Raw genomic sequence first — 57,671 nt, forward strand, 5'->3', positions numbered from 1 at the left:
ATTAACAACAAGCGTTCCAGCGGTAAAATTCAGTTTTTGCAGCTGCGGGATGGAACCGGATATATTCAGGGTGTTGTTGTAAAGAGTGAAGTTAGCGAAGACATCTGGAATGATGCCAAAAGCCTGACACAGGAAAGTTCTGTCTATGTGACAGGTATTATCCGTGAAGAGCCGCGCAGTGCTTCCGGATATGAGATGACGGTTACCGGCGTGCAAATCATTCACCTCACGGAAAACTATCCGATTACACCGAAAGAACACGGTGTTGATTTCTTGATGGATCATCGCCATCTGTGGCTTCGTTCTACCAAGCAGCGGGCCGTAATGGTGATACGTGCAGAGATTATCCGCGCGGTTCAGCAGTTTTTTGATGGTAACGGATTCACGCAGGTGGACCCGCCGATCTTGACACCTTCATCTGCTGAAGGAACGACCAACCTGTTCCATATTAAGTATTTTGATGAAGATGCGTATCTGACGCAAAGTGGACAGCTGTATATGGAAGCCGCAGCCATGGCTCTGGGTAAAGTCTACTCCTTCGGTCCAACATTCCGTGCAGAGAAATCCAAAACACGCCGTCACCTGATTGAGTTCTGGATGATCGAGCCGGAGATGGCATTTGTCGACCATGAAGAAAGTCTGCGCGTACAAGAGAAATTTATCGCACATGTCGTTCAATCTGTGGTGAAAAATTGCCGCGCCGAACTGGAATCCATCGGACGTGATGTTTCCAAACTGGAAGGCATCACGGCTCCGTTCCCGCGTATTACGTATGACGAAGCGATTGAGTTCCTGAATGGACAAGGTTTTGACATTCCTTGGGGAGAAGACTTTGGTGCGCCGCATGAAACAGCGATTGCCGAGAAATACAACACGCCTGTATTTATCACCCACTATCCGGCTGGAATCAAAGCATTTTATATGAAACCGGATCCGAATCGCCCTGAAGTTGTTCTGTGTGCCGACATGATTGCACCAGAAGGTTATGGTGAGATTATTGGTGGTTCACAGCGTATCGATGATCCGGAATTGATGCAGCAGCGTTTTGAAGAGCACAACCTTTCGGATGAAGCGTACCAGTGGTACTTGGATCTGCGTAAATACGGATCGGTTCCTCACTCCGGTTTCGGTCTGGGATTGGAGCGGACGGTAGCTTGGATCTGTGGACTTGACCATGTTCGTGAGACCATCGCATTCCCTCGTATGCTCTATCGCCTGTACCCTTAATGCTGAACGGCAAAGAGCATATGGAAGACATGTCCTCCAAAGCATGGTTAAGTGGTGCAGCCTATGGTATGGCCGCAGGCACAGCGTGGGTGCCGTATGCTTTATTACGTTTTTATCATCAGCTGGGTTTATCCGATACAGAGGTACTGCTTCTGATCCAGCTGCTGGGATTCCGTCAGGCAGAATTCAACGAATTTCCAACGCTTGAAGAGCTTGCGTTACGGATGGGACTTGCTCCCGAAGGCATTGCGAGAATGCTGCAGCGGCTGATGCGGGACGGTTATATTACCATCGATGAACATCGTGACGAAGAACGGGATATTCAGTATGAGCGGTATGACCTGAACGGTTTATATGCCAAGCTGGCTGTGTGTACTGCGGAAGAAGCAGCGCATATCCGGTCGGAGCAGCAGAAAAGGAATACTTCACGTCCAGATTCGAACAGTGTTCAAAAAGAAGAGGAAGAACGAAATATGTTCTCTATTTTTGAAAAAGAATTTGGCCGGCCTCTTTCGCCAATGGAATGTGAGACCATATCCAGCTGGCTGGATCAGGACCGTTATCAGGAAGAGCTGATTCTAATGGCTTTGAAGGAAGCTGTTTTTGCAGGAAAAGTGCACTTCCGGTATATTGATCGAATCCTGCTGGAGTGGAGCAGGAATCGGGTTAAAAATGTGCAGGATGCCAAAGCGTATACGCAGCGTTTCCGTAATGGGGGACGTTAATAAGAGAAACAGGCCAGAAATCATTCTGTGCCTGTTTTTTTGATGTCATCATTATCCTAATACAACCGGGTCCTTTCATGATGTATAGGTATGTTATTATAAAAAAATTAAACATTCGTGCAGGGGTCAGCTGACCAGCTGTCGTCTATTTAAGTGGAGAGGAGGGGAGAGTTATTGATGAAGCGCTAATAATTGAACAAATCCGTCAAGGAGATGCATCCAAGATGCGTGTTCTGATCGACAAATACAGTCAGCATGTTTATCATGTTGCGTATTCTGTACTGCGTAATGACCAGGATGCACAAGATGCTGCTCAGGAGGCGTTCATTCAGATCTACAAATCTCTCCCCGATTACCGGTCCGAAGGTTTCAAAACGTGGATAACCCGGATTGCCTTTCATAAGGCCATCGATGCCAAACGCAGGCTGGGCAGAAGAAGTGCTGAAGATTTGGGCGGAGAAGAAAAGATCGTGAACCTGCCTGGGCGGGATGAAGACGTTCTATCCCGTGTTATTCGCAAAGAACGGCAGGAGATTCTTCGCAAAAAAATCGACCAGCTGCCTCCCCAGCATCGGGATATCATCACCGCGTATTATCTGAGTGAGAAAAATTATGAACAAATTGCTCATGAGGCCCAGGTTGCTGTAAAAACGGTTGAGTCAAGGTTATACCGAGCCAGGCAGTGGATTCGAAATCATTGGAAGGAGGAGGAGTGGCGTGAGTACAAATGAGGTATACACTGTTCGGCAGTGGAGTGATTATATCGAGGGTCGACTCACTGAAAGAGAAGCCGTTCGGATGGAGCAGTTTCTTCTTCATGAACCCGATGCGATGCAGCACTATCTCGAAGCTTTGGGGTTGAAGCAGGACTACCCTGAATTAACGAATCCGGTTAACTTTACCGATACCGTGATGAACCGAATCGAGAATCTGCCTACTGCAGGCAAAGCACGTAAGTCCCGTGGTGGAAGAAACCGCCGATGGTTTGAGCACAGAACATTTCATTACGCCGTAGCAGCCTGTTTGACATTGATTTTTCTTTCTTCCGGACTGTTTGACAAGGTAGCTCCTTATCATAAATTCCAAGAAGGCGACGCAGCAGGCTCGTTTACTGAGAAATGGACCGAGGCAGCTGCCTCATGGCTCGATAACTTCAAGCCCAAACCTTGAATGGTTGTTTGTATAGGGCCTGATACAGAAAGGAATGACGACTGTGCATTCAGATCGTAATAAACTACTTGCATTTTTATTAAACCTGTTTCCCGGACTGGGATTTCTATATTGGCGGCGTACTGTCCGGGCTGTCGTTTACCCGTTGTTATTTTTCGGAACGGGCATTGGTTTTTTTATGCTGGCCTTTCTGACCCACGAGAAAGATTTATTAATTGTCGGCCTGTTAGGCGTCATCTTTTTCTGGTGTCTGAGTATGCTGGACATGATCATTGTGCTGCTTTCCGCCCAGCCAGTCCAAGAAACGTATTACAGCGCGCCGGGCATCTATTATGGTCCTCCCGATCCGCGGCAGGGACAGGTCAACCAGGGAGCTTATGATGTCAGGCAGTCACCGCTGGAATCGCGAACGGAGGAAGACATGCATCATCAGGATGGACAGGGTCAGCCTGGATATACCGGATATCCCCGCGATGCCTATACTCAGCCTCAGCCGATGTACCAAAAAGGCAGTGAAGGGGAACGATTCTTTACCATTTTGCTTTCTTTCGTACCCGGTCTTGGGCATATGCATCTTGGATTGCTTCACCGCGGTTTGTCCTTCCTGATCGCGTTTTTTGGATCATTTGCGATGATGGTTTTTGTATCCGCCATTACGAACGAATCTGTATTTTTAATGTTTCTTCTCATTCTGCCTGTGATCTGGGTATACTGCATGTTTGATGCGGTCCAGCATGTACATCGCAAGCAGGCAGGTGAAGTGCTGCAGGATCGAACGTTGTTCGAAGAGCTGGAAACAGGCAAAATCATGGGTCGGCGCAGCAAAGTGCTGGCGACACTGCTTTCCGCTTTTCCGGGAGCAGGACATATGTATCTCGGTCTGCAGAAGAGAGGCCTGCAGCTGATGTTTCTTTTCTTAGGGAGTATCTATATACTGGATCTGCTTCGCTTGTCTGTATTTCTGTTTATGATTCCGCTGATCTGGTTCTACAGCTTTTTCGATGGACTTCAGTGTTCCAGTCGTTATGGACGAGAACCGCTGAGTGATCAGCCTATATTCAAAGACTGGGTCCGTCACCAGCGTTTAATCGGATTCGGGATTGCAGCTCTCGGCCTGTACTATTTAACGATTCGCCTGATTATTCCGCAGCTGAATGAGCTGTTCCCGAACGTGTTCCTGACATATGAGATACGTTCCCATTTAAATACAGTGATTGTTTCACTGCTTCTGATCTTTGGTGGGGTGAAGCTGTTATTAGGGAATAAGCGTCAGACAGCAGCGGGTACCGGCTTGTCAAGTACCAGCGGCACGAAGGATGACGAATTGGAGAGTTTGTTCCTGTTCAAGGATCAGGATAAAAAATCGTAATGTTTATCATGGTTCCCAAAAATCATTTCCAAAGTTATTTCTAAATTAAAAACACACCGGGCTGACCAACAGCCATAGGTGTGTTTTTCTATATTTTTATTAAATTCACGCTGAATCATTGAAGTACGCAGTCTGATCCAACCGCAGCGTGTTACTTCGATGCACCTTTCAGCAGCAGCTGGCGGTACATCACCTCAAACAAAAATTCAAAGGCTTCCAGGTGACGTTTTGCTTCAAATGCATCCCTGCCCCATGCATAGATTCCATGGTTGCGGAGCAGAATTCCAGGAACACTTGCGTCCAGCGCACCTGGCACAAGTTCAGCGATGGAAGGAATATGTGCAAAGTTCGGCAGCACAGGTACACGAATGGCCGCATTTTCCTCCCAAATGTTAAAGGCCTTGATCAATTCGATTCCTTGAATCGGCACATGGCCCTGATCACCGAAAAATTCGCTGATCAGATTGTTATATACGGTATGCACATGAAACACTGCGCCGCAGCCGGTCAACCGATAAATTTCACAGTGAATCAGCGTTTCGGCGCTGGGTTTCAAGGTAGTGGCTTCAATCGCTTTGCCTTCTTTATCAACAAAAAGGAAATCTTCGGGCGTGCGAAGAGACTTGTCTTTGCCTGAGGCGGTAACTGCGAAATAAAACTGTTCCGGGTCAAACTCCCCCACCCGCATCGACAGATTGCCGCTTGTCCCCGGAAACCAGTTTCGGCTCGCGAACAATGCTTTGACATCAGCCAGTTCTTCAAGAACCTGGCGTTTATGTTCAAGTGTAATCTTTTCAAAACCCATGTCTACAGCACTCCTTGTGATTGCTTCTGCTTCATATCTTCGATGATGTCATAAAAGGTTGTGAAAGGTACATGATCCACACCGAGTTCCACGCACTTATCCGTCAGGATTGAGCGAGAATAGACCAGGTCCGCTATTTTAGCACCTTCAAAGTCTGTCAGACTGTCTCCGATGAGAATGCGGTTATATTCGTTTTCAGGGAATGTTCGAATTACGGTCGTCTTACACATCCCGCAGCCGTTCTCACAAGGTGGCTGACAGGGATGAGGCCATTCAATGCGAATGTATTCGCCTGAGAAGTCTGCGCCGTTGCAGTACACATGATCCTGGGGAATATCAAAAGGAGCGAGTAACGGCTCAATGAAAAAGTCCATGCCGCCGCTGGTTACATTAAATTCAATGCCTTCACTTCGAACATATTCCAAAAATGCAGCAAACCCTTCGCGAATACCCGCTTGTCCAAGTACAAATTCAACAATCTCGTCTTTTTGCGACGAGGCAGCAGCGCAAACATCGCGCCGACACCTTCACGCAGAGAAACCTTTTGTTCAATAGTATCTTTCATAATGGCATCAATGCCTTCAGGTTTAAAGTGTTTCATGATCGCAACGATGTTGTCGGAGAGTGTAATCGTTCCGTCAAAGTCACAAAAGATCGCTGTTTTTTTATGACTTCTCATCGCTCGCCACCCCATAGATCCAGTGCGCTTTTCAGTTCTGGATGATCGGCTGCGTATTGGGCGAGTGGAATGGAGCGTCCTGCGGCTTCAATCGCCTGCAGAAAAGCACGTCCGCCTGCCTCGGTTCCCATTGGATGTCCATGAATCCCGCCCCCGGCATTGACGATCACATCTTTGCCAAAGTCTCTTAGAATCATCGGCACAAGCCCTGGATGAATGCCGGCAGATGGTACAGGCATGCTTGTTCTTACCGTCAGGTGCGGTGTAAGCAGCTGCTCTGTGATCGCCATGTTTTCTTCCTTCGGCATAGTGACAGAGCCATAAGGTGAAGGGAAGAGCACAAGATCAGCACCAGCGAGGCGCATCAGCTGTCCCAATACCACGGAGGCAGCAATACCGTAATGCGGCGAAGGGTACAATGCACCAGCGAGTGCCGGGTGAGCCATAATCGGCACGTTGATATCGGGATCACTGCTTAGTTCATGCAGTACATCATAACCGTAGGACAGTACATTAAAGAGCAGTGCGTTAGCTCCTGCACCAATTGCGCGTTCAGCCTGCTGCTTTAATCGGGAGGTAGGACCCGTCAGATTGGCTGCATACAGAAGCTTTTTGCCTGTTTCCTGGCGAGCCTGCTCGGCTGCCTTCATACAGACCTCAACTCTTTTTTCGATCGGAGTCAGTTTGTTCTCAAACAAAATTTCATCATCCTTGATGAGATCAACTCCGCCAAGGGCCTGACGAATAAATTGTTCACGCAGTTCATCAGCATTAAGTCCGATGACGGATTTAAAAATACTCATGAGCAGCGGCCGGTCATGCACGCCAAGCAGGTCACGAACACCGTTCAGGCCAAACTTAGGTCCAGGGAATGCGCGCAGGAAGCTATCCGAGAAACCAAGATGCTGCAGTTTGATTCGTCCATCCATCGAGATTTTGCCGAAGACGGTCACCAGCAGCGCAGGGATATCCCGGCTAAAGTTGATATCCGGATAACCAATGGTAATGTCTGCGTAACGCTCGCCAGAAGGCGAGTCGTTGGCTTCCTTAACCTCAACCTTGAGTACTTCGCCCAAGTGCTTCTGCATCGCATCACGCTGCGCCTGAGGAAGCTCGGTCCAGCTGCCTACAGTCATGCCGATGGCGATGGATTGGGCCTTTTTGTGAAAATCAGCATGATCATCATGCAGACGATATGTGGCGGTACACATATTATTCATGTTTTAAATCTCCTTCCAATGCAGCTCCCATCTCACGCGAGCGCTCTGCACAGCGGTTCACGGCTGCAATCACATTTTCAAAGAAGTCACCTTCATCCAGCGTTTTGAGAGCAGCCTGCGTTGCACCTCCTGGGGAGGTGACATCACTGCGAAGTTTCATCGGTTCAAGACCAGTCTGCTGCACCATGCGTGCAGCACCGAGTACGGTCTGCACGGTTAGATCACGAGACTGCTGGCTGGACAAACCGCCGCGAATTCCGGCTGCAATCATGGCTTCCATCAGATAGTACACATAAGCTGGGCCGCTGCCGGATATCCCGGTAAGCACTTCGAGTTTATCTTCCGGTACGATGGTTACGATTCCTACAGCTTCAAAAAGTGTCATGACTGTACTGCGCTGTTCATCCGTAATCTCTGCAGAGAAAGCAAGTCCGGTTGCTCCAAGTCCGATCGTACTGGACGTATTAGGCATCGTTCTTGCAATCGGCTGTTTGCGTCCGAGCAGACTCTGCATCGTACGAATGGACAGTCCGGCAATAACGGATACGATCAGCTGGTCCTTAGACAACAGCGGCCCCAGTTCACGCAGCGCGGCTGCGGCATCTTTTGGTTTCATACACAGTACAATAACCGGGGATGCGGCAAGAAGATCCAGCGATTGTGAAGCCGTTCCGGTATGAACAGCGTAGCGGGTGCCGAGCTCCTCCTGCCGTTTCAGATTGCTGCGATTCAGCATGGTAATATCCTGAGGACGAACGACAAGACGGGAAATGAGTCCACGCACGATGGCTTCAGCCATCGCGCCTGCCCCGTGGAAAGTAATCTTTTGCTGTAATAATGTCTGCTGCTCTTGGCTCATAATTATCGTTCCTCCTAAATAACTGGTGTTTCTAATATTATTGACGAATCTGGCCGTTACCCGTAATCCGGTATTTACTGGAGGTTAACGCAGGCAGTCCCATCGGACCGCGTGCATGAAGTTTTTGTGTACTGATTCCGATCTCCGCACCGTACCCGAACTCAAATCCGTCAGTGAAACGAGTCGAGGCATTGTGATAGACAGCTGCTGCATCGACTTCATGCATAAAGCGTTCAGCATGAGCTGTGTCCCGGGTTACGATACATTCGGAGTGTTTGGTTCCATAGTGTGCAATATGCTGCAGTGCTTCATCCAGATCGTTCACAATGCGAATGTTCAAAATATAATCGTTATACTCGGTTGCATAATCTTCCTCTGATGCTTCAAGCGCTGTCGGAACAAGGCGGCGAACGTTTTCACAGCCTTTAAGAACCACATTTGCTTCACGGAAACGCTCGGCCAGTGATGGGAGATGTTTTGCCGCATACGCTTCATGCAGCAGCAGGGTTTCCATGGAATTACATACCGATGGGCGCTGTGCCTTGGCATTGATCGCGATGTCTGCGGCCATCACATCATCCGCCGACTCATCGACATACGTATGACAGATGCCAGCACCCGTTTCGATGACGGGTACCGTTGCGTTGGCGACGACAGTACGGATAAGAGATGCACCGCCGCGCGGAATGATGACATCCAGCAGACCGTTCAGTTTGAGCATTTCGTCAACAGATGCACGGTCTGCGTCTTCCACAAGCTGCAGTGCATCCGCAGGCATAGCGGTTGCTGCAAGTGCCTGATGCAGCACCTCGACAATTTTCCGATTGGAGGACAGCGCAGAAGAACCGCCGCGCAGCAGCACTGCATTGCCTGTTTTAAGGCAAAGTCCTGCTGCATCAACCGTTACATTAGGACGAGCTTCATAGATAATGCCGATTAGGCCGATAGGCACTCTTAATTTTTCGATATGCAGACCATTGGGACGTGTAAAAGTTTCGAGCACTTCGCCGACTGGATCAGGAAGTTCTGCAATTTGCCGCAGGCCTTCGGCAATACCTGCTATACGTTCTTTGTTCAATGCAAGCCGGTCGAGCATCGATTCGGGCGTCCCTTGTTCTCTGCCGCGATCCAAATCTTCTGCATTGGCGGAAATGATGGCATCAGAGGCTGCAATCAAGGCGTCAGCCATAACGCGCAGTGCAGCGTTTTTCTGTTCGGTAGTCAGTCGGTTCAGTTCGTTCACGACAGATTTGGCTCTGCCGGCTTTTTCTCGCACTTCACTCATTTTGAATTCCTCCTCTAAAATTAAATATAAAAGTTGTTATTTTAAGGTAATCCATTCATCCCGATGAATCACTTCAAGCCTATGGATGCTGTTCAGCTGTTTCATAACCTCACCGCTCGGCAGGCCTGCGATCTGACGAAGCTGATCATCATCATAATTGACGATACCGCGACCCAGGAGCGTTTCATCTGGACCCTGTACTTCGACTACGTCTCCGGCATGGAAGGTTCCCAGTACACGCTTCACGCCTACAGGAAGCAGACTGTGACCGCCATGAACCAATGCTTCTTCGGCGCCCTGATCCACAACGACCGTACCGAGTGGAGTGGACATAAAGCCGAGCCACTGCTTTTTACGGGAGAGAGAAGCCAGTTTTGTTTCAAAATACGTGCCTTTGCCTGTTCCATCGACCGCCAGCTGCAGATCCCCAGGTTCTTTTACACTTCCGACAAATACGGGTACGCCTCCGCGTGTAGCCACTTTGGCTGCATCGACCTTGGAGCGCATCCCGCCTGTACCCACAGATGATCCCGAGCCCCCCGCATACGCGTATATCTCGGCTGTGATTTCAGGGATACGATCATAGCGTTTGGCCGCCGGATCTTTGCGTGGATCTGCTGTGTACAATCCATTGGTATCTGTGACAATAACAAGGTGCTGTGCCTTGACCAGGTTGGCGACCAATGCAGATAGCAGATCGTTATCGCCAAATTTCAATTCGTCAACAGACACGGTATCATTTTCGTTAAAAATCGGAATGACACGCTGTTTCAGCAGTTCTTCTACAGTCATGCCTGCATTTCCCATCCGCTTGCGGCTGTGAAAGTCAGTACGAGTTAATAGGATTTGTGCCGTAGTAACGCGGTGCGCTGCAAAAGCCTGTTGATATGCCTGCATCAGCAGAGCCTGACCGACAGCGGCAGCTGCTTGTTTCTCATGTAACGGTTTGGGACGCTGCGGGTATCCAATCTCCCGAAATCCGGCGGCAACTGCACCGGATGTAACGAGCAGCACTTCATGGCCCTGTGCTGACAGGGAGGCAATTTCATCTGCAAAAAATGAGATTGCCCGACGATCCAAACCGCCTTCTTCGGTTGTCAATGAGCTGCTCCCGATTTTAACGACAATACGTGAGGTCATGATTTCACTTCCTTAAACATAGTTAATCAGCGATGATGAAGCAGCCTATTCAGGTACAAAAAAAACTCTCATCCTTTGGTAAAAAAGGACGAAAGTTCGTTACTTCCGCGGTACCACCTTTATTGATGATCAGATCATCCGGCTTCATGCCCTGTAACAGAAGGCACTGTCCTGTTCACAACAGGCCGCTCAGGGGTAGGTTTCGGAGAGAAGCCGCGGTAAATTCTTGCAGCCAGATGGAATTTACTCTCTGTGCGCAGCTGGTTCTCTCTTACTGGTCCCGTCATCACGTTTCGTTCTCATTATTTCTTATAACATACCATGGAAACTTGGCATATGCAAAGGGATTGTATTCACGTGTTTGCCAGAAGAAACCTCGAGGCTTACTTGAACAGATGAAGCTTGCCTATTCGCTCTGCCGCTTCACGCAGCCGGTGCTCATCACTCAGAAGACCTACACGTACATAACCTTCCCCATGGGAGCCAAAACCGATCCCAGGCGCGACAGCAACCTTTGCTTCTCGCAGCAATATGTCCGTCAAACCAGCAGATGTATAACCGTCAGGCACAGGCAGCCAGCCAAAAAATGAACCTTCCGGCTTAGATGCTTTCCAACCGATGTCGGAAAGGGCATCATAGAACGCATTTCGGCGGGATTCATACCGCGCAACCAGCGAAGTCACGCAATCCTGCGGGCCGGTCAGAGCTTCTGCCGCGGCAGCTTGGATACCACCAAAAAGGCTGACATAAATATGATCCTGCAGCAGATTGATTTTAGAGATGATCTCAGCATTTCCCAGTGCGAATCCAACACGCCATCCGGCCATATTATATGTTTTGGATAATGTATAAAATTCGACGCCAACCTCTTTGGCTCCCGGGGCTTGCAAAAAGCTGACCGGACGATGCCCGTCATATCCGATGGCACCGTATGCAAAATCACTGGCAACGACAATCTTATGCTGCATTGCGAATTCTACAGTGTCCTCATAGAAGGATAGCGGAGCCGCAGCTGAAGTCGGATTATTTGGATAGTTCAGGAACATCAGCTTGGCCTTTTGCCGGTCATCGGCAGAGATCGCTTCGTAATCGGGCAGAAATGCGTTGCCTTGCAGTAGAGGCATAAAGCTCATACGCGCCTGTGCGAGAGCAACACCAGACCAATAATCGGGATACCCGGGATCGGGAACCAGACATACATCCCCGGGATTCAATAAGACTTGCGGTAATTGAACCAGACCGGTTTTACCACCAAAAAGAATCGCGATTTCGGTCTCGGGATCCAAGTCAACGTTGTAATCTTCTTTGTAGCGCTTGGCAGCAGCTTTCCTTTAGAAAGGCATACCCGCGAAACGGAGAGTATTTATGATAAAGCGGATTCTCAGCTGACTGCTGTAAGGATTGAATAATATGCGGTGGTGTAGGAGTATCGGGATTACCCTGCCCCAGATTGATGACATCATGACCGCTTGCAATCTCACGGTTCACATTTTGAACAAGGGTTGCAAAAAATTGCGTTGGCAGCTGAGACATGACATGTGCAGACGGGATTGGAAAGGCTGAAGAAGCAGGTCTATGTTCTGAATTCGTCATCGTATTTATCACTCCGGATATTCATTTATGGCAAAACGTTCTCATTAATTTATCACGCCAATCCCGAGCTGTATAGAGGGAGATAGAAGTGAGACAGGACATTTTGTACAAAAGAGAATTGGATCATTCAAGTTTGTCCATTGAGATCGGAAAAACGATAGTTTAAGATATTTTACGATAATGATAATCAATATCATTGTTATTCAAAAATCAGAAGCACATCTAACAGGGGGAGAAATAGAGATGCAAAGCAAGTTCCAAAACAAATTCCAAGACAAATTCCGAAATACGGCAGTTGTATTGACGGCCACAGCTTTATCTGTTCTGCTGCTCGCATGTGGAAATCAGACAACAGCACCAGCAGGGCCGGAAAATCAAACTGCTTCAGCGATAAACCAGGCAGGAGGAGGCACCGACAATGGGAAGCAGCTTGCGGCCGATGAGGGGAAAACAGTGCAGACAAAGCAGTTCAAAGATTGGACAGGTCATAATGTGACCGTGCCTGTCAATCCTGAACGTGTAATCTATCATGGAGAAGTGACCGGGGATTTGGTCGCGCTTGGCGTTATTCCGGTAGGCATACTCCGGCAGGAGGGTATGGTATTTGATGATCAGGTCGCTGATGCGACAGATGTAGGATTTCCTATAAGTGTAGAGAAAGTGCTCGGGCTGAACCCGGATTTGATTATTTTCTCGAATAGCGATGAGGCTCAGTACGATCAGATTTCGAAGATTGCACCTACGGTAACCTTTAATTCATTTGCACCACTGGAGGATCGGTTGAGAACTCTGGGCGATTTGTTAAACAAGAAACAAGAGGCTGAAGAATGGATTATTGCGAACAAAAAAGCTGCAGAGGACATGTGGAAGCAGCTTCATCAGAATGGTTTGAAAGAAGGAGAGACGGCATCGGTATTTACGATGTATCCGGGAAATCGTCTTTTTGTAATGGCTGGAGCGGGACTGCCTCAGCTGTTATATGGCAAAGATGGCCTGAAGCCTACACCTGAAGTTCAGAAGTTACTGGACGATGAGATGGGATTCGCCGAGATTTCTATGGAGAAGATGACAGAAATTGCAGGGGATCGGATATTCGTCCTTGACCCTGTAACGGATGACGCGAGAAAGTCGACCAGTGAATTACTAAACAGTTCCGTATGGAAAAACCTGCCTGCAGTTAAAGCTGGCAGAGTGTATCGCTTGGATATTGTCAAAGCTTCAGGTGATGCAATGTCGAGAGAATGGCTGCTGAAAGAGCTGCCAAAACAGATGATTTACTAAGGAATGATCATACGCGGCGGATACCAGGATAACGAATCTTCAGACTCCAATTGTACTGGACGAGATTTCAAATGAATGAAATATACAGAGAGCGTTCAACTTTTGTTGAGCGCTTTTATACTCTGTGGTCCCAGCTAAGCATGCGTCTTCCGGTCAGGGAGTTAACACAAATGGATCTGGAACAGTAAACAGCACTCGACTATAATAAATTCATAGAAGACTTTAGTGATAATAATTCTCATTGAATACCAGGCACCAAGAGGTGGATTTATATGAAGACAATAGATATGAATGGTGATGAGTTATTCTTCTCGGCTTTCATGTTTCGGCTGAATCATATACAGCAGCGAATCGAAATATCGGATCAGATTATGCTTGAGGTACAGTGTGATAAACATACATTTTTAATCTGTGAAGAAGGGGAAGCGTGCTTATTCATTGGAAAGGAACACTGGCCATTTGCTGCAGGATGTATCTATCCGATTTCCCCCGATGAGGCATACCAGCTTGAACACAGAAATTCAAAAGAATTAGCATATACGATTGTGAAATATGATGTGTTCCAATGGTTATCAACTCATATGCTGAAGTATGCAGGGCCCTTGTTCCCAAAACGGAATCAATTAAACGGTCCTGGGTCTCCCTCTTTCAACGGGGAACTTAAAGAATTATATGAGGCACGGAGTTATAGAAACGACGCTGAGTACAGTCACTTGAACACTTTGTTCCAACGCTGGATGGAACGGATTATTACACTTTACTCGTCAACGGATACAGAGCCGTCTCAGGAATCCGGATTAGCCAGTACCATTCAGTACATCGATGAGCATTACTCCGAAGAGATTTCCGTCCAGAAGCTTGCCGCTATGGCCGGCATTCGTTCTGCTGCATACACGACAATGTTCAGACGGCGAACAGGACATAAACCGCTTGATTATGTTAATCATGTGCGTATCCAGCATGCCAAAGAATGGCTGCGCACGACGGATGATCCTTTGCGTGATATTGCGGGTCGTGTCGGATTCAAAGATGAGTATTATTTCAGCAGACGTTTTCGCCAGATTACCGGATTATCCCCACGACAGTATGACCGATCGATTCAGCAGCAGACGCTGGTCCAGGATTGGCTCGGGCATGATGTACTTATTCCTTCAAATCCGGAACGAGTGATCTATTTGGGTCACACTTCGGGAGACTTGCAAGTATTGGGTATTCGTCTGCTTGAAGATCAGAGGGCTGAGGCAGTTACTACAATTAATGTCGAAAGAGCCGCTCGTCTGGAGCCGGATCTAATCATTGTGGATAGTGGAGATCAGCATCTGTATGAACAATTATCATGTATTGCACCTACACTGGCTTACAATTCTCATGCATCTCTTACGGAGCGTGTGACCAGAGCCGGAAGCTGGTTTGGCAGACAGTTACAGGTCAAACGATGGCTCAGCTTGTATGAGAAGCGTACAGTACGGATGTGGGAGAAGATTGGCCGGGTGATTCAACAGGGTGAAACAGCCTCTGTGCTCACATACCATCGCGGAGAACGATTGTTTGTGATGGGGAACATAGGACTTGCGCCTTTCCTATATCACCCGCTTGGCTTCAGACCGGTTCATAAAGTGCAGGAAGCACTCGAAGCGGGAAGAGCATATAAAGAAATTTCGGCCGAAACCGTTCAGGAGTATGCTGGAGACCATCTTTTCCTCATGCTGCCTCAGGAGCCAGCTGCGCGGCAGGCCACAGATACGTTGATACAAAGTCCAGCGTGGCGAACGCTTGCAGCTGTAAAAAGAGGTCGTGTGTACCATTTGGACGAATTGCTCTGGAATTCAGGGGATGCCCAGACGTGTGATCGGCTGTTGGACAGGCTGCCTGAATTGCTAGTTGGACATTTGCATTAATACAGGTTGCGAATTTTCAGGGGATCAAGCTATGATATCAAGTATTACGGTTCGGAGGAGTGTTGGGTCATGACTGGACAACAAGGAGAAATGCGGGTTGCCTTGATTCAAGGTGATATTAAGCTGGGAGATCCGGAAGCTAACCATAAACATATGCAGATGCTGCTGGAACGTGCAGTGCAGCAGTATCCGGATGTGAAGCTGGCTGTGCTTCCCGAGATGTGGAACACCGGATATGCATTGTCGCAAATTCATGAACTTGCTGACGTGGAAGGTGTCACATCTAGAAAGTGGCTGTCTGCTTTTGCCAAAAAACATCATATCTCGATCATTGGCGGCTCTATTGCCGAGAAGCGTGACGGACAGATTTACAATACAATGTATGTCTACAATGAGGAAGGTGAAGAGGTATCGCGTTACGATAAACTTCACTTGTTCCGACTGATGGATGAGGAGAAATATTTGGAGCCAGGTGTACAGCCTGAAATGTTTGAGCTTGGCAATGGTCTGACTGCCGGGGCATCGATCTGTTATGACATTCGTTTCCCGGAACTAGCGCGAACACTTGCTCTAAATGGTGCGCGTGCACTTATTGTGCCAGCTGAATGGCCAAATCCGCGTCTGCATCACTGGCGCACACTGCTGACCGCTCGGGCTATCGAAAACCAGATGTATGTCATTGCTTGTAACCGCGTTGGCACAGGGGGAGATACTGAATTTTTTGGTCACTCTCTGATTATCGACCCATGGGGCGAGATTGTGTCTGAAGGCGGCGAAGGAGAAGAAATTGTATCTGGAGTGATCCGTCCAGCGCTGGTGGATGAAGTCCGCGGCCGTATTCCCGTGTTTGAGGATCGCCGACCAAGTATTTATTTTAAATGAAATCTTTAAAAAGATAACAAAAAAGATAGAATTTTTGTATAAACTGTTTATCGCTCCAGGAGGCGGGTAATAATAACTATCCCGTCACCAAGGAGGATGATCAATCAATGGACAACCATGTGAAAGATACGCTCAGGAGACTGGAACAAGGTAACAGAAGGGTAGATCATTTGAGAGCATTCTTAGAGAATGGGACAGGAGGCTTATCACCCCCTGAAACGGTAGAGGATGAAGGCCGTACCATGGATCAACAGAACAGGCTGACAAGTGATCGGAATTTGCGAAGGTAAGGTTTAGAACGATATTTGTTCAAATCAGGATAGTGTAGGGAATACCACGAAGTGAAGCTGTAATCAAATTGAATGACAAAGTTTCTGTGCAGTATGCAGAGGTCGAATCAGACATTTTAAATAAGATGATGTTTTGCAAGTTGACGAAGTCAAAAGAATGATCCAAGCTAAAAATGGACAAGCAACAGTGTACTGGAACAAGAGACGCTGCACTGCTTCGAAAGATAAGTTTGACGTATGATCATGACTGGCGTGAACACTTTCAACGTAGAAGAAGTTCTATGAAGAGTGATGTTCCAGGCAAAGTTCTGGAATGCAGTCACGCGGTTAAGTATTTGTTGTTGCAATGCAGCATTCAGGTTAATCAAAGAGGCCAGTCGGAAACGACTGGCCTCTTTGATTGTTTATAGACTGACATCGATAAGCAGTTCTGAACCGCGAAAGGGGTGCGGACAGCTTTTTCGCATTGGTTGTGAAACTTCTATGACGCTGATTCATCGTTGAAGGGGTTATCCCGATACCATATCAGCCTTGGACAGTTCGGTCACGGTTTGTTGAAATGTTTTGATGAAGGCTTCTGCTGCTTTGGAAAGTACTCTCCCTTGACGGTAAGCAACAACGAGGGTACGGCTCGGAGCCGGATCGGCAAGGGGAACATAAACAGGAACGAATTCACTGCGCGGCGCACGGGCGATAAACCGGGGAACCAAGGTGATACCCATGCCTGTGGCTACCAGCGATTGCAGGGTTTCAATGTTGGTGCTCTCAAAAACAACCTGAGGGTCAAAGCCAGCCTGTTCGCAGAGATCAAATGTCAGCTTGCGGAAGCCCTGTCCTTTTTTTAGTACAACAAAGGGTTCATCGCGAAGTTCATCTATACGTACAGGTTCCAGATGACCTGGTGTTCCCCGCTGGGCCAAAGGGTGATTGGGCGGTACAGCCAAATCAATGCGCTCCTCGCCAATTTTAACGTAAGATAAACTGGGTTCCTGCAGAGGTAGAGAAAGCAGGCTGAGATCAGCTTTGCCGCTGGCGGTTAATTTTTCAAGTGTAATACCGGAGTCCTCAAGCAGTGTAACCTCAATATCAGGGTAGGCTTGCTGAAAGGCCGGGAGTACATGCGGCAGCAGATGAGAGCCGGTGATCGGCATACTGCCTACCACAACCTTGCCTTTTCGAAGCTGTGAAATATCCGACATCTCCTGGCGCAGCAGTTCCATGGCATCCACAATCTTCTGGGCCTGCTCCACAAAAGTAACGCCTGCGTGAGTCAGCTCAACCGTGCTCGTATTCCGTTGAAACAGCAGTACGCCCAGTTCCTTTTCCAACTTGGACAGCTGCTGACTGAGGGATGGCTGGGCAATGTGCAGTTTCTCCGCGGCCCGTGAAAAGTTCCGTTCGGCTGCAATCTGCAGCGTATATTGAAGTTGTCTGAATTCCATTTGTACATGTCATTCCTTTCATCGATAACATTATTATATCATTAAAGCGGAAAAAGTCGTGATTTAACCCGCAGAACCTACGTTTTCACTCCATATTTATAAAAGAATGGTTCAAAGCATTGACATGGCGGATGCATACATCTACTATAAGAATTATATGATAATGATAATTGTTATCAATCAAAACCTCTGTGTGCAGCAGTGGTTTATTGCTGTTTGTCTTATTATAGGTTTAACCTATTACATCTATAGATATTATATCTTGGAACAATGAAGGACGGGGTGATATATTAATGTCATTCAAGAGCTTCACTTTTTAGACGGATACACGAGGCTCTTCCAAGGACCGAACTTATGATGAGGTGAAAATGATGAGTAAAAAAACGATGTTTGAGAAAATTTGGGAAAACCATGTGATTCATCAGGAAGAAGGAAAACCAAGCATCCTGTATATTGATCTGCATCTGGTGCATGAAGTAACATCCCCGCAGGCGTTTGAAGGACTTCGTCTGAGCGGTCGTAAAGTACGCCGTCCAGAGCTGACATTTGCAACAATGGACCACAACGTGCCAACGAAGGATCGTTTCAACATTACAGATCCGATCTCCAAACAGCAAATTGACACCCTATCTCAGAACTGCCGTGATTTCGGTGTGAAACTGTATGATCTGGACACGATCGATCAAGGCGTTGTACACGTTATGGGACCTGAGCTGGGCCTGACTCATCCGGGTAAAACGATTGTATGCGGCGACAGCCACACATCCACGCACGGCGCGTTTGGTGCACTGGCATTTGGTATCGGAACAAGTGAAGTGGAACACGTAATGGCTACTCAATGTTTGCAGCAGGCGAAAGCCAAAACGATGGAAGTTCGCTTTGTCGGCAAACGCAATCCGGGGGTAACGGCAAAAGATATGATTCTTGCGGTTATTGCCAAGTATGGCACAGATTTTGCAACAGGTTATGTTATCGAGTACACAGGTGAGTCTATCCGTGAACTGAGCATGGAAGAGCGTATGACGGTATGCAACATGTCCATTGAAGGCGGAGCAAGAGCGGGTATGATCGCACCAGACGAAACGACGTTTGAATATTTGCGTGGACGCGAATACGTGCCAGCGGGTGCGAAGTTCGACGAAGCTGTTGCAGCTTGGAAAGAGCTTGTAACAGATGAAGGCGCGGAGTTTGATCGCGTCGTTGAGATTGATGTGGAGTCCTTGATTCCGCAAGTAACTTGGGGCACAAGCCCGGGGATGGGAACAGACATTTCTTCGAAAGTTCCTGTACCTGCAGAGCTGCCTACTGAAAATGAACGTAAAGCTGCTGAGAAGGCTCTAGAATATATGGGACTCACTCCAGGAACGCCAATCTCCGAAATTCCGGTGGATTATGTCTTTATCGGTTCCTGCACAAACGGGCGGATTGAGGATCTTCGTGCAGCAGCAAAAGTTGCTAAAGGGCACACGGTTTCAAGTAATGTCACTGCTATTGTCGTACCTGGCTCCGGGCGTGTTAAAATTCAGGCAGAAAAAGAAGGTTTGGACAAAATCTTCACGGAAGCCGGTTTTGAATGGCGTGACGCTGGATGCAGCATGTGTCTCGCGATGAATCCAGACGTACTGCAGCCAGGACAGCGCTGCGCATCGACTTCCAACCGTAACTTTGAAGGTCGTCAAGGCCGCGGTGGACGTACGCATCTGGTTTCGCCAGCAATGGCAGCGGCAGCAGCGGTTAAGGGACATTTTGTAGACGTACGTGACTGGAATTTCAAAACAGAAGCGGTTATCTAACTTGAGAACGGCCAGAAGGGAGAACAGATAATATGGAAGCATTTAAAACACTGCAGGGCATCGTTGCACCGGTAGACCGGGTCAATGTAGATACAGACGCAATTATCCCGAAACAATTTTTGAAACGGATTGAACGTACCGGATTTGGACAATTTTTGTTCTACGAATGGCGTTTTGATGAAGAGGGGAATAACAATCCTTCCTTCGAAATGAATAAACCTCGTTATCAAGGGGCTTCGGTTCTGATTTCTCGTGCTAACTTTGGCTGCGGTTCTTCACGTGAGCATGCGCCTTGGGCGATCATGGACTATGGATTCCGTTGTGTCATTGCACCATCATTTGCGGATATCTTCTATAACAACTGTTTCAAAAACGGTATTCTGCCAATCAAGCTGTCGGAAGAGCAGGTCGAAGATCTGTTCCAGCGCACAGCAAATCATGAGAAATACGAGCTGAATGTGAATCTGGAAAATAAAACGATCACAGATGCATACGGACTGCATATCGATTTTGATTTGGATGAACACCGCCGTCAATTCCTGCTGCAGGGACTGGATGATATCGGTCTGACACTTCAGCATGATGATGAGATTACCGCTTATGAACAGCGTCACGCAGCCAAACTTTTTGGCTGATGAGCAGTTTAAATAAGGCCTCCATACGGCCAAGGAACACTTTGTTTCCTTGGCTCCGATGTGGAGGCTTTTTTATGCGGCTTTACGACTAAATATGACAACGTTGTAACCGGATCAATGGACAATATCTGATAGACTGGATAGTAGATTATGGCAGGTACATAACGTAAAACAGGCGTCGAAGCAGGACACAGATCGAACTTTCATAACTTAATAAGAATGGTGGATGACGTATGAAAAAATGGTCGGCAGCAGTCGTTTTTTTTCTGTTCCTTTGTCTTTTTCCGGTGATGGCTCATGCAGACCGTGCACCTTCGATCATGCTGGATGGAGTCGCCATCGATCAGAAGGCGGGTGCACCGGCGGAGAATATCGGCAAAACGGTTATGGTCCCGATTCGAATTGTATCCGAAAATCTGGGTTATGACGTGAAGTGGGAAAAGACCACTCAAACCGTGCACGTTCAGCGAGGCGGCAGTTCGATTGAAATGACTGCTGGGAAGGATGCGGCAACGGTTAATGGCACCGTGGTCAATCTGGACGCGCCTCCGCTGATCAAGCAGGGAACAACTCTGGTGCCTTTGCGTTTTGTAGGTGAAGGTATGGGCCTGCGGGTCGGCTGGGACAATGGAACCAAAACGGTCAGTTTGTTCAGCATCCCGCCCGTTGTGGATACGGTGCCCGATAGTGATCCGGTAGTGACTCCAGCTCCGGCTGGTTTGACCGAATTGCAAAGTATCAGCTTCAGCGGCGATCGCTTGATTGTGGCGACAAATGGAAGTATCAGTCCGAAAGTGTCCAGCATCAGCGGACCGGACCGAATCATCATTGATCTGCCCGATACCACCTTTTCACAGACTTTCGTGGACGGACAAGCCGCTGTACCAGACGGGAGCGGACAGATTGAAGTGGCCGATTCTTCTTTGGTTTCAAAAGTGCGATTCGCCATGTTCAGTCAGTCCCCATCCACCGTGCGAGTCGTTCTCGATTTGACTCAAAGCGCAGCAGCGAACTGGTCGCTCGGAGAGAAAAATGTGCTGCTCGTTGATCTCACAGCTGCAAACGGAACTTCGGGCAGCCAACCTGCACTGCCGGAAAATGACGGTAAAACAGTCGTTGTCATTGATCCTGGACATGGCGGGCGTCAGTCCGGTGCGGTCAGCGTAACAGGTGCCTATGAGAAAGATTTTAATCTGGCAGTAGGGCTTAAAGTGAAGGCGCTGTTGGAACAAAATACGAACATACAGACAGTCATAACACGTCAGGATGATACGGAACTCTCACTGCAGCAGCGAGTGGACATCGCCAAGCTGAACCAGGCCGATCTGTTTGTGTCGATACATGGAAACAAATTTACAACTCCTGTCCCGAACGGAATTGAAACACTCTACACGCGTAAAGAAAGCAGGACTCTTGCCGAGACACTTCACAAACATGTACTGCCTGTTACAGGACTTAAGGACCGCGGAGTTAAAGTAGCGAGCCTGCATGTGACTCGGGAAACAGCGATGCCTGCCGTGCTGCTTGAATTAGGGTTTTTAAGTAATCCATCCGATGAGGCACTTATGCTTTCAGAGTCATATCAGGATCAATGTGCTCAGGCGATTGTTGACGGAATTGCAGATTATTTAAGTTTGTAGAAGTCTTTTTTCGTAAATATGCAGATAGGGAAGCCCGTTGTTTCAAGATGCTTATTTGATAAATCAGGAAAAAATAAGACATTAAAATGTAAAAAAAGCTTGATCTGACAACGTTTTTTTTCTGTTATGTTGGAATATATTCGCAACTTTTGAGATTGGGAGGCGTCTAATAGGTGTCTGGTAATGCCCAAGTGTTCAGTGGAAGTTGCAAACTTGCAGCATGCGGCAAAAAAATATGAGATTGGTAGGGGTGAAGGATGAAGAAGTTCGGTTTTTTGGTACTGTTATTTGTCTTTGGGTTCGTTTTCCCGGGCTATAGTCATGCAGCAGCAGACACGAAAATTATCCTAGACGGGAATGAGATCGTACAGCCTTCGGGTGCGAAAGCGGAAAACATCAAAAGCAAGGTGATGGTCCCGATTCGTGTAGTTTCCGAGAGTCTGGGGTACTCCGTAGATTGGAAACAACAGTCGCAAACGGTGACGATTAGCAAAGACAACACTGCCATGCAGATGATTGTTGGACAGAAGACGGCAACAGTGAACGGCAGTAACGTAGACCTGGATGCCCCGCCCCTCGTTAAAAATGGTACGACATTAGTGCCTCTCCGTTTCATTGGAGAGCAAATGGGTCTTAAGGTGGGTTGGAACAATACCACAAAGACGGTAACATTAGTTACCCAGAATTCAGGTTCCGGAAACGGGACAACCACTCCTCCGAACGCTGGCAGTGATGGTGGAGGATCAGATCAGGAAGGTCTTGTACTGGTGAACGGCATCAGCTTCAGTGACAACCGTTTTTTGATTGCTACAAGCGGAAGTACAAAGCCGAACGTCTTCACGATGACAGGACCGGATCGAATTGTAATTGACCTGCCTAATACCGCGTTTGCTGATTCATTCGGTCAAGGACATGCACTGGACAGTAATCAGAATGGTCAGCTGGTTGTAAATGGTTATCCAGATGTGTCCCAAGTTCGTTATTCGTTGTTCAGTAACAGCCCTTCTACCATTCGATTTGTCATTGATTTGGCCGGTGCCAAAGGATACAGTGTACAAAACGATTCCGGGCTGGTTATGATTGATTTGAACAAAGAAAACGGCACACCTGCTCCGCCTGTCGGTAACAATGGCAAGAAGGTTGTCGTTATTGATGCCGGGCATGGTAACCAGGACCCTGGAGCGATTGGAGTTACGGGCAAAAGAGAAAAAGATTTCAATCTTGCTATGGCCTTAAAAGTAGATGCTCTTTTGAAAAAAGAATCTAAAATCGACGTTGTATTAACCCGCAGCGATGATACATTTCTCGCATTGAAAGAACGTGTGAAGGTTGCACAAAACATAAATGCAGATATCTTTGTCTCGATTCATGCGAACAGCGGACCAGTGGCGGCTTCGGGGGTAGAAACTTATTATTCCCGTTCAGTCAGCAAGGAATTGGCTAACATTATGCATAAGTATCTTGTGCAGTCTTCCGGACTGAAAGATCGAGGTGTAAAGATGGCCAGCCTGCATGTAACTCGTGAAACAACCATGCCTGCAGTGCTGCTGGAAGGAGGATTCCTCAGCAACAAAAGTGATGAGGCCATACTGTTTACAGAAAATTTCCAGAACAATGTAGCCAAAGGTATTGTTGCTGGAATCAAAGAGTATCTGGGAATTCAATAAGGGACAACCCTTATGCTGAGGAGGCGGAGTTAGAATGAACAAAAAAATATGGATCGCAGCTTTACTGGTAACGGTAATGGCGGCAGCTGCCGGATGTGGAAGTAAACCAACGGCTGCTCCGACTCAGACACAAGGTGCGGGATCAGAGACACAGACAGGGAACGGCGTTACAGAAGTAGACGGTCAGGTCATTACTGATCCTGCAACTGCTGGTTCCGAAGAAAACACAACACCATCCAACTCGGCGAACGGAAGCACGGAGGGAACAACATCTTCTGGTGAGACATCGAAATCGCCATCGACGGATAAACCTGCAGCTTCTGACAGCAAAGAGAAGAAGTCCATTGAAGTTTTCTATACCGATCCGGAGGAACTCGAACTGCATAAAGCGTCAGCTGAAATTACATTTGCATCAGAAGATGAAAAGTATAAAGAAGCTTTCGCGTCCCTGCAGCAGAGCAAAGATGATAAGTTCGTTCCACTGTGGTCCAAAGATATTGAGCTGAAATCAGTTCAATTTAAAGATGGAGCGCTGACGCTGGATATCCATATGCCGGATACGGCACGTCTTGGTGCAGGCGGCGAAGTGTTTGCACTGGATGCCTTGAAACAAACGTTTTTCCAGTTTAGCGAAGTGAAATCTCTCGATCTGCTGGTAGACGGGAAATCATCTGAAAGTTTGATGGGACATGTGGATCTTGAGCATCCAATGACAAGATCCAATTAGGGTGTGTCTGAAAACGCTGAAGCAAGCAGCTTTTGCCGGATTTTTCGTTCCCAGCCAGTTCGTTTACTTCAGGCGTGTCGGGGCACGTCAAGCGAAAGCGACGCAGCAGGGGGCGAAAAGGTGGTAAAAGATGCACTTCGGTGGGTTTCAAGACAAGCCCTTGTCTGTGCATCAAATGTGTTACCGTGGACTCACGGAATAAGGTCGTTTTACATGAGAGAGGGGAATCATAGGTGACTTTTAAATATAACCATCCATCACACTCTAAAAAAGTAGTATCAGCCGTGCTTGCAGGTATGATGGCCCTGAGCGTAGGCGGGGGTGCCATGGCGGCAGGCGAAACAGAAACGGGATCGAGCCAGAACGCGGCAGTAAACAGCACAGCTGCACCAGCGGGATTATTCAGTGATATCAATACTGGATATTGGGCTGAGAAGCATGTGTACAAGCTGGCGTATCAAGGTATTCTTCTCGGTAATAACGGCTTGTTCCGTCCGGGGGACGCGGTAACACAGCAGGAAGCGGTAACGATGGCGATTCGTTTTATGAATATGGAATCCCAAGTGAACACCACCACGGCAGCGGCATTACCGACAAATATGGAAGTGGGAAATTATTTCAAGCCATATGTGGCGCTTGCACTTCAATTGGGACTCGTAGATAAAACGGAAGAAGCAGCTGTCGATGTTTCCAAAGCATCATGGGGGCAGAAGCCGGCAACACGCGAATGGATCACCAAATTGTTAATCCGCTCGCTGAACAAAGATGCCGAAGCGAAGGCCCAAAATAATCAGTCTACAAGCTTTGCAGATAATGCAAGTATTTCCGACAGTGCCAAAGGGTATATAAATCTGGCTGTTAGTCTGGATCTGGCCAAAGGACTGGAAAACAACAAGTTCAATCCGACGGGTTCCGTAACCCGTGCGCAGCTTGCGACGTTTTTTAGCCGCGGTGAATCGTTGACGGATACCAAATATCCAAACACGGCGACGGGTTACGTTACCGGATTGAAGGATGGGCAGATCACGCTGGTTGTTGACGGAAAAGCTGTCAACTATGCAGTGAACAGCAGTACTCCTTACTTTACCAAAGATAGCGAAACACGTGCATCCGCATCGGATGTGAAGCTGTACACTAAAGTTCTTATTGTAGGTTCGGCGGGCTCTGCCTCCTATGTGGAGGTTGTTGATGCCAAACCTCAAGTGGAGAGCGTTGAAGGTACGTTTGCACGTTCGCTTTCAGGCAATAAAATCGGACTGTTCGTAGGCGAAAATTATGAAACATATTCTTATGATGAGAACACCGCTTTTATAGATCAAAATGGGAAAGCGATCAAACTGTCAGACATTACAGCAGACAGCACCATCGAAGTACAGCGCGAGACATTCTCGGCTGACAAAAAAACAGTTCTAGTGCAGGTGAAATCTGGAATTGTTAATAAAAGCGACAGCGGTGTTATTTCGGAAGTGGCTGCTTCCAGCAAAACCATCAAGCTGGTCAATGCTGCAGGTGCAGCAGAGCAGTATACGTACAATGATAACCTGATTATTCGTTATCAAAACCGTATTCTGTCCGCTGCTGATCTGAAGGCAGGCAGTTCCGTGAAGTATACCGTAAAAGATAATGTACTTCAGACGATTGAGCTTGCGCAGGGAGTTGAACAATCTGTTCGCGGAACGCTGGTTGAGATTGGTGGCAATCAGTCCACAGTGATGTTTAAACGTGATGGAGGTTCTCTTGAAGCAAAACTGCTGATTGAGAAGCCGGAAGTTATTATTAGCGGTATTCAGGAAGCATCGCTAAACGACTTGATTACAGACACGAATAATGGCGACAAGGTTGAGCTTACGTTAAACAGTGACGATCAGGTAACACGGATTCAAGTCATCGGACGGCAGATGGAGCCGCTGAACGGGGCTACGGTCGTATCTTACAACAGCAAAACAAAATTACTGACCGTATTGGATGCGAATAAAAAGCCATATGTATTTACACTGGATGACAAGACGAAAATGGACTATAATGCCTCGAAACCGACATTGGCAGGGCTGGAGTCTTTGTTAAATGACGGACGCAAACTGGATCTGACTTATGTCGGAACTCGTGCATTGACAGTGAAGGTTATTTACAAATATGAAGGAACAATCAGCAGTATCGATACTTCAAACCGAAAAATCAGTTTGTTATCTGGAAGCCAGACCATTACTGTCCCTTACACAACGGCGCCTGCGGTTGAAATGTACAACAAATCTAATGGGGGCCTGTCTGATTTGAAGATTGGCGATAATGTTACCATTACCCTCGGATCAAATCAGGATGTGGTGCAGAAAATTGCCCTGAAAACGGCAGCTCAGTTTGAAATTGTTGGTGTAGAAACGAATGGCCGGGTCCGGGTGAAGTCGGATCTGCTTTCCAGCCAGTTCTACTTTGATCAGGCGGTGCTGACAAGCGAAAGTGGACAAACGATTACGACATCCCAGCTGATCGCAGGTCAATTGATTAACGTGACATTTGAAGGAATAACGCCAAAAGCGGTGCAGGTGGTAAAACGCACTTTGGCGGAAGTTACTGCAGTTGATGGTACTTCGGTTACACTGAAACAGTTTAACGGCTCGGCAGAAAAAATGTCTGTGAGCGGTCCTGTAAAAGTGCTGAAAGCCGGCTCGACATTAACTTCTTTGACTAACTTGACGGTTGGTGATCGAGTTGAAATGACAAAGGATACGGATAACTCCACACGTTTCAGAGTGCTTACTGTGATGAGCAAGCAGTTCTGGTCTTATGATGGCGTGGGCAACCAGATCCTGGTTAAACGTGAAACAACCACAGACACAAACTATCGTTTTGCACTGGGTTCCAATGTATTTGTTCACCAGGGTGACAATACTTTAAGCGTGCAATCTCTCAGAGATAATGATAATATTGTATTGTATCTCTTGAACAATGTAGTATTCGAGATTTCAAAACAGTAATCGTTTCTTTTCGAGGATCAAAAGAATGACCGTCTTGATACGGGATCTTTCCCGCATCAAGACGTTTTTTTTGCAAGCTTTTTGGGAGGTAGCTCTTCATGAATGCAGCGACGGTAAGGCATATACTCGAAACAATGGAAGCCATGTTTCCTGATGCACATTGCGAATTAAATCACAGCAATGCATTTGAATTGACGGTAGCGGTTCTTTTATCTGCACAGTGCACTGATGAAACGGTGAACAAAGTTACTGCAGATTTGTTTCAAAAGTACAAAAGCCCGGCAGATTATTTGGCAGTTCCTCTCGAGGAACTGGAACAGGATATTCGCCGAATCGGATTGTACCGAAACAAGGCCAAGCATATTCAGAACATGTGCCGAATTTTAATAGAGCAGTATGGCGGTGATGTACCGCAGGAACATGATCAGCTTGTCACTCTTCCAGGGGTTGGGCGAAAAACTGCGAATGTTGTCGTTTCAAATGCGTTTGGAGTACCGGCAATCGCTGTAGATACTCACGTAGAACGCGTGTCGAAGAGACTTGGACTCGCTGGCTGGGATGACTCCGTACTTGAAGTCGAGAAGAAACTGATGAAGCGCGTACCCCGGGATGAATGGACTTTGACTCATCACCGGTTTATATTTTTTGGACGCTACCATTGCAAGGCTCAAAACCCCCAATGTCATATTTGTCCGCTCCTGGACATATGTAGGGAAGGGAAAAAACGTATGAAAACGTCCCAGATCAGGAAAGATAAGGAACGTGTCACCACCCGAAAACCAAAATTAAATTCATAAGCAGAAAAGGATGAATAACCATGAAATGCATTTCCGTGTACACTGACAATTTTGAAGCCTTCTCCGATATTTTCGAGCAGATCGTTGAGCAGGAAATGGCTGAGAACGAAGAAAAAGAAGTTGAAGGCATTACGGTAAGCCATTCTGGTGACGTACCTGAGCATTACCTGGAGCGTATGTCCACAAAGCCAGAGGTTGTTGTGATGAGAGATAAAGGCAGAGGCATTACGATTCTGCAGCATGGTCAAGTTTTCGAAATTCTGCTGCCTACGATGGAGAACGCAGTATCTTAAGTTTTGAATAACCTTAACCTATGATCAGGAACCTGGCTGCATCGACACTCCGACAAGATGACAGCATGGATAACATCTTTGGCATGTCATGCAGCCAGTTACTTGATGATAAACATTCTCGATTGTATATGGGAGTTATAAGAATGATCAGGATAAAACCGACAGGATCGGTTTTATTTTTTTATAGATACATATTGGATGAACCATTCACACGAATCATCTCGAATTGAACTTATATTGATCTGGAATCCATCTACATGCAGATTCGAGGGAAATCGTTCAAATTCAAACCTGATAATGTTAAACTGTATGTTAATTAAATGATATACATTAGAGATTGACGCCCGAAAACGGATGTCAAATTAGAGGAGCCAGGAGGAAGGCCAGTCATGTCCAGAACAGATTACCCAGCAGCAATGGCCGCACCTTTGTTACCACTGCGTGAAGCAATGAAGCAGACAGAGGACCATACAGCTGTAGAAGCGTTAACGGATTTGATAAGCAAGGCAGAAACGAAGCATCTGACGATTGCGTTTTGTGGACATTTCTCGGCAGGCAAGTCAAGTTTGATCAACAGCCTGTGCGGTAAACGGGTGCTTCCATCGAGTCCTGTGCCTACCAGTGCCAATGTTGTGGCCATACGCAATGGCGAGCCGAGAGCAGTTATTTATACATCACCTAACGTAAGCGCTGACAATAAAGCAGGCACGTTGGAGGTTTCCCCCGAGGAGCTGGAGGCGTATTGTAAAAACGGCGGGGCGTACAGCTCCATTGAAGTATGGGATTATATTCCGCTGCTGGGGGATGAAGCAGTGCTTCTGGATACGCCGGGAGTGGATTCTACCGATCGCGGGCACAGCCTCGCCACGCATTCAGCACTTCATCTTGCAGATGTAGTGTTCTATGTAATGGATTATAATCATGTTCAGTCGGAGACGAATCTCTCTTTTGCTAAAAGTTTGTCCGACTGGGGGAAACCGCTGTTTCTGATTGTGAATCAGATTGACAAACATCGGGAACGTGAGCTTTCCTTTGATCAGTATGTGCAGGGAGTAGAAGCGATTTTTGCTGCATGGGAAGTGCGCTATGACGGCCTGATGTTTACGTCCTTACGGGACCAGCAGCATCGATATAATCAGTGGCCGCAGCTTCCGGATCTTATAACGCAGCTGATGAAGAACAAAGAAGAGCTGATCTCGCACAGTTTGGCAAGTTCGGCCAGTCATATTACGGAGCAGCATTTGATCCGTGAGGCAGGGAAAAGGGAAGATGAAGAAGCAGCGCTGCTGGAGGAAATTGGCGGGCAAGAGGGGATTGAACGATTGGAACGTGAGCTTGCGCTCCTGGACGAACAATCGGCAGAGCTTCAGAACAGACCTTCGCAAATCCGTGAGAAATTCAGAGCAGAGGTGGATTCGCTGCTTACCAACGCAAATCTTACCCCGGCAGATATTCGTACTTCGGCCGCTAATTACTTGGAGAGCCGCAAGCCTGGTTTTCGGGTGGGACTGCTGTTCTCAGGCGGTAAAACCGAACAGGAGAAGCAGCGCCGGGCTTCCGAACTGGTGAAACTGCTTCAGGACCAGACTTCCAGCCAAGTGGAGGTACATATCCGCACGATGCTCAGACAGCTGGGGGAGGCCTATCAAGTATGGGATGCAGCGTGGGAGCAGGCACTTAACACAGAGCTGCCTTCAATAGATGAAGAACTGCTTGAACTGAAACGAAGTGCGAGTGCAGAACTGTCGCCGGAGTATGTGCTGCAGTTCAGCAAAGATGTCCGGGGCGAGATTGAGGCCCGGTACCGCAGGTCGGCCATGCTGCTGGCCGACCGCATCCTGGAAGCACTGGCTGCGCAGGGCGAAGCCGCGCTCCAGGCGCTGGACGCCAGCCGCGCAGCGCTGCTGGCGCAATCCGCGGCGGCGGCGCGCTATACAGCGCTCCAGCGCGCCGCCGCCGAAGAGGCAGCACGGCTGCGCAGCCTGCTGCCTCCTGCGGGCCCCCTCCCCTCCGGGCTGCTGCCGGAGGTGAAGGGCCCGCATGTGCCCGCGCCTGAACCGGGCGAAGCTCCCGGTTCGCAGGCGGGCACATCCGCGTCTGTGGCGGCGCAGCCGCAGACGCAGACGCAGGCCCCTGTGCCGCCGCGCACAGCAGCGGCGCAGGGCGCATCTCCGGCGGCTGGCGCTGAACGCCGCCGGCGCCTGGACGCAGCAGCGGAACGGCTGGAAGCCGCTGCTGCGCTGGTGGAGCCGTACCCCGCCATGGGGTCGGCGGTACGGGATTTGCGTGCACGCGCGGCTTCGCTTGCGGGGGGCACGTTTACTCTCGCCCTGTTCGGTGCGTTCAGCGCGGGCAAATCCTCCTTCGCCAACGCATTGCTGGGCGAAGCCGTCTTACCGGTATCGCCGCATCCAACAACAGCGGCGATCAACCGCATTATGGCTCCAGCCGGCGGCGCGGAGCATGGCACTGCCCGGGTCCGGATGAAGACCCGGGAGGCCTTTCAGGAAGATCTTGCTTACTCCTTCCGTCTGCTTGGGCTTGGAGAGCCGGGCGCAGAGTGGCAGAAGCGGGTAAAATCGCTCACGCCGCAGGATGTGCACCCGGCAGGACGTCCGCATTACAGCTTTTTGCAGGCAGCAGCGGCTGGCTGGGAGGAAACAGCGGACCAGCTCGGGCAGGATGTGCAGGTAGACTTGAACGGGTATCGCCATTTTGTAGCCAACGAGAAGAAATCCTGCTTTGTCGATTCGATTGATTTGTATTACAGCTGTGATGTGACAGAACAGGGCATCGTGCTGGTGGATACACCGGGAGCCGATTCGGTCAATGCCCGGCATACAGGGGTAACGTTCAATTATATGAAAAATGCCGATGCACTGATTTTTGTGACGTATTATAATCACGCCTTCTCTCAGGGAGATCGGCAGTTCCTGAACCAACTCGGTCGCGTCAAAGACAGCTCCGCCATGGATCAGATGTTCTTTGTCGTGAATGCGAGTGACTTATCCTCTTCGGACGAAGAATTGGAGCAGGTGCTCGATCATGTAGGGACAGAATTGCGGAAAAACGGCATTCGCTCGCCGCGTCTTTTCCCGGTATCCAGCATGCTGGCTATGGAAGGTAAAATGGAAGGCAGCGCTGATCTGCTGCAGCAATCCGGATTTATTCGTTTTGAAGAAGAGTTTAATCGTTTTGCAGGCAGGGAACTGGCTGATTTGGCGGTGGGTGGGGCTTCTGACGAGATGGCTCGTGTCATTCAGCGGTTAACACAGCGTGCAGCGGATGCGGCACAGGGGGAAGAAACACTGCGTCGGCGGCGAGATGAGCTGGGCATGATCTCGGATCAGTCACGTCTGCGGATTGAGCGATTGGCACAGCGCTCGATGAAAGAAGAGCTGTCACAGGAAACGAATGAGCTGCTTTTCCATGTGAGACAGCGTCTCGCTTTTCGGTTCGGTCAGTTTATGGCAGAAGCTTTCCACCCCTCGGTACTGCGAGAGGATCAGGGTAATCTGAAGACCGCTTTCGCAGCCTGCGGCCGTGAACTGCTGCGCATGATCGGCATCGAGCTTGAGCAGGAATTGCTCGCAACAACACTTCGATTAGAGCAGACGGGACACGGCTGGGCAGCAAAGCAAGTTACGGAATGTATTAATGAAATAAAACAGCTGACAGGTGGTATTGACTTGTCCTTGACACTGGATGAGAAATGGAGCACACCTGTACTGGACGAAATCCGGCTTGAAGAACCGTCGGATTGGAAAAACTACTGGAGTTACTTCCGCAATCCGAAGCAGTTCTTTGAAGGAGATGGACGTCAGCGCCTTCAGGATGCACTTGAGCCCGTTCTCAAACAGATGATTATTGAAGTGCTTCCAGCATCAGAACAAAAGCTGGTGCAGTTTTATGATACACAGGTTCATCAATCTGTACAGCATTACTCCCGTCAGCTCACCGAAAGGCTGGAAGAAGCGGTTAACGGCATACAGGATACGCTTGAAAGTGGAATCCCGGCGGAGCAGTGGATAGCTTTGTCCGAACAGCTTGAACAATTGCAGGAATAGATGGTATGGAGTTTGCACCATCGTTTGAATCTTCTGGCAGGTGATGCGGTATTTTGCTTCAAAGCTGGTTGAGTATGCAAAAATTTTGGAAACGTTTGTAAAATAATTGAGTTATTCCGCAACTTTTTGAAAAGGTTGCGAAAAACCATCAAAAAAGGCTCCCGCCGTAAAGGTATATGGGGAGCCTTTTTTTGGTATGAACAACCTGAAATAAAGAGAATATTCAAACATTTGATTGAAAGTCGGGTATTGGCGTCCGTTAATGCGATAATAAGCTGAAAGCAGCCTGAATATGGTCTAATATTCGCTTTGCCGCGAATGGGGGACGGTGATAAACTTCATAAATGTTCACATCATTTAACGCAACCTTAGAGGAGGAGAAACATGGATGTTCTTAGGCAGCTGCAAACCTATTTTTGGGAGAAGAGAACGTATTTACTGGTATCGATCTTGTTCCTCGCCTTAGCGACCGCACTTGGATTGGTCTATCCGAACCTGCTGCGAATTCTGATCGATGACGTCATTATTCCCCGCAATTTTGAAGACGTTCCCATGCTTGCCCTGACGGTGTTAGGCGTCGTCATTTTGAAAGCGGGCATGCAGTTTTTACACGGTTTCTTTGGAGGGCGGCTTGGTAATTATTTAGCTTACCGTCTGCGCAACGCATGTTATGAAAAGCTTCAATTTTTATCCTTCCGTTATTATGATACGGCCAAAACAGGTGATCTGATGTCCCGCCTCACGGGAGACTTGGAGGCCATCCGTAACTTTATCGGATTTGGTTTCGCCCAGATTCTCAACATGGTTCTCATGGTCGTATTCGGCGCAATCATGATGATGACGATGAGCTGGCAGTTAACACTGCTGACACTCGTCTGTATTCCACTGCTCGCCTTTGTTGCGCTTCGATTCGAATCCAGAATTCATCCCGCATTTCAGGAAATGCGGCTGGCATTAAGCTCACTAACAACAGCAGTGCAGGAGAACATTACAGGTGTTCGGACGGTGAAATCGTTTGCACGCGAGCCTTATGAAGTGGAGAAGTTCTCTACAAGGAATGAACGTTACAAAACAAATCAGATCCATGCTGCCACGTTGTGGAGCCGCTATTTTCCGATTATGGAGATTCTGGCTTCAGTAAGTGTTGTACTGCTGCTTGTCATCGGTGGACGAATGGTCATCCAGCAAACGCTTACCCTGGGTCAACTCGTTGCTTTTTTCAGTTTGATCTGGTACATAATCGGGCCGATGTGGGGTCTGGGATTTCATATCAATAACTATACGCAGTCCAAAGCTTCAGGTGAACGTGTTCTTGAACTGCTGAATACCCCTGTTGACGTGCAAGAGACCGAAGACCCGGTTATTGTGGAAGCGGAACAGGTGAAAGGTCATGTGACCTTCGAATCGGTAACCTTTGCATACGGCAACAAAATGCCTGCCGTGACAGATATTAATTTTGATGCTCCGCCCGGTTCTGTAATCGGTTTCCTTGGTGGAACAGGCTCAGGTAAGTCGACCATTATTCAGCTTTTGATGCGGGCCTATAATGTTAATTCCGGCTCGATCAAACTCGATGGCAGAAACATCAAAGACATGGGCATTCGCAGTTTACGAAGTCAGATTGCCTCTGTGTTTCAGGAAACCTTCCTGTTCTCTTCCAGTATTCGCAACAACATCTCTTACGGACTGAAAAATGTCACGATGGATGAGATTATCCGTGCAGCCAAGCTGGCGAAAGCGCATGACTTCATTATGGAGTTTCCCGAAGGATATGATACCGTCGTCGGTGAACGCGGGATGGGGTTGTCGGGAGGACAGAAACAGCGGATTGCCATTGCAAGGGCACTGCTGAAAAATCCAAAAATCCTTGTGCTTGATGATGCTACCAGCGCTGTCGATATGGAAACCGAGCATGAGATTCAATCAGGCTTCCAGGAAGTAATGCGCGGCCGCACAACATTTATTATCGCACACCGTATTTCTTCATTGCGGCACGCAGATGAAATATTGGTGCTGGATGAAGGCCGTGTAGTACAGCGCGGTAAACATACCGAGCTGATCCAGGTGCCGGGACCTTATCAGGATGTTTATAAAATTCAATATGCAGACTACATTGCCCGCGACAAGCGGGAGGTTGGGGAGCAGGTGAACTCATGAGTGCCGAAACACTAACAGACAGGCGCGAGGTCAAGGAGACCTCTGACAAAAAACTGAATGAACGATTTGTTTATCAGGATGATGAAGTGATAGAGAAACCGTTTAACTGGCAGGAATTCGGACGACTGTTTGCGTACATGAAACCGTATGCCAGGCAGCTCCTGCCGCTCGTCATTCTGATGATGATTCTTGGAACCATAACAAAATTGTCTGTACCTTTCCTGATCAGTCTTGCGATAGACAGAGCCATTGCACCGCAAAACGGGGTACCCAGCTTAACACTGCTGTACCTGATTGCCGGTTCGATCCTGCTCTTGTATCTCATTCAGTGGGCAGCTAACACATATCGGATCAAACTGACCAATATTATAGGTCAGCGGGTGATTTACGATCTTCGTTCAGACTTGTTCAAACATATTCAGAAGCTGTCCTTTAACTTTTTTGACAAAAGACCTGCAGGCTCGGTGCTTGTACGTGTAACAAATGATATTAACTCGCTGCAGGATTTGTTCACGAATGGTGCAGTCAACGTCATGATCGACTGTGTGCAGCTGCTCGGAATTATAGTCATTCTCTTGTTAATCAATTGGAAACTCGGCCTCGCGGTCATTATTACAGTGCCGATTATGTTCATTATATCGACCAAACTGCGGGTGCTGATCCGCCGGGCATGGCAGGATGTGCGTATGAAGAACTCACGGATTAACTCTCACTTGAATGAATCCATTCAAGGAATCCGGGTAACGCAGGCATATACGCAGGAAAAAGAAAACATGAAATATTTCGACAACATGAACATGTCCAGCAAAAAGTCCTGGGACAGAGCTTCAGCGATGAACCAGGGATTCGGTCCTTTGATTGAAATCACAGGTGGGTTCGGAACGTTGATTCTGTTCTGGTATGGTGCACATCTTATTCAAAATGAAATGCTGACTGTGGGTCTGCTTGTTGCCTTCGCCAACTATGTCGGTAACTTCTGGGACCCGATCAACCGTCTCGGACAAATGTACAATCAGCTGCTGGTCGCGATGGCATCGTCTGAACGAATCTTTGAATTCATGGATGAGAAGCCAAATATCGCGGATAAACCGGGAGCTAAGCCGCTTCCTTCTATTAAAGGGGATATCGTATTTGATAATGTCGTCTTTGAGTACGAAAAAGGGAGACAGGCGCTGAAAGGAATCAGTTTTTCCGCGGCAGCCGGGCAGTCCATTGCCCTTGTCGGTCATACAGGTTCCGGTAAGAGTACGATTATCAATCTGATCAGCCGTTTCTATGACATCACGGAAGGACGACTGACCATCGATGGACATGATGTGCGTGATGTTACTGTAGAAAGCCTGCGCAGTCAGATCAGCATCGTGCTGCAGGATACATTTATTTTCTCGGGAACGATCCGGGATAATATCCGATTCGGACGACTGGATGCGACGAATGAAGAGGTTGAAGAAGCGGCGAAAGCCGTTAACGCTCACGAGTTTATTATGAAGCTGCCTGGCGGATATGACACCGAGGTAGAAGAGCGAGGGAACGTCCTGTCTATGGGGCAAAGACAGCTGTTATCCTTTGCCCGGGCGCTGCTCGCCGATCCGCGTATTCTGATTCTGGATGAAGCTACAGCCAGCATCGATACCGAGACCGAGCTGAAAATTCAGGAAGCCCTTAAGGTGCTGCTCAAGGGACGGACGTCCTTTATGGTTGCTCACCGGCTGTCTACGATCCGTAATGCGGATAATATTATCGTATTGGATCATGGAGAGATCAAGGAAGAAGGGAATCATGAACAGCTGATTGAGAAACAAGGGGTGTACAACGGTTTAATTGAAGCGCAGTATCGTTTCTTATAAAGCAAAGATATATCGTGTAAGCTGCATGGTGAATTCGTATCTTGATAAGCATATGTATCAGATTCAGAATGATAGTTTATCAATAACATGTATTATAGAGTAGACGAAGCTAATAGGCACTTCAGCTTATTTTGTTCTTTATGGCTTTTCAACAGGATATCCTGCTGAAAGCATGAGAGCAGAAAGGCTGAAGTGTTTTTTTTTGAATGCTGCTTAAATGGATGAACGCTGAAGTTTAACTTGTGTCTCGGTTTATGTTATTACAGCTGCTCGGGATGGATATGTTCTTTTATCAGACTCCAAAACCGAGCACAAAATTATGTTATATTTGAAATAAAAAGTTCTATGGATTATGGGGGAGAACCATGCAGATCAAAGCGACAGAACAGGTTAATTCATATGCAGCTTTTGATATGTTTGACCAGCTTCATTTTAAGTTAATTGAGTTGAAGACTGCGGATCAAGGCCATTCGGAAGCAAGCTGGCGTCTCGGAACACAATTTCTCGATAGTTACATGCTGCTGTTTATAGTGAATGGTGAGGGCTGGCTCACCGTGGATGGTGAATTTGTTGAACTCAGGAGCGGCACGATCTATGCAGCAATGCCGGGACAGCTCGTTGAAGCGGAGGTTCGGGGGAAGGCTGAACGAAGCCTGTATCAGATGAGATTCAGTATTTCATATGAAAGAGAAATAGACGAGACATCTGCTCAGGCGATGATGAAGCGGATTTGCAATTTTACGACGAAGGGGGAGATGCGCTCCGACTCGCCAGTTACCATGAGTTTGATATGCCGGGAGATCGAGGAGAATGCCAGGCATGCGAACGGTTTACAGCGGTATTATGGCCAAATTCGTTTCCAGGAGCTGCTGTACACGATGTTCAGTGACATGCTTCAGCTGGAATCTAATGATGCCATGCGGCCTATCGAACAGGCCAGACATTATATGGAACAGCATTATATGGATAAAATGACGATACAGGATATGGCTGACGCGGCACGAATGAGCGCACGCCATTTCATGCGCTTATTTAAGAAGAGATACGGATGCAGCGCAGTGGACTATTTGACGATCTATCGGATCAAGCAGGCTCAGATAATGATGAGGAATGATCAAAACTTCAGGCTGAAGGAGATTGCGGCTTGTGTGGGGTTTCAGGATGAAATGTATTTTCGCCGTAAATTCAAGCAAATCTCAGGACTTCCTCCCGCGGCTTTTATACGTAACAGCAAGCAGCGTATTGCTGCAGTGCACTCCCAAGGCATCGGAATATTACTTGCTCTTGATATTATTCCCTGCGCCTCCGAAGCCAATCACCCATGGACAAGTTATTACAGGCGTAAATACGAGACGGATAAGGTCACGCCCCTGGTTGATGGAGAAGAAGGCTGTTTGGAACAGTTGAATACAATCCGGCCCGATTATATTGTCGCTGTTCGTGAGGAAATGTCCGCCAGTATGATGCATCGTTTGAATTCGCTGGCACCTGTTTGTGTCATTTCGCAGTCGGAAGGCGATTGGCGTGATCATTTGAGAACTGCTGCTCAATTCTTGAACCGGCCTGCCGCAGCCGAAGTTTGGCTTCAAAGGTATGAGCAAAAAGCGGCTGTCGTGCGTTCACAGTTATCCGAGCAGGTTCGTACGGACAAACTGATTATACTCAGCGTGAAGGATTCTAAGATTCAAGTCATGGGTCCACGAACGATTGCTTCCGTTTTTTATACCGACCTGCAGCTTAACGCACCGGAAGGCATAGAGAACATTTGGCAGCAATCGCATGCAGGCATTCACGACCTAAGTGACCTGGCACATTTATCGATAGACAGAGCATTAATTATTGTGAATGCGGATGATGAATCCAGCCAGAAGTGGGCGGAGCTGCAGCAATCTGAGGTCTGGAAGGCATCAAAAGCAGTGCAGACTGGCGGTGTTGATATGCTGATCCCAAGTGTTTTGCTGGATTATACCGCGTTTACTCATGAACTAATGCTGGATGAAGTGTTAAAACTGTGGCAGCATCGTCCATAATATAAAGTCCTTATCGTCAATATCTTGTGGGACCATTATTTAATATACTACTCCTATATCTAATTGATAATGATAATTATTATTAATTGTGATCATCTATAAATATATAGGAGGTACATAAGCGTGAAGGTTAAGTTTTGGCTGTTGACAGGGGTTCTATTGATACTTGTGGTGCTCAGTGCATGCGGACAAGCATCCGAGCAACAATCAACTGGTTCGGGAGAGAATATCGCAAGTCAGCCCTCTGAAGCTTCAAATACAAGTGAATCAGAACAGCAGCAGGAAAACCAGTTCAAAGTTGTACAAACGGAGATGGGAGAGATTTCGATCCCTGCTTCACCAAAGCGTGTGGTGGGGTTATCCGTTGTATATCCAGAACTGCTGTACGCGCTGGGTGTGGTTCCGGTTGCTGTACAAAATTATCATGAGGAATTTCCGAAATATTTGCAGGAGCCTTTTGCCAATACGGTGAAAATGGGAATTGCGAAAACTCCGGATTTCGAAATGATACTCGCCGCTGATCCTGACTTGATTATTGCACCTGCATGGTGGTCGAAGAAGGATTATGATCAGCTCTCGCGCATCGCTCCTACCGTGCTGCTGCCTCAGCGCGAAGAATGGCCGGATGAGCTGCAGGATATCGCTGCGGTTCTTGGAAAGGAGCAGGAAGCGAAACAGGTTATGGCGGATTTGAAGCAGCACGAAAAAGAGGGATCTGACAAACTGTATAATCTGATTGGCGAGGAAACGGTGCTGTACGTAAGGATTATGGAAAAGGAAATTATTCTAAACGGTCCGAACCTCTCACGCGGAGCATTTATTCACAAGCGGCTCGGTCTAAAGCCTGTGAACAATTTCCCGGAAGGTGAGGCCTCGTTGTCCATTTCTATGGAGGTCCTGCCGGAATATGATGCGGATCATCTCATTATTCAGCTGGATGACGAAGAAAATTCGGAAATAAAGAAAAAATATGAGGAATTGCTGAGCACATCGATCTGGAAAAACCTAAAGGCTGTGAAACAGAATCACGTGTACCTCGTGGGTGGTAAGGAATGGTTTAATCTCGGTATGGCTCCGATGGCCGACAATTATGTAATCGATGATATCGTGGCTGCTTTTGAAGAGAAAAACGAACAAGACAGATGAGCCTTTCCATATGAAATGAAGCAGCCTGCGTATCATTAAGAAATTAAAGATAGGATGTGTCTGCAGTGAATGATCTCGACATTTATGATGTAACGATTATTGGCGGAGGTCCCGCTGGAATGTATGCAGCATTTTACGCCGGTATGCGTGAGATGAAAGTGAAGGTGATTGAAGGCAAAGATCGGCTGGGTGGATTTCTTCAGACCTATGCGGATAAAACGATATGGGATGTTGGCGGACTGCCGCCGATGAAATGCGCCAAACTTATTGATTGGCTTGTTCAGCAAGCAGGTACATTTGAGCCCGTTGTGGTGTTTAATCAAACGATAGACACGTTTAGTCGTCTGGAGAATGGGGTCATTGTGCTGCAGGCGGAAACGGGCGAACTGCATTATACGCGAAGTGTAATTGCTGCTATTGGGCGAGGCATCGCCGAGGTGCAAAAGCTGGATATGAACACTGCACATGACTATGAACGAGGAAATCTGCATTATACGGTGCAGCATTTGGATTATTTTGCGGGGAAAAAAGTGTTGATCTCTGGCGGAGGCAACAGCGCCGTGGATTGGGCGCTTGAACTTGTGGAAAGGGCCTGCTCGGTAACGGTAGTGCACAGGCAGGATTCGTTTCGTGCAATGGAGCGCAGCGTAAGACAGATGAAAAGCAAGGCGGAGGTACGAACTCCCTATCAGATTGAACATTTATATGGGAACGGGGAACGTATTCATCAGGTCGGTATAATCAACATCACAACAAATGAAGTCATGCGTCTTGATGTGGATGATGTAATTATAAGCCATGGATATACAAGCCATGTCAGCAATCTCTCTCGATGCGGACTTGCCATGGAGGAAGGCATGATCGGCATGAACCAGCTGGCTGAAACGAATGTCCCTGGTATTTTTACTGCAGGAGATTGTGCTTCGAGGGAAGGTAAAGTGAGATTGATAGCAGGTGCTTTCAATGACGCGATCGTGGCAGTCAACAGTGCCAAGATGTATGTGGAGCCCGCTGCGGCCGGAATGGCCTATGTGTCGTCACATAATGAGCTGTTTCGAGAGAAAAATCGTGCTCTGGCACGAGATCAAACATGATTGTTAAAAAATAGAAGACAGATAAGCAAAAATTTAACGTTTCATTATTTTTACTTCCTTAAAATTGGGAGGAATGGAAAGAGTATCGAATCCGGAAATGTGATTTGTAAAAATTGATCGAAAAAACACAAAAAATCTTGTAAAATTCACAAGAAAAATAGGGAGTACTCTTGCAATCTTTAACCAAAACCCCGAAAATAGAGAGACAGATATAGAAGATTTCTCTATTGGGAGGATTGGAAAGAACTATGTGGGGTGCTCCTTTTTCGGCTCAAGCCAAAAAAATGCTGCTGCTAGGCAGCGGAGAATTGGGTAAAGAGGTCGTGATTGAGGCCGCACGTCTGGGCGTAGAAACGATCGCTGTTGATCGTTACGAGAATGCACCAGCCATGCAGGTCGCACATCGATCTTACTGCATCGACATGTTAGATGGCGAGGCATTGAAACAATTGATCCGTAAGGAACAACCGCATTACATCGTACCTGAGATTGAAGCCATTGCAACAGAGGCACTGCTCGAACTTGAGGAAGAAGGCTTTTGTGTCGTACCAACGGCTCGTGCTGCTCGCTTGACTATGGATCGTGAAGGTATCCGTCGATTGGCAGCCGAACAGCTGAATCTTCCTACTGCGGCTTACCTTTTTGCGGATAGTCTGGAGCAGCTTCAGGAAGCTGTCCGTGAACTGGGGACACCATGCGTTATTAAACCACTGATGAGTTCATCCGGTAAAGGTCAGAGTGTCTGCCGTGTGCCGGAAGATGCAGCGAATTGCTGGGAAGCGGCACTTTCAGGAGCGCGCGGCAAATCCGTACGTGTTATCGTGGAAAGCTTTGTAAAGTTTGAGAGTGAGATTACACTGCTCACCGTCAGATCTGTGTCGGGTACTGTTTTTTGTCCTCCGATTGGTCACATCCAGAAGGATGGGGATTATGTCGAATCATGGCAGCCTCACGCGATGACCTCTGAGCAGTGGGAACAGGCTTGTCTAATTGCAAAGACGGTCACGGATGAGCTGGGAGGGTATGGGCTTTTTGGCGTCGAACTCTTCCTGACTGCCGATGGTGTGGTGTTCAGTGAAATATCTCCTCGACCGCATGATACAGGTATGGTTACGATGGTTACGCAGGATAGCTCTGAATTTGCGCTTCATGTGCGTGCCATTCTTGGTTTTCCCGTCACAGAAGTACATTTGCTGACACCGGGAGCTTCAGCTACGCTGAAGGCCGATGTTGAAACATCTGATTTCACGATTCGTGGAATGGAAGATGCGCTGGCCCTGCCTCGTACTCAGGTTCGTGTATTTGGTAAACCTGAAACGAAACAGGGACGCCGGATGGCTGCGGCGCTTAGTGCTGGAACAGATGTGGAAGAAGCTCGTAAAACAGCGGTTCAAGCCGCAAATATGCTGAAAGTGGAGGTAAATCATGTCCAATAATGTGGAGGCCCCTGTACTGATGATCCGAGAGTGTGAACTGCGAGATGCTGAAGCGGTAACGGGATTGATGCGAGAGGTCAGCTATCCGACAACAACCAATGTTATGAAAGAGCGCATTGAGAGTATGGAGAGCAATCCCAACGCGTGCATGCTTGTTGCCGAAGTGGATGAACAGATTATTGGTGTGGTTGGCTTGCAATGTGTTCAAAGTCATGCCTATCCGGAACCTGCTGCCCAGATTACTTCTTTAATCGTGGGTCAGGAATATCGCGGAAGCGGCATCGGCCGCCGCCTGATGGCTCGTGCTGAAGACTGGGGCAAAAAGAAGGGTGGTAAGCAGCTGTTCGTCACGGGTGCCAATCGTGAAGTGACTTCAACGACTTATTCCTTCTATGAGCATATTGGTTTTCAGAAGAAGGGATATCGCTTCAGTAAAGTTCTTTTATAATAGATGAGACGGCATTCAGCAGGTGGGAACCTGACTGAGTGCCTTTTTTTACGCTTGTATATGTGATATCGTGTGAGCATTTTCAAAATGATTGTGAAGAAGCTTCGTTATGTATATGTTCTGAACGTCCGGCTTCGGGCCAGTTTATATAAACGGATAAAGATATTTTGAAACATTTAATGATGACAAAAAAGTTACTTTTCCATTATTTACGGGTTCACAATCTCTTTACGAATTGATATACTGCTAGAGTAATGATTACAAACTTGTAACAATTAATTCTAAGGAGATGAATGAATTTGAAGAAGAACTGGATGAAAACCGTTGTGACAGGCAGTCTGACAGCTGTACTCGCTGTAGGAATTATGCTTCCCGCCTCCGCGTCTGCTGCAGATTCAACATATAACACGACTACAACGTATAAAGTTGTGAATGCAGATAGCCTGAAAGCTTATATCGAGTCATGGCTCAAGCAAAACGGATACAAGGTATCTGAAGGACAAGCCGTTGAGAAACCAGCAGCACAGCCTGAAACTAAACCTGAACAGCCAAGCACACCTGCAAAGCCAGTACAAGAAGAGAAACCGGCACCGACAACACCAGCCAAAGATCCTTCAAGCACAGGCAGTAACGGTACTCAAAGCTCACAATCCGATTTCGCTGCACAAGTGGTGAAACTGGTAAACGCTGAACGTGCCAAAGCAGGTCTCGGTGCACTGGCATCAGACTCGCTTCTGGACAAGGTCGCTATGGCCAAAGTTAAAGATATGAGCAGCAATAACTATTTTGACCACCAGTCTCCAACGTATGGTTCTCCGTTTGATATGATGAAACAATTCGGAGTAACTTACAGCTACGCTGGCGAAAACATCGCTAAAGGTCAAAAAACACCTCAGGAAGTTGTAACTGCCTGGATGAACAGTGCGGGTCACCGTGCGAACATCCTAAGCAAAAACTTTACGCATATCGGTGTAGGTTTCTATAACGGATATTGGGCTCAAGAGTTTATCGGTAAATAAGACCTGGACATGAATATCCAAAATTTCTTTATCATAAAAAGTCATATGTGCACACAGCCGAAATACTGTGTGTGCTATGGCTTTTTTCCATTTTTTGAGCTTAGTAAATGTCTGTATTGTGAATACGGCAGCAAAATTTGCAAATTAACGACAGAAGACTTATGTTATTTAGAATAAGCAGTATCTTGATGCAAAAGCCATTATAAATTATATGCACCTGACTGGAGATGTGATGGATGAAAAAGAACAAAAATCTTGATTCAGCGCCCTGGATCTGGAGAAGTGTAAGTACGATATCCATTGCAGCAACATTATTGCTGCTGTTCGGATTTGGTTACGCCATAAAAGATGTGATTTATCCTCAAGGAGACTCGAAGCTTAATGATGGACAGAAGGCTGTCGGGTCAGCCCAGGAAGCACCAAATGGCACTAATAAAGGGATTGTCGAAGATGGGAAGATTCGAATGGCTGTCATCGGAGATTCTCTTGCCAGAGGTACAGGGGATGATGAAGGACTAGGGTTTGTAAGGCGGGCGGGCAATCTGCTGAAAGATGAAGGTTATGACGTTCAGGTGCTAAATAATCTGGGTGTGAACGGCCTGCGAACCGATGCATTATTAAAAAAGCTGGATGAACAAGGCGTCAAGTATGTCTTGGAACAGTCCAACTTTATTCTGCTCTCGATCGGTGCAAATGACCTGTTTCAAGGCGGACAGGTTCTTCAGGGTGAAGACCCGCCTACTGCGGAAAAATTGGCTGCGGCACTGCCAGAAACGTCGAAAAGGCTGCAGGAGATTTTGAAGAAAGTGAAAGAAATCAACCCCAACGCGCAGATCATGTACATCGGATTATATAATCCGTTTGGTAATGTGAAAGACCTGGAAAAGCCGGGGAATGCTGTTGTCGCTGCCTGGAATGATGCGGCAATGTCGATTTTGAACAATGAAGATAAAATGAGCCTTGTGCCGACATTTGATCTGTTTGAGAATCATCTGGATGAGTATCTTTCATCGGACCATTTCCATCCCAATGGACAAGGTTATCAGCAGATGGCTGTTCGCATTGCACAGGAATATCAGGGGAACAAATCGGCAGAAGGGAGCGCAAAATAAATGGCAGAGAAGCAGTATGAATCCGTTTTGTCCGTACAGCATTTGAAGAAGAAGATCGGGCGAAAATGGATTATTAAAGATGTCACTTTTGATGTTAAGCCGGGTGAAATATTCGGATTTCTGGGACCAAATGGAGCGGGGAAAACAACAACCATCCGTATGCTTGTGGATCTGATCAAACCTACAGAAGGGAAGATTTCGGTCTGTGGTTACGATGTGAACCGGGATCCGGAACGGGCGCTAAAATATGTCGGATCGATTGTAGAAAATCCCGAGGTTTATACATATTTGACCGGGTGGGAGAACTTGGAGCATTTTGCCCGCATGCAGCCAGGAGTAGATCATGAGCGTATTCAGGAAGTGGTCAACATCGTCCGTCTGGATCAACGTATTCATGATAAAGTCAGAACGTATTCCCTAGGTATGCGCCAGCGGCTCGGGATTGCTCAGGCACTGCTTGGACGACCGCGTCTGCTCATTCTGGATGAGCCAACGAACGGACTGGATCCTAAAGGGATTAAAGAACTGCGAGAGTTCATCAAGCAGCTTGCCAGTGAAGGTATGGCTGTGTTTGTCAGCAGTCACTTGTTAAGTGAGATCCAGCTTCTCTGCGACAGGGTTGCAATTATCAGTGCCGGCCGTGTACTTGCGGTTGGCGGTGTAAATGAATTGATTGAAGACCACTCCAAGGTCGCGATCTGGCACCTTACTCCGTTTGACGCAGGCCGTCAGATATTAATTGATAGGGGAATTTCGCTGGTCAGCCGCCCTGGTGATGTCATGGATGATACCATTGTTGCAGGGCTGGGTGCCAACGCTGTTGTTGCCGAGATGCATGAAGAATTGATTCCGGAGCTGGTACAGCAGATGGTTGAGGCAGGGATTCAAATCGAAGGCGTGCAGCGGATTCAGCCAACACTTGAGCAGTTATTCTTAAAAATGACAGAAGGTGAATCCATTGAGTAATATTATGCCGCTGATTCGTAATGAAACCATCAAGATGGTTAAGAAGAAACGTCTTTATATCATTTTTATCGTTCTGGCTGTACTTGTTCCGATGTTTACGTATGCACAGATGAAATCAGCTCAGAATAACCGGGACAAGTTCGGTGGTGATTGGAGGCTTGAACTGCAGCAGGCGATTACCGATAATCAGAACTCACTCGGCAGTGACCGGGTTCCTGAAGAATTTAAAAAGTACAGAGCCGTTTATATCCAGCAGATGCAGTACTACCTGGAAAATAATATAAATCCCAAAGAGCCGGGCGGGGTGACGTTTACGCGGGAGTTTATGAACAATGCCGTCGGATTATTTATCCCTCTTTTAATTATGGCGATTGCGTCCGATTTGGTATCCGGTGAACGTACGACAGGTACGATCAAAATGCTGCTGACACGCCCCGTGAGGCGGTGGAAAGTGCTTCTCAGCAAGCTGATCACGCTGATCATGTTTGTCTCCATCATCGTCGTTTCTGCTTATGTGATCTGTTATGGGATATCCGGAGCTGTTTTTGGTTACAAAGGATTCGGTATACCTGTTTTCACAGGATTCAAAGTGGTGGGTACCGATGTGGATATGTCTGCTGTGCATGCAGTAAGTCAATGGCAGTACATGCTGATGCAGGCAGGTTTGATCTGGTTTGTGAGCATAATCGTGGCTATGCTGGCATTTATGGTGTCGGTTCTTGTTCGCAGTACGGCTGCAAGTATCGTAATTATGATGGCAGCATTGATTGCCGGAACGATTCTTACCAACATGGCGGCTTCGTGGGAAACGGCAAAATATTTGTTTATGGTCAATCTCGAACTCCCTAACTATCTATCAGGCGGACTGCCGCCAATTGAAGGAATGAATCTCGGTTTTTCCCTTATTGTGCTTAGCATTTGGGGTGCTGCATCACTCTTTGTCTCATTCCTTGTCTTTACGAAACGGGATATCTTGAATTAAAATGGACAAGGATAAGAAAACATCTGTTTGCATTTCAGGCAATTTTGTAGTTTCAAGTTAAGAAGGGGGAGCATGAATGGTCGAGCAAATCGATATGTCAGCAGGTTCGACAGGCGGAGGACAGGGCGCCTCGGGCTACGACGCGGACGACATTCAAGTACTTGAAGGACTGGTAGCGGTTCGGAAACGGCCGGGGATGTACATCGGAAGCACCAGTACTTCAGGTCTACATCATTTGGTATGGGAAATCGTGGACAACGCTGTCGATGAGCACCTTGCCAAATTCTGCTCCAAAATCGATATCACACTGCATAAGGACGGTTCTATTACGGTTCAGGATAACGGAAGGGGAATTCCGACAGGTATACATAAAACAGGGATTCCTACTCCCCAGGTCGTGTTTACGATTTTGCACGCAGGCGGTAAGTTCGGTGGATCAGGATATAAAAAATCAGGCGGTCTGCACGGCGTAGGTGCTTCGGTCACCAACGCGTTGTCAGAGTGGCTTGAGGTCGAAATCTTCCGGGATGGCAAGATTCATCGGCAGCGTTTTGAATACTGGCAGGACAAAAAAGGTGTAGAACATGTAGGGGAACCTGTGACAGGCCTTGAAGTGTTAGGAAACACCAATCGTACCGGAACCAAAGTTACATTTAAACCGGATATTCGTGTATTCCAACATGGTATTCAGTTGAATTATGACACCCTGGCAGAACGTCTTCAAGAAATCGCTTTTTTGAACTCAGGTCTGAAAATTGTGCTGAAGGATGAACGTTCAGGGAATCAGGATGAGTTTATGTATGAGGGCGGAGCAAGTCAGTTTGTCGAATTTTTGAATGAAAACAAAGATGTACTGCATGATGTCATTCACTTTTACGCAGATAAGGATGATATCGAGGTTGAAGTGGCTATTCAATACAATGCAGGATATACGGAGACACTGGCTTCGTTTGTGAACTCGATTCCAACCCGCGGCGGGGGTACGCATGAGACCGGATTCAGGGCGGCTTACACCCGTGTAATGAACGATTACGCTCGCCGCACCAGTATGATCAAGGAAAAGGATAAAAATCTGGAAGGCAATGATCTGCGTGAAGGCATGATGGCTGTAATCAGCGTCAAAATGTCAGAGGTGGAATTTGTCGGTCAGACGAAAGACCAGCTCGGAAGTGCTGCTGCCCGCAGTGCAGTGGATTCAGTGGTTTCCGAGAACATTCAACGTTTTCTGGAAGAGAATCCTCAGGTTGCACAGACTTTGATTCGCAAAGCAGTGCAGGCGTCCAAAGCGAGAGAAGCAGCCCGCAAAGCCCGTGACGAAATGCGTACAGGGAAAAAACGCAGTGAAAGTTCGAACCTAAACGGCAAGCTGACGCCAGCACAGTCGAAGGATTTTACACGCAATGAGCTGTTTATTGTGGAAGGAGACTCGGCAGGCGGTTCGGCGAAGCAGGGTCGGGACTCCAAAATACAGGCAATTCTGCCGTTGAAGGGAAAACCGCTTAACCCGGAAAAATCAAAGCTGGCTGATATTCTCAAAAACGAAGAGTATCGTGCAATTACAGCAGCGATCGGAGCAGGGATTGGAACTGAATTTGCGGTAGAGGACAGCAATTATTCCAAAATTATCATCATGACGGATGCCGACACGGACGGGGCGCATATTCAAGTGCTGCTGCTTACTTTCTTTTACCGTTACATGAAACCGTTAATTGATGCAGGTAAAGTATATATTGCGCAGCCGCCTTTATATAAGCTGACACGTAAATCGGGCAAAATGGCAGCCGTAAGATATGCTTGGACTGATGAGGAACTCGCCAATTACATGAAAGAATTTGGCAATAATGTTGAGCTGCAGCGTTATAAAGGTCTAGGTGAGATGAACCCGGATCAGCTGTGGGAAACGACAATGAACCCGGAAACACGAGCTATGCTGAAAGTGGAGATTGTGGATGCAGCCAAAGCGGAGCGTCGTGTGTCAACACTGATGGGGGACAAGGTGGACCCTCGTAAACGCTGGATTGTAGAGAATGTCGACTTTACAGAGTACGAAGAATAGAAGGTGCTTGGAATGAGTCTATCAGAACAATTTATGCCGGCCTTTCTTGAAGAGGTCGTGGGTGACCGTTTCGGTCGCTACTCCAAATACATTATTCAAGACCGGGCCATTCCCGATGTGCGGGATGGATTGAAGCCCGTACAGCGGCGTATTTTATACGCTATGTACGACTCAGGCAATACACCTGAGAAGCCATACCGTAAGTCTGCCAAAACGGTAGGGGACGTTATGGGTAACTATCACCCTCACGGTGATTCCTCCATCTATGAAGGCATGGTGCGGATGGCACAGCCGTGGAAAATGGGTCATATGCTGGTAGATGGTCACGGGAACTGGGGCTCTCAGGACGATGATCCAGCTGCGGCGATGCGGTATACTGAGGCTCGCTTGTCATCCATTGCGATGGAGATGCTTCGCGACATTGAGAAACGCACGGTGCTGTTTAAGGATAACTTTGATAATACAGCCAAGGAACCGGTTGTTCTGCCTTCCCGTTATCCCAATCTGCTCGTCAACGGTGTAAGCGGAATATCTTCCGGTTTCGCAACCGAGATTCCGCCTCACAATTTACGTGAAACCATCGATGCCTGTATTGCGGTGATGGAGAAACCATCCATCGAACTGGATGAAATCATGATGTTTATGAAAGGCCCGGATTTTCCGACAGGCGGATTAATTATGGGCGGCGACGGCATTCTGGATGCATATCGGACAGGTAAAGGACGAATCTACATACGTTCCAAAACCGAAATCGAAAACATGCGCGGCGGCAAGCAGCAGATTGTCATTACGGAGATTCCTTATCAGGTAGTGAAATCCCGTCTCGTGACCGCGATGGAGAACATCCGGCTGGAGAAAAAGGTTGAAGGCATAGCCGAAGTTCGTGATGAAAGCGGACGTGAGGGTCTGCGAATCGTTGTAGAGCTGAAAAAGGAAGCCGATGCACAAGGTATTTTGGCTTATCTGCTCAAGAAAACGGATCTTCAGGTCACCTATAACTTCAACATGGTTGCTATCGTAAACAAAGCTCCGCAGCAGCTCGGTCTGAAAGCTATTCTGGAGGCTTATATTGCCCACCAGCGTGAGGTCGTGACATTCCGAACCAAATATGAGCTGGAGAAAGCCGAAGATCGGGCCCACGTCCTTGAAGGACTGGTGAAAGCTCTTAACATTCTGGATGAAGTTATTGCGGCGATCAAAGCTTCGAAGAACCGTCAGGATGCTCAAAACAATCTGATCTGGATGTTCGGCTTTACAGAACGCCAGGCAGATTCGATTCTCACCCTGCAGCTGTACCGGTTGACAAATCTGGAGATTAACGCTCTTCAAAAAGAACTGAATGAGCTTATGAAGAAAATTTCACAACTCCGCTCCATTCTGGAAAGTGATCGCAAGCTGGTTGGCGTTATTCGCAAGGAACTGCTGGAGATCAAAGAGAAATACGGAATTGAGCGGCGCTCCGCGATTCAGGGCGAGGTAGAGGAGCTTAAGGTAAATCTCGAAGTTCTGGTTAACGCGGAAGATGTATTTGTGACATTATCCAAAGAGGGGTATGTGAAACGCTCCAGTATGCAGTCCTTTACACGTTCCGGCGGGGAGCGAAGTGCAAGTGGTGTAAAAGAAGGCGACTATATCTCTCAGGTGCTTGAAGTGAACACACTGGAGAACCTGCTTGTGTTCACGCAAAAAGGACAGTATTTCCTGCTGCCTGTGCATCAGGTGCCGGAGTTTAAGTGGAAAGACCCGGGTACGGCCATCGTTAACGTCATTCCCCTTGCGAAGGACGACCGGATCACCAGCGTGCTGGCCATCAAATCGTTTGAAGAACCTGATCACAGCCTTGTATTTGTGACTCGCAAGGGACAGGTCAAACGAACTGAACTGAAGGAGTATATTACGAAACGCTCCAGTGCTGTGGCAGCATGTAAGGTTGGGAAAGATGATGAAGTTCTGTCCGTGCATTTGAGTACGGGCGATAAAGATATCGTGCTGATAACCAAAGAAGCGATGGCTATACGTTTCCGCGAGGATGAGGTCAACCCGATGGGACGTGTCTCCGGTGGTGTTCGCGGTATTCAGTTGAAAGATACGGATGAAGTTGTCTCTGCTCTATGGGTCGAGGGTGATGAAGGCGAGGTAGCCGTACTAAGTGACATCGGGTACGGTAAACGTTCCCTTCTTCTCGATTACGCGCTGCAGAGCCGTGGTGGTAAAGGAGTGGTTACCTTTGAATTTAAAGAAGGTAAACGTGTCAAACCGAACGGCAGCCGCATTGCGGGGGCATTCTACTGCAGAGAGCAGCGCAAGTTAACGGTAATGACCAAAGAAGGACAGGCGCATGTGATTTCTTCAGAGAGCGTGCCGATTACGGAACGCAAACATATCGGTAAATTACTTGTTCCTGTGGACAAGCAGGACGAGATTACCGAGCTGATCCCGGACTTTAATGAGAATCAGCTGCAAAATTCCGTATAAAAAAGATAAAAAAGACTCTTCGCGCACATCGCTGATGGTGCCTTGCGAAGAGTCTTTTTTTGTTGTTCTTCGGCGAATGTGAAGCGCGCCTTCAAGCGAAGTTTAACAACCTTCGTCGATTGGGGTCGATCGCTGGGAAATTGAAAAAATGCAGCAGGAATGCGGCTTTGAAGGGCGAAAACTTAAGCAAATGAAATGATTATCCGCTGCCGGGAGGAGTGATTTTAGATGTATAATTCCGATTTCGCCAAGTGCTGGTCCAGATTAACCAAAGATTATAAACTGCATATGGATCAGGAACTGGCACCTTCATTAACCGAGGCGCAGCTTGCTGTACTGGAGGTGCTGGAGGACCACGACAAGATGAAACCGTCTGATCTGATTCCATTTCTGGCGACAACGCCTGCGGCCGTTACGATGCTGCTTGATCGAATGGAGAAAAACGGCCTCATATGCAGAGATCGCGATGATCAGGATCGGCGGATCGTATGGGTTTCGCTGTCGGACAAGGGGAGAATGGAGACCAAGCGGGGAGTTGCCATCCGCAATGAGTTCATGAATTCGGTTCTGAGCAACATTTCGATGCACAATCAACAGCTGCTCGTTTATTTACTTGGAAAAATAACCGCACCCAGAACAAACGTGCATGAGCCGGTCTTAAGCAGTTCTGGTTAACGTAAGGGCAAGGGAAACATATATGGTGAATACCGCTAAAACAAACGTATTACGAAGCATGCCCCTTGTTATTAGACTGGGGTGTGCTTTTATTTATGACTTCATAGGAGCACGTCAAAGGTGCAAATAAAATGATGTTATAGTTAAGGTGCATTTCTTTTGCAAAGATACATTTGACAATTAAATCACTATATCGTAATATTACAATATAACGTTTTAAGGAGGAGTTTTTTTGGAGTTACCTGCGTTTGATCGGAACCAACTAAAACAGTTTGATGAACCAGCTGAGTTTCTTAAGGCGCTGTCCCATCCCGTGCGTTTATGTATCGTTCGTGGTCTGATGCGCAAAAAGAAATGTAACGTTTCATATATGCAGGAATGTTTGGATCTGCCGCAATCAACAGTGTCGCAGCATCTGCAGAAGCTTCGCAGTGCAGGCATTGTTGCCACCGAGCGTAATGGTCTTGAAGTTAATTATGTACTGGCTGATCCACGTGTAGAGCAGCTTGTCCCGATTTTATTTGGAAAGGATGCATGTGAAGATGAATAATCGTAAAAAAGTTTTAATCGTAGGAGGTGTCGCAGGCGGTGCATCTGCTGCTGCCGCCTCCGACGTCTAGATGAACACGCCGAGATTATCATGTTTGAGAAAGGTCCTTATATTTCATTTGCCAACTGCGGTCTGCCTTATTACATCGGGGGCACGATTGAAGAACGCGGGCGACTTCTCGTGCAAACCCCCCAAGGCATGGAGGATCGATTCAATATCGATGTACGTACCAAGAGTGAGGTTATCGCTGTTGATGCTGGCAAACGAATCGTGCAGGTACGCAGTGCCGAACGCGGCATATACGAGGAAAGTTATGATGAATTAATCTTGTCACCCGGTGCTCGTCCGATTATTCCTGATCTGCCGGGTAAAGAGAACGCGCTGATCTATACTGTGCGAAACATTCCGGATATCGACCGAATCAAAGAACAGATAAATTCTTCTAACAACCAAAGTTCAATCGTCATTGGCGGCGGGTTTATCGGTGTAGAGATGGCTGAGAATTTGAAAGAAGCAGGTCTTGATGTCACGCTGATTGAAGGCAATGACCAGCTGTTAACCCCGTATGATCCTGAGATGGCGGCTGCACTTGCGCAGGAGATGGAGCAGAATGGCGTTCGTCTGTTATTTTCGAAACGTGTTCAAGGCTTCCGTACTCAAGATCAAGGCATCGGCGTTGAACTGGCCGATGGTACTGTACTGTCCGCTGATCTGGTCATCCTGGCGATTGGCGTTACACCAGACACTTCATTTCTGCAGGACAGTGGTGTGGCACTCGGTTCGCGCGGGCATATCCTTGTCAACGAGAAGATGGAGAGCAGTATTCCCCATATCTATGCCGTGGGTGATGCTGTTGAAGTGAAGGATTATGTACATGGGACTCCCGCGGCGATACCTCTTGCAGGTCCAGCGAACAAACAGGGGAGAATTGCAGCAGATCAGATCGCGGGTCTTGCAACAACGTATAAAGGGACACAGGGCACATCCATCATCAAAGTATTCGGATTAACAGCAGCATCCACCGGCAGCAACGAAAGAACGCTTAAACGTATGCAAAAAGACTATCGGACGGTAATCGTACATCCTGCTTCACATGCTTCCTATTATCCAGGTTCCAGTGCTTTGGCATTAAAACTGCTGTTCACTCCGCAGGGCAAACTTCTGGGTGCTCAGGCGGTAGGTTACGAGGGTGTGGACAAACGAATTGATGATATTGCGGTTGCCATTCACTATGGTGGACATGTAAAAGATTTGACGGAACTTGAGCTGAGTTATGCACCGCCCTATTCTTCCGCGAAAGATCCTGTGAATATGGCCGGTTATGCTGCCGAGAATATGATTGACGGACGAGTCAGCTCATTCACATATGATCAGCTTTCAGAGCGTGATCCTGCTGAGTCTATTTTGCTCGATGTACGAAGTGGTCTGGAGCACGGCAATGGTCATATCCCAGGTTCGCTATCGATTCCAGTCGATGAACTTCGTCAGAGGTTAGGCGAGCTGGATGCTTCCAAGGAGATCTGGGTGTACTGTCAGGTTGGGCTTCGTGGATATACGGCATCACAAATCCTGCGTCAGCATGGATATCGGGTGAAAAATCTGAGCGGGGGATATAAGACGTATCGTCAGGCGCAGTTCAAACCTGCAGGAGTTCCAGAAGAAAACAGCCGTGGTGGTAATGGTAATATCGACAGCAACAGCAGTTATATCAAGCGTGTGAAGGAAGGTCAGAGCATTAGTTCTATGAATATTCCTACCAGCCATACAAAGACTGAACCGCAAACAGATACCTCAAACGGGATCCAGATTGATAATGAACTGAATGTATGTGGTCTGAGCTGCCCAGGACCTCTGATTGAAGTCAAACAAAAAATGGATCAGCTAGCAGATGGACAGACCTTACGGGTAAAAGCTTCCGATCCTGGATTCTATGAGGATGTTAAGGCGTGGGCAAACATGTCCGGGTCAGACGTGCTGAAGCTGGAGCGTGATAAAGGAGGCGTAATCGAGGCGATTTTGTCCAAAAATACGTTAACGGATACAAACAGTTCACAGCAGCTGGAAAAAGCCAGTACAATGGTTGTATTCAGCGGTGAACTTGATAAGGCGATTGCTTCATTCATTATTGCTAATGGAGCAGCAGCCAGCGGCCGTAAAGTAACGATGTTTTTCACCTTCTGGGGATTAAATATCATTCGCAAACCTGAACTGAAGCACGCCCCTGTGAAAACAGGTATGGCTCGCATGTTTGATCTGATGCTGCCGAGCAGCAGCCTGAAGCTGGGACTTTCCAGAATGAATATGTTTGGAGCGGGTCCCAAAATGATTCGGGGTCTGATGAAAAAGAATAATGTCGCATCGCTAGAACAGCTCATACAGTCAGCGATCGCACAAGGGGTTGAGATTGTGGCCTGCCAGATGTCGATGGATCTGATGGGCATACAGCGCGAGGAGTTAATGGATCAGACTGTTATTGGCGGAGTCGGCTATTATCTCGGACAAGCGGATCAGGCGAACCATAATTTATTTATCTAGTGCTCATAGTTTGGAGATTGAACCAAACTTCGAACAAATCCGAACAACAAAAATAAACTTAAAAACTCATTAAATCTCTATTCCACTTTAAGTGGGATGGAGGTTTTTTGCTGTGCAGAGCAGAACTGCAGCGCAAGCGATCAACGAATCTGCATAATCTTATCCCTCAGGGAAAAGCTACATTCAGACTGATTAAATGTACGTAGGCCTGCTTATATATAACATATAATATGTGTAAATATTATTTTAAAATCTATATGTAAAGAGTTGACTATGTAAATATTTTTGTTATAATAAGTAATTGTTCCCCTGATATTTCGTGTACGAAATATTATATTCCATAAGTAAAAGGGTGAAACAATGACGGATACGTACGAAGTATTTTACATTATCAATTCATTTCGACAAGTGAATCAGATGCTTTTCCGGGCATTCTGGAATGAAAACAAGGAGATCGAGCTGACTTCGATCCAGTTTATGGTGTTATCGATTCTTAAAGAGCGACCTTCTCTTGGCATTAATGAGATTGCTGATCTGTGCCATATGGGCAGCAGCTCCATGAGCGCTGTTGTAGAACGTCTTGTAAAAGGCGAATACATCGTGCGGACACGTTCTGATGCGGATCGCCGCTCTGTTATGCTGCAGATCACAGCCAAAGGGGAAAAGGCACAACAGGAGACGCAGCAGCTTCTGGATGGAGCGCGTATCACCGATATTGGAGATTTCGAAGGAAGACCTTGAGCACCTGCTTCGCATTCATGGTCTGATGATTGAAAAGTTACAAGGAAGAGAGATGAACAACCTATGAGCACAACAACTGCTGCAGCTCCGTCCTCCGCGATGGACAACATCAAGAAAGGCCCCATTGTAGCCGCCTTGTTGATCGGTGCCTTTGTGGCATTTTTGAACCAAACCCTGATGAACGTAGCTCTTCCTAAAATTATGGAGGATCTCGGCATCGGACCGAACAAAGCCCAGTGGCTTACCACGGGTTACATGCTTGTTAACGGTGTATTAATTCCCGTTACAGCATACTTGATCGCCAAATTTTCTACACGTCAAATATTCATAACAGCCATGACCTTGTTTACCATCGGTACCTTGGTCTGTGGACTTAGTCCGAACTTTTCCATACTTATGGTTGGTCGTGTCATTCAAGCAGCTGGTGCCGGCATTCTGATGCCGCTAATGACTGTAGTATTCCTGACGATTTTCCCGATTGAGAAACGCGGTCAGGCCATGGGTACGATGGGGATTGCGATGATCCTCGCACCAGCGATTGGCCCTACGTTATCGGGTTATATCGTGGAACACTATTCTTGGAGATTGTTGTTCTACATCATTTTGCCATTCTCCGTGATCGCAACAGCGATTGGGATTGCTTTTGTTAAAAATGTAACACGTCAATCCAAACCGAAACTGGATTCAATCGGTGTCATTTTATCAACACTCGGCTTCGGCAGCTTGCTGTATGGATTCAGTGATGCAGGTACAGACGGATGGGGAAGCGCTGTAGTTATCAGCTGTCTGGTTGTAGGTACCATTTCCCTGATTCTGTTCGTTATTCGTCAGCTGACGACAGATCATCCGCTCTTGGAGTTCCGAATCTTCAAATACAATATGTACACCCTGACAACGATTATTAATATGCTTGTCACAATGGCGATGTTTGCAGGGATGATCCTGCTTCCTATCTTCCTGCAAAATATTCGCGGATTCTCAGCGATTGAATCCGGTCTGCTCATGATGCCTGGTGCCATCTTGATGGGCATTATGTCTCCGATTACCGGCCGCATCTTCGATAAAGTCGGTGCACGCTGGCTCTCGGTTGCGGGTCTGGCGATTACAGCGATCACGACGTGGGGGCTCAGCCGTCTGGCGATTGATACCACATACGGATATATGATGTTTATCTACACAGCTCGTATGTTCGGGATGTCGATGCTGATGATGCCGATCCAGACTGCGGGTCTTAACCAGCTGCCTCAGCGTCTCAATGCACATGGTACAGCGATGTCTAACACACTGCGTACAGTCGCAGGCGCGATTGGTACAGCCATTCTTGTAACGATCATGAGCAGCAAGCTCAAGTCTCATCTGGCTGAAACGATGGCAGCGGGTACGATTGATCCAAACAGCAAAAATGCGGTAATGGCTGCCACAGCAGATGCAACGATATATGGGGTTAACTACGCTTTTACAGTGGCAACTTATATGACTATTGCAGCTCTGATTCTGGCTTTCTTTATTCGCAAAACCAAACCGGCTGCCGAGCCGGTAAACGCAGAGCAGGAAAAAGCGAAAAAAACGGCTACAGCTTAATTCGACTTCAAGAATTATTGAAAAAGATAAAAATAAGAGAAAGAGAACTCTTATCTGCAGGCAAAGTAATCATCATGCCGTAGAGAGAGTTCTCTTTTTGTTTTTTGCAAACGAAGCGCTGCCTGGTAAAAAAAATATGGAACCTTTACTCATCATCTGAAGCGATCGAATCCTGCAGCAGCAGCGCTGGATCAGGTTCATGTCCGAAGCGCTTGAGATCAATGGCACCGTGCAGCCCGAACTGGACTCCTTCACTAATCAGCTCGGTTTCCTGCATCATTCGTGATTCCTCATCCAGGATGGAAATCTGCCCTTTAGCATTAACGACCCTGTGCCAGGGCAGCCGTTCTTTGCGGCTCATGGAG

The 57,671-nt window shown here is 47.5% G+C and carries 43 protein-coding genes, 2 pseudogenes and 1 other annotated feature (2 of these 46 running past the window's edge); of the genes and pseudogenes, 36 read left to right on the forward strand and 9 right to left on the reverse strand.

All coding sequences use genetic code 11. From position 1 onward, the window contains the following. The 5 genes from asnS to ABXS70_RS08300 form a co-directional block, all read left to right on the forward strand. Nucleotides 1–1,227, forward strand: partial view of an asparagine--tRNA ligase gene (asnS, locus tag ABXS70_RS08280; RefSeq protein ID WP_145331706.1) — the 3' portion only. 69 nt of this gene lie to the left of the window's left edge; the window shows 1,227 of its 1,296 coding nt (coding positions 70–1,296); its start codon lies off the left edge, out of view; the stop codon is at nucleotides 1,225–1,227. 20 nt (nucleotides 1,228–1,247) lie between these two features. Next, complete coding sequence (locus tag ABXS70_RS08285) at nucleotides 1,248–1,952, forward strand: DnaD domain-containing protein (RefSeq protein ID WP_342551662.1); 705 nt, start codon at nucleotides 1,248–1,250, stop codon at nucleotides 1,950–1,952. Nucleotides 1,953–2,176: 224 nt separating this feature from the next. Then, nucleotides 2,177–2,683 carry a sigma-70 family RNA polymerase sigma factor gene (locus tag ABXS70_RS08290; protein ID WP_342551661.1) on the forward strand — a complete coding sequence of 169 codons (507 nt, stop codon included), beginning with the start codon at nucleotides 2,177–2,179 and terminating at the stop codon, nucleotides 2,681–2,683. Continuing rightward, nucleotides 2,670–3,122: a hypothetical protein gene (locus ABXS70_RS08295; RefSeq protein ID WP_342551660.1), complete on the forward strand. Its 453-nt coding sequence runs from the start codon at nucleotides 2,670–2,672 to the stop codon at nucleotides 3,120–3,122. The genes ABXS70_RS08290 and ABXS70_RS08295 overlap by 14 nt, the downstream gene beginning before the upstream one ends. A 34-nt stretch (nucleotides 3,123–3,156) precedes the next feature. Next, nucleotides 3,157–4,491, forward strand: coding sequence for a multi-tm2 domain protein (locus ABXS70_RS08300; protein WP_342551659.1), 1,335 nt, complete (start codon nucleotides 3,157–3,159; stop codon nucleotides 4,489–4,491). A 151-nt stretch (nucleotides 4,492–4,642) separates the two neighbouring features. Here the strand turns inward: ABXS70_RS08300 and ABXS70_RS08305 are convergent, their stop codons facing one another. The 7 genes and pseudogenes from ABXS70_RS08305 to ABXS70_RS08335 all read right to left on the reverse strand — a co-directional run bounded on the left by ABXS70_RS08305 (nucleotide 4,643) and on the right by ABXS70_RS08335 (nucleotide 12,072). Further along, the gene (locus ABXS70_RS08305) at nucleotides 4,643–5,296 is read right to left on the reverse strand and encodes a methylthioribulose 1-phosphate dehydratase (RefSeq protein WP_342551658.1); all 654 of its coding nucleotides are present in this window, start codon (nucleotides 5,294–5,296) and stop codon (nucleotides 4,643–4,645) included. Between the two features lie 2 nt (nucleotides 5,297–5,298). Next, a pseudogene (locus tag ABXS70_RS08310) lies at nucleotides 5,299–5,975 on the reverse strand (2-hydroxy-3-keto-5-methylthiopentenyl-1-phosphate phosphatase). After that, nucleotides 5,972–7,195: a 2,3-diketo-5-methylthiopentyl-1-phosphate enolase gene (locus tag ABXS70_RS08315; protein ID WP_366295225.1), complete on the reverse strand. Its 1,224-nt coding sequence runs from the start codon at nucleotides 7,193–7,195 to the stop codon at nucleotides 5,972–5,974. The pseudogene ABXS70_RS08310 and the gene ABXS70_RS08315 overlap by 4 nt, the downstream one beginning before the upstream one ends. Continuing rightward, the gene (gene proC / locus ABXS70_RS08320; protein WP_342551655.1) at nucleotides 7,188–8,054 is read right to left on the reverse strand and encodes a pyrroline-5-carboxylate reductase; all 867 of its coding nucleotides are present in this window, start codon (nucleotides 8,052–8,054) and stop codon (nucleotides 7,188–7,190) included. Before proC ends, ABXS70_RS08315 begins: the two co-directional genes overlap by 8 nt. 37 nt (nucleotides 8,055–8,091) lie before the next feature. After that, a complete protein-coding gene (locus tag ABXS70_RS08325) occupies nucleotides 8,092–9,339 on the reverse strand; it encodes a glutamate-5-semialdehyde dehydrogenase (RefSeq protein ID WP_342551654.1) in 1,248 nt (415 codons plus the stop codon). A gap of 36 nt (nucleotides 9,340–9,375) precedes the next feature. Beyond that, complete coding sequence (proB, locus tag ABXS70_RS08330) at nucleotides 9,376–10,479, reverse strand: glutamate 5-kinase (protein WP_342551653.1); 1,104 nt, start codon at nucleotides 10,477–10,479, stop codon at nucleotides 9,376–9,378. An 81-nt stretch (nucleotides 10,480–10,560) separates the two neighbouring features. Further along, nucleotides 10,561–10,775: a binding site (T-box leader), on the reverse strand. Nucleotides 10,776–10,862: 87 nt separating this feature from the next. Continuing rightward, a pseudogene (locus ABXS70_RS08335) lies at nucleotides 10,863–12,072 on the reverse strand (pyridoxal phosphate-dependent aminotransferase). A gap of 243 nt (nucleotides 12,073–12,315) precedes the next feature. Here ABXS70_RS08335 and ABXS70_RS08340 point away from each other — a divergent pair. The 4 genes from ABXS70_RS08340 to ABXS70_RS08355 all read left to right on the forward strand — a co-directional run bounded on the left by ABXS70_RS08340 (nucleotide 12,316) and on the right by ABXS70_RS08355 (nucleotide 16,423). After that, nucleotides 12,316–13,353, forward strand: coding sequence for an ABC transporter substrate-binding protein (locus tag ABXS70_RS08340; RefSeq protein ID WP_342551651.1), 1,038 nt, complete (start codon nucleotides 12,316–12,318; stop codon nucleotides 13,351–13,353). A 272-nt stretch (nucleotides 13,354–13,625) separates the two neighbouring features. Next, nucleotides 13,626–15,251 (forward strand): AraC family transcriptional regulator, encoded by a 1,626-nt coding sequence (locus ABXS70_RS08345; protein ID WP_366295228.1) that lies wholly within the window; start codon nucleotides 13,626–13,628, stop codon nucleotides 15,249–15,251. Between the two features lie 69 nt (nucleotides 15,252–15,320). Then, the gene (locus tag ABXS70_RS08350; RefSeq protein ID WP_366295230.1) at nucleotides 15,321–16,133 is read left to right on the forward strand and encodes a carbon-nitrogen family hydrolase; all 813 of its coding nucleotides are present in this window, start codon (nucleotides 15,321–15,323) and stop codon (nucleotides 16,131–16,133) included. Between the two features lie 107 nt (nucleotides 16,134–16,240). Then, nucleotides 16,241–16,423, forward strand: a complete 183-nt coding sequence (locus ABXS70_RS08355; protein WP_366295232.1) for a hypothetical protein — start codon at nucleotides 16,241–16,243, stop codon at nucleotides 16,421–16,423. 509 nt (nucleotides 16,424–16,932) lie between these two features. Here ABXS70_RS08355 and ABXS70_RS08360 read toward each other — a convergent pair. After that, nucleotides 16,933–17,865, reverse strand: a complete 933-nt coding sequence (locus tag ABXS70_RS08360; RefSeq protein WP_342551648.1) for a LysR family transcriptional regulator — start codon at nucleotides 17,863–17,865, stop codon at nucleotides 16,933–16,935. Nucleotides 17,866–18,236: 371 nt separating this feature from the next. On the opposite strand from ABXS70_RS08360, the gene leuC reads away from it, so the two are divergent. The 27 genes from leuC (at nucleotide 18,237) to ABXS70_RS08495 (ending at nucleotide 57,306) form a co-directional block, all read left to right on the forward strand. Further along, the gene (gene leuC, locus ABXS70_RS08365; protein WP_342556375.1) at nucleotides 18,237–19,658 is read left to right on the forward strand and encodes a 3-isopropylmalate dehydratase large subunit; all 1,422 of its coding nucleotides are present in this window, start codon (nucleotides 18,237–18,239) and stop codon (nucleotides 19,656–19,658) included. A gap of 32 nt (nucleotides 19,659–19,690) precedes the next feature. Then, nucleotides 19,691–20,293 carry a 3-isopropylmalate dehydratase small subunit gene (leuD, locus tag ABXS70_RS08370; protein ID WP_342551647.1) on the forward strand — a complete coding sequence of 201 codons (603 nt, stop codon included), beginning with the start codon at nucleotides 19,691–19,693 and terminating at the stop codon, nucleotides 20,291–20,293. A gap of 233 nt (nucleotides 20,294–20,526) precedes the next feature. After that, the gene (locus ABXS70_RS08375) at nucleotides 20,527–21,933 is read left to right on the forward strand and encodes an N-acetylmuramoyl-L-alanine amidase family protein (protein ID WP_342551646.1); all 1,407 of its coding nucleotides are present in this window, start codon (nucleotides 20,527–20,529) and stop codon (nucleotides 21,931–21,933) included. A 257-nt stretch (nucleotides 21,934–22,190) separates the two neighbouring features. Beyond that, nucleotides 22,191–23,600, forward strand: coding sequence for an N-acetylmuramoyl-L-alanine amidase family protein (locus ABXS70_RS08380; RefSeq protein ID WP_342551645.1), 1,410 nt, complete (start codon nucleotides 22,191–22,193; stop codon nucleotides 23,598–23,600). Between the two features lie 34 nt (nucleotides 23,601–23,634). Further along, a complete protein-coding gene (locus tag ABXS70_RS08385; RefSeq protein ID WP_342551644.1) occupies nucleotides 23,635–24,327 on the forward strand; it encodes a GerMN domain-containing protein in 693 nt (230 codons plus the stop codon). Nucleotides 24,328–24,560: 233 nt separating this feature from the next. Further along, nucleotides 24,561–27,299, forward strand: a complete 2,739-nt coding sequence (locus ABXS70_RS08390; RefSeq protein ID WP_366295235.1) for an S-layer homology domain-containing protein — start codon at nucleotides 24,561–24,563, stop codon at nucleotides 27,297–27,299. A 98-nt stretch (nucleotides 27,300–27,397) separates the two neighbouring features. Then, nucleotides 27,398–28,096 (forward strand): endonuclease III, encoded by a 699-nt coding sequence (nth, locus tag ABXS70_RS08395; protein ID WP_342551642.1) that lies wholly within the window; start codon nucleotides 27,398–27,400, stop codon nucleotides 28,094–28,096. Nucleotides 28,097–28,116: 20 nt separating this feature from the next. Further along, a complete protein-coding gene (locus ABXS70_RS08400) occupies nucleotides 28,117–28,389 on the forward strand; it encodes an NAD/NADP transhydrogenase alpha subunit (protein WP_090917088.1) in 273 nt (90 codons plus the stop codon). Between the two features lie 389 nt (nucleotides 28,390–28,778). Next, nucleotides 28,779–32,456 (forward strand): dynamin family protein, encoded by a 3,678-nt coding sequence (locus ABXS70_RS08405; protein ID WP_366295238.1) that lies wholly within the window; start codon nucleotides 28,779–28,781, stop codon nucleotides 32,454–32,456. Nucleotides 32,457–32,840: 384 nt separating this feature from the next. Continuing rightward, on the forward strand, nucleotides 32,841–34,613 hold the full coding sequence (locus ABXS70_RS08410) for an ABC transporter ATP-binding protein (RefSeq protein WP_342551640.1): 1,773 nt from the start codon (nucleotides 32,841–32,843) through the stop codon (nucleotides 34,611–34,613). Further along, nucleotides 34,610–36,460, forward strand: a complete 1,851-nt coding sequence (locus ABXS70_RS08415) for an ABC transporter ATP-binding protein (protein ID WP_342551639.1) — start codon at nucleotides 34,610–34,612, stop codon at nucleotides 36,458–36,460. Before ABXS70_RS08410 ends, ABXS70_RS08415 begins: the two co-directional genes overlap by 4 nt. 365 nt (nucleotides 36,461–36,825) lie before the next feature. After that, nucleotides 36,826–38,490 (forward strand): AraC family transcriptional regulator, encoded by a 1,665-nt coding sequence (locus ABXS70_RS08420; protein WP_366295241.1) that lies wholly within the window; start codon nucleotides 36,826–36,828, stop codon nucleotides 38,488–38,490. 123 nt (nucleotides 38,491–38,613) lie between these two features. Further along, nucleotides 38,614–39,636, forward strand: a complete 1,023-nt coding sequence (locus tag ABXS70_RS08425) for an ABC transporter substrate-binding protein (RefSeq protein WP_342551637.1) — start codon at nucleotides 38,614–38,616, stop codon at nucleotides 39,634–39,636. Nucleotides 39,637–39,701: 65 nt separating this feature from the next. Beyond that, nucleotides 39,702–40,730, forward strand: a complete 1,029-nt coding sequence (locus tag ABXS70_RS08430) for an NAD(P)/FAD-dependent oxidoreductase (RefSeq protein ID WP_342551636.1) — start codon at nucleotides 39,702–39,704, stop codon at nucleotides 40,728–40,730. Nucleotides 40,731–40,978: 248 nt separating this feature from the next. Next, complete coding sequence (gene purT, locus ABXS70_RS08435) at nucleotides 40,979–42,166, forward strand: formate-dependent phosphoribosylglycinamide formyltransferase (protein WP_366296572.1); 1,188 nt, start codon at nucleotides 40,979–40,981, stop codon at nucleotides 42,164–42,166. Then, nucleotides 42,156–42,614: a GNAT family N-acetyltransferase gene (locus tag ABXS70_RS08440; RefSeq protein WP_342551635.1), complete on the forward strand. Its 459-nt coding sequence runs from the start codon at nucleotides 42,156–42,158 to the stop codon at nucleotides 42,612–42,614. The genes purT and ABXS70_RS08440 overlap by 11 nt, the downstream gene beginning before the upstream one ends. Before the next feature lie 293 nt (nucleotides 42,615–42,907). Continuing rightward, the gene (locus ABXS70_RS08445; protein ID WP_342551634.1) at nucleotides 42,908–43,633 is read left to right on the forward strand and encodes a CAP domain-containing protein; all 726 of its coding nucleotides are present in this window, start codon (nucleotides 42,908–42,910) and stop codon (nucleotides 43,631–43,633) included. A gap of 236 nt (nucleotides 43,634–43,869) precedes the next feature. Continuing rightward, nucleotides 43,870–44,745, forward strand: coding sequence for a GDSL-type esterase/lipase family protein (locus tag ABXS70_RS08450; RefSeq protein ID WP_342551633.1), 876 nt, complete (start codon nucleotides 43,870–43,872; stop codon nucleotides 44,743–44,745). Beyond that, the gene (locus ABXS70_RS08455; protein ID WP_342551632.1) at nucleotides 44,746–45,711 is read left to right on the forward strand and encodes an ABC transporter ATP-binding protein; all 966 of its coding nucleotides are present in this window, start codon (nucleotides 44,746–44,748) and stop codon (nucleotides 45,709–45,711) included. Then, on the forward strand, nucleotides 45,704–46,693 hold the full coding sequence (locus ABXS70_RS08460; RefSeq protein ID WP_342551631.1) for an ABC transporter permease: 990 nt from the start codon (nucleotides 45,704–45,706) through the stop codon (nucleotides 46,691–46,693). The genes ABXS70_RS08455 and ABXS70_RS08460 overlap by 8 nt, the downstream gene beginning before the upstream one ends. 76 nt (nucleotides 46,694–46,769) lie before the next feature. Then, on the forward strand, nucleotides 46,770–48,749 hold the full coding sequence (gene parE, locus ABXS70_RS08465) for a DNA topoisomerase IV subunit B (protein ID WP_342551630.1): 1,980 nt from the start codon (nucleotides 46,770–46,772) through the stop codon (nucleotides 48,747–48,749). Between the two features lie 12 nt (nucleotides 48,750–48,761). Continuing rightward, nucleotides 48,762–51,224, forward strand: coding sequence for a DNA gyrase subunit A (gene gyrA / locus ABXS70_RS08470; protein ID WP_342551629.1), 2,463 nt, complete (start codon nucleotides 48,762–48,764; stop codon nucleotides 51,222–51,224). Nucleotides 51,225–51,452: 228 nt separating this feature from the next. After that, the gene (locus ABXS70_RS08475) at nucleotides 51,453–51,899 is read left to right on the forward strand and encodes a MarR family winged helix-turn-helix transcriptional regulator (RefSeq protein WP_342551628.1); all 447 of its coding nucleotides are present in this window, start codon (nucleotides 51,453–51,455) and stop codon (nucleotides 51,897–51,899) included. 232 nt (nucleotides 51,900–52,131) lie between these two features. Beyond that, nucleotides 52,132–52,449 (forward strand): metalloregulator ArsR/SmtB family transcription factor, encoded by a 318-nt coding sequence (locus tag ABXS70_RS08480; RefSeq protein ID WP_342551627.1) that lies wholly within the window; start codon nucleotides 52,132–52,134, stop codon nucleotides 52,447–52,449. Nucleotides 52,450–52,539: 90 nt separating this feature from the next. Next, nucleotides 52,540–54,984, forward strand: coding sequence for a DsrE/DsrF/DrsH-like family protein (locus tag ABXS70_RS08485; RefSeq protein WP_366295246.1), 2,445 nt, complete (start codon nucleotides 52,540–52,542; stop codon nucleotides 54,982–54,984). A gap of 360 nt (nucleotides 54,985–55,344) precedes the next feature. Then, nucleotides 55,345–55,725 (forward strand): MarR family transcriptional regulator, encoded by a 381-nt coding sequence (locus ABXS70_RS08490; RefSeq protein ID WP_366295248.1) that lies wholly within the window; start codon nucleotides 55,345–55,347, stop codon nucleotides 55,723–55,725. Nucleotides 55,726–55,788: 63 nt separating this feature from the next. Next, nucleotides 55,789–57,306, forward strand: a complete 1,518-nt coding sequence (locus tag ABXS70_RS08495; RefSeq protein WP_342551624.1) for a DHA2 family efflux MFS transporter permease subunit — start codon at nucleotides 55,789–55,791, stop codon at nucleotides 57,304–57,306. Nucleotides 57,307–57,451: 145 nt separating this feature from the next. Here the strand turns inward: ABXS70_RS08495 and ABXS70_RS08500 are convergent, their stop codons facing one another. Beyond that, on the reverse strand, nucleotides 57,452–57,671 hold the 3' portion of the coding sequence (locus tag ABXS70_RS08500; RefSeq protein ID WP_342551623.1) for an MGMT family protein. 131 nt of this gene lie beyond the right edge of the window; only the last 220 of its 351 coding nucleotides appear in the window; its start codon lies beyond the right edge, outside the window; its stop codon occupies nucleotides 57,452–57,454.

This window comes from Paenibacillus sp. AN1007 (genome assembly GCF_040702995.1).
Classification (GTDB): domain Bacteria; phylum Bacillota; class Bacilli; order Paenibacillales; family Paenibacillaceae; genus Paenibacillus.

What these genes read in the sequence shown, in the direction of transcription:
- ABXS70_RS08410 (WP_342551640.1), top strand. Translation starts at nt 32,841, where the DNA reads ATGGATGTTCTTAGGCAGCTGCAAACCTATTTTTGGGAGAAGAGAACG.
- ABXS70_RS08440 (WP_342551635.1), top strand. Translation starts at nt 42,156, where the DNA reads ATGTCCAATAATGTGGAGGCCCCTGTACTGATGATCCGAGAGTGTGAA.
- ABXS70_RS08290 (WP_342551661.1), top strand. Translation starts at nt 2,177, where the DNA reads ATGCGTGTTCTGATCGACAAATACAGTCAGCATGTTTATCATGTTGCG.
- leuC (WP_342556375.1), top strand. Translation starts at nt 18,237, where the DNA reads ATGAGTAAAAAAACGATGTTTGAGAAAATTTGGGAAAACCATGTGATT.
- ABXS70_RS08360 (WP_342551648.1), bottom strand. Translation starts at nt 17,865, where the DNA reads ATGGAATTCAGACAACTTCAATATACGCTGCAGATTGCAGCCGAACGG.
- ABXS70_RS08455 (WP_342551632.1), top strand. Translation starts at nt 44,746, where the DNA reads ATGGCAGAGAAGCAGTATGAATCCGTTTTGTCCGTACAGCATTTGAAG.
- ABXS70_RS08375 (WP_342551646.1), top strand. Translation starts at nt 20,527, where the DNA reads ATGAAAAAATGGTCGGCAGCAGTCGTTTTTTTTCTGTTCCTTTGTCTT.
- gyrA (WP_342551629.1), top strand. Translation starts at nt 48,762, where the DNA reads ATGAGTCTATCAGAACAATTTATGCCGGCCTTTCTTGAAGAGGTCGTG.
- ABXS70_RS08415 (WP_342551639.1), top strand. Translation starts at nt 34,610, where the DNA reads ATGAGTGCCGAAACACTAACAGACAGGCGCGAGGTCAAGGAGACCTCT.
- ABXS70_RS08450 (WP_342551633.1), top strand. Translation starts at nt 43,870, where the DNA reads ATGAAAAAGAACAAAAATCTTGATTCAGCGCCCTGGATCTGGAGAAGT.
- ABXS70_RS08420 (WP_366295241.1), top strand. Translation starts at nt 36,826, where the DNA reads ATGCAGATCAAAGCGACAGAACAGGTTAATTCATATGCAGCTTTTGAT.
- nth (WP_342551642.1), top strand. Translation starts at nt 27,398, where the DNA reads ATGAATGCAGCGACGGTAAGGCATATACTCGAAACAATGGAAGCCATG.
- ABXS70_RS08475 (WP_342551628.1), top strand. Translation starts at nt 51,453, where the DNA reads ATGTATAATTCCGATTTCGCCAAGTGCTGGTCCAGATTAACCAAAGAT.
- ABXS70_RS08285 (WP_342551662.1), top strand. Translation starts at nt 1,248, where the DNA reads ATGGAAGACATGTCCTCCAAAGCATGGTTAAGTGGTGCAGCCTATGGT.
- ABXS70_RS08315 (WP_366295225.1), bottom strand. Translation starts at nt 7,195, where the DNA reads ATGAATAATATGTGTACCGCCACATATCGTCTGCATGATGATCATGCT.
- ABXS70_RS08350 (WP_366295230.1), top strand. Translation starts at nt 15,321, where the DNA reads ATGACTGGACAACAAGGAGAAATGCGGGTTGCCTTGATTCAAGGTGAT.
- ABXS70_RS08325 (WP_342551654.1), bottom strand. Translation starts at nt 9,339, where the DNA reads ATGAGTGAAGTGCGAGAAAAAGCCGGCAGAGCCAAATCTGTCGTGAAC.
- ABXS70_RS08485 (WP_366295246.1), top strand. Translation starts at nt 52,540, where the DNA reads ATGTTTGAGAAAGGTCCTTATATTTCATTTGCCAACTGCGGTCTGCCT.
- proC (WP_342551655.1), bottom strand. Translation starts at nt 8,054, where the DNA reads ATGAGCCAAGAGCAGCAGACATTATTACAGCAAAAGATTACTTTCCAC.
- ABXS70_RS08495 (WP_342551624.1), top strand. Translation starts at nt 55,789, where the DNA reads ATGAGCACAACAACTGCTGCAGCTCCGTCCTCCGCGATGGACAACATC.
- ABXS70_RS08305 (WP_342551658.1), bottom strand. Translation starts at nt 5,296, where the DNA reads ATGGGTTTTGAAAAGATTACACTTGAACATAAACGCCAGGTTCTTGAA.
- ABXS70_RS08300 (WP_342551659.1), top strand. Translation starts at nt 3,157, where the DNA reads ATGACGACTGTGCATTCAGATCGTAATAAACTACTTGCATTTTTATTA.
- ABXS70_RS08345 (WP_366295228.1), top strand. Translation starts at nt 13,626, where the DNA reads ATGAAGACAATAGATATGAATGGTGATGAGTTATTCTTCTCGGCTTTC.
- ABXS70_RS08490 (WP_366295248.1), top strand. Translation starts at nt 55,345, where the DNA reads ATGACGGATACGTACGAAGTATTTTACATTATCAATTCATTTCGACAA.
- leuD (WP_342551647.1), top strand. Translation starts at nt 19,691, where the DNA reads ATGGAAGCATTTAAAACACTGCAGGGCATCGTTGCACCGGTAGACCGG.
- ABXS70_RS08380 (WP_342551645.1), top strand. Translation starts at nt 22,191, where the DNA reads ATGAAGAAGTTCGGTTTTTTGGTACTGTTATTTGTCTTTGGGTTCGTT.
- ABXS70_RS08405 (WP_366295238.1), top strand. Translation starts at nt 28,779, where the DNA reads ATGTCCAGAACAGATTACCCAGCAGCAATGGCCGCACCTTTGTTACCA.
- proB (WP_342551653.1), bottom strand. Translation starts at nt 10,479, where the DNA reads ATGACCTCACGTATTGTCGTTAAAATCGGGAGCAGCTCATTGACAACC.
- ABXS70_RS08445 (WP_342551634.1), top strand. Translation starts at nt 42,908, where the DNA reads ATGAATTTGAAGAAGAACTGGATGAAAACCGTTGTGACAGGCAGTCTG.
- ABXS70_RS08355 (WP_366295232.1), top strand. Translation starts at nt 16,241, where the DNA reads ATGGACAACCATGTGAAAGATACGCTCAGGAGACTGGAACAAGGTAAC.
- ABXS70_RS08385 (WP_342551644.1), top strand. Translation starts at nt 23,635, where the DNA reads ATGAACAAAAAAATATGGATCGCAGCTTTACTGGTAACGGTAATGGCG.
- purT (WP_366296572.1), top strand. Translation starts at nt 40,979, where the DNA reads ATGTGGGGTGCTCCTTTTTCGGCTCAAGCCAAAAAAATGCTGCTGCTA.
- parE (WP_342551630.1), top strand. Translation starts at nt 46,770, where the DNA reads ATGGTCGAGCAAATCGATATGTCAGCAGGTTCGACAGGCGGAGGACAG.
- ABXS70_RS08400 (WP_090917088.1), top strand. Translation starts at nt 28,117, where the DNA reads ATGAAATGCATTTCCGTGTACACTGACAATTTTGAAGCCTTCTCCGAT.
- ABXS70_RS08340 (WP_342551651.1), top strand. Translation starts at nt 12,316, where the DNA reads ATGCAAAGCAAGTTCCAAAACAAATTCCAAGACAAATTCCGAAATACG.